This window comes from Stenotrophomonas sp. YJH_SMC_43 (assembly GCF_059372535.1).
This window is the reverse complement of sequence record NZ_JCAFVQ010000005.1, coordinates 115,343-172,259: the sequence shown is the minus strand read 5'-3', so window position 1 is coordinate 172,259 and position 56,917 is coordinate 115,343. Positions and strand designations below refer to the sequence as shown.

Annotated in this window: 48 protein-coding genes and 1 riboswitch (2 of these 49 cut by a window edge); of the genes, 23 read left to right on the top strand and 25 right to left on the bottom strand. The window is 64.6% G+C overall.

What is annotated here, in order from left to right; translation table 11 throughout:
- The 3 genes from AC5QAH_RS19450 to gph all read left to right on the top strand — a co-directional run.
- Positions 1-778, top strand: the 3' portion of a protein-coding gene (locus AC5QAH_RS19450; protein ID WP_043398850.1) for a LysR family transcriptional regulator. Its footprint begins 152 nt before the window's first position; only the last 778 of its 930 coding nucleotides appear in the window; the start codon falls outside the window, past its left edge; the stop codon is at positions 776-778.
- The gene (locus AC5QAH_RS19445; RefSeq protein ID WP_019338001.1) at positions 775-1,566 is read left to right on the top strand and encodes a class I SAM-dependent methyltransferase; all 792 of its coding nucleotides are present in this window, start codon (positions 775-777) and stop codon (positions 1,564-1,566) included. Before AC5QAH_RS19450 ends, AC5QAH_RS19445 begins: the two co-directional genes overlap by 4 nt.
- A 64-nt stretch (positions 1,567-1,630) precedes the next feature.
- Complete coding sequence (gene gph, locus AC5QAH_RS19440; protein WP_262102785.1) at positions 1,631-2,299, top strand: phosphoglycolate phosphatase; 669 nt, start codon at positions 1,631-1,633, stop codon at positions 2,297-2,299.
- Positions 2,300-2,389: 90 nt separating this feature from the next.
- Here gph and btuB read toward each other — a convergent pair whose 3' ends face one another.
- A complete protein-coding gene (gene btuB, locus AC5QAH_RS19435; protein WP_071306635.1) occupies positions 2,390-4,234 on the bottom strand; it encodes a TonB-dependent vitamin B12 receptor in 1,845 nt (614 codons plus the stop codon).
- Between the two features lie 115 nt (positions 4,235-4,349).
- Positions 4,350-4,572, bottom strand: a riboswitch (cobalamin riboswitch).
- 142 nt (positions 4,573-4,714) lie between these two features.
- Here btuB and AC5QAH_RS19430 point away from each other — a divergent pair.
- Entirely contained in the window at positions 4,715-5,293 is a 579-nt protein-coding gene (locus AC5QAH_RS19430; protein ID WP_010484101.1) for a histidine phosphatase family protein, read from the top strand.
- Between the two features lie 89 nt (positions 5,294-5,382).
- Here the strand turns inward: AC5QAH_RS19430 and AC5QAH_RS19425 are convergent, their stop codons facing one another.
- Both AC5QAH_RS19425 and AC5QAH_RS19420 read right to left on the bottom strand, forming a co-directional pair.
- Positions 5,383-5,745 (bottom strand): TfoX/Sxy family protein, encoded by a 363-nt coding sequence (locus AC5QAH_RS19425; protein ID WP_049453288.1) that lies wholly within the window; start codon positions 5,743-5,745, stop codon positions 5,383-5,385.
- The gene (locus AC5QAH_RS19420; protein WP_004140850.1) at positions 5,742-6,224 is read right to left on the bottom strand and encodes a GAF domain-containing protein; all 483 of its coding nucleotides are present in this window, start codon (positions 6,222-6,224) and stop codon (positions 5,742-5,744) included. The genes AC5QAH_RS19425 and AC5QAH_RS19420 overlap by 4 nt, the downstream gene beginning before the upstream one ends.
- A 68-nt stretch (positions 6,225-6,292) precedes the next feature.
- Here AC5QAH_RS19420 and bioD point away from each other — a divergent pair, with 68 nt between their 5' ends.
- A complete protein-coding gene (gene bioD / locus AC5QAH_RS19415; RefSeq protein ID WP_053442476.1) occupies positions 6,293-6,979 on the top strand; it encodes a dethiobiotin synthase in 687 nt (228 codons plus the stop codon).
- A 111-nt stretch (positions 6,980-7,090) separates the two neighbouring features.
- Here the strand turns inward: bioD and AC5QAH_RS19410 are convergent, their stop codons facing one another.
- The 4 genes from AC5QAH_RS19410 to msrB form a co-directional block, all read right to left on the bottom strand.
- Positions 7,091-8,536 carry an aminotransferase-like domain-containing protein gene (locus AC5QAH_RS19410; RefSeq protein ID WP_053442477.1) on the bottom strand — a complete coding sequence of 482 codons (1,446 nt, stop codon included), beginning with the start codon at positions 8,534-8,536 and terminating at the stop codon, positions 7,091-7,093.
- Positions 8,537-8,780: 244 nt separating this feature from the next.
- Positions 8,781-9,518, bottom strand: coding sequence for a peptide-methionine (S)-S-oxide reductase MsrA (gene msrA, locus AC5QAH_RS19405; RefSeq protein ID WP_010484097.1), 738 nt, complete (start codon positions 9,516-9,518; stop codon positions 8,781-8,783).
- Positions 9,519-9,532: 14 nt separating this feature from the next.
- The gene (locus AC5QAH_RS19400; RefSeq protein WP_495232519.1) at positions 9,533-11,302 is read right to left on the bottom strand and encodes a cytochrome c biogenesis protein DipZ; all 1,770 of its coding nucleotides are present in this window, start codon (positions 11,300-11,302) and stop codon (positions 9,533-9,535) included.
- 2 nt (positions 11,303-11,304) lie between these two features.
- Positions 11,305-11,877 carry a peptide-methionine (R)-S-oxide reductase MsrB gene (gene msrB, locus AC5QAH_RS19395; RefSeq protein WP_043398832.1) on the bottom strand — a complete coding sequence of 191 codons (573 nt, stop codon included), beginning with the start codon at positions 11,875-11,877 and terminating at the stop codon, positions 11,305-11,307.
- A gap of 144 nt (positions 11,878-12,021) precedes the next feature.
- Between msrB and AC5QAH_RS19390 the strand changes: the two genes are divergently transcribed.
- Together AC5QAH_RS19390 and AC5QAH_RS19385 are read left to right on the top strand one after the other, a co-directional pair.
- Positions 12,022-12,741, top strand: coding sequence for a response regulator transcription factor (locus AC5QAH_RS19390; protein WP_014035866.1), 720 nt, complete (start codon positions 12,022-12,024; stop codon positions 12,739-12,741).
- Positions 12,738-14,207: a sensor histidine kinase gene (locus tag AC5QAH_RS19385; protein ID WP_019338004.1), complete on the top strand. Its 1,470-nt coding sequence runs from the start codon at positions 12,738-12,740 to the stop codon at positions 14,205-14,207. Before AC5QAH_RS19390 ends, AC5QAH_RS19385 begins: the two co-directional genes overlap by 4 nt.
- On the opposite strand, the gene AC5QAH_RS19380 is transcribed toward AC5QAH_RS19385, so the two are convergent.
- Positions 14,204-15,550: an ATP-binding protein gene (locus tag AC5QAH_RS19380; protein ID WP_049480787.1), complete on the bottom strand. Its 1,347-nt coding sequence runs from the start codon at positions 15,548-15,550 to the stop codon at positions 14,204-14,206. The two genes, AC5QAH_RS19385 and AC5QAH_RS19380, sit on opposite strands and share 4 nt — an antisense overlap.
- Positions 15,547-16,236: a winged helix-turn-helix domain-containing protein gene (locus AC5QAH_RS19375; protein WP_010484092.1), complete on the bottom strand. Its 690-nt coding sequence runs from the start codon at positions 16,234-16,236 to the stop codon at positions 15,547-15,549. Before AC5QAH_RS19375 ends, AC5QAH_RS19380 begins: the two co-directional genes overlap by 4 nt.
- Positions 16,237-16,585: 349 nt before the next feature.
- Between AC5QAH_RS19375 and asnB the strand changes: the two genes are divergently transcribed.
- On the top strand, positions 16,586-18,487 hold the full coding sequence (gene asnB / locus AC5QAH_RS19370; RefSeq protein ID WP_495232518.1) for an asparagine synthase (glutamine-hydrolyzing): 1,902 nt from the start codon (positions 16,586-16,588) through the stop codon (positions 18,485-18,487).
- Positions 18,488-18,843: 356 nt separating this feature from the next.
- Here the strand turns inward: asnB and AC5QAH_RS19365 are convergent, their stop codons facing one another.
- Together AC5QAH_RS19365 and queD are read right to left on the bottom strand one after the other, a co-directional pair.
- Positions 18,844-19,191, bottom strand: a complete 348-nt coding sequence (locus AC5QAH_RS19365; RefSeq protein WP_495232517.1) for a phasin family protein — start codon at positions 19,189-19,191, stop codon at positions 18,844-18,846.
- Between the two features lie 116 nt (positions 19,192-19,307).
- Positions 19,308-19,670, bottom strand: a complete 363-nt coding sequence (gene queD / locus AC5QAH_RS19360) for a 6-carboxytetrahydropterin synthase QueD (protein WP_010484089.1) — start codon at positions 19,668-19,670, stop codon at positions 19,308-19,310.
- Between the two features lie 191 nt (positions 19,671-19,861).
- Between queD and AC5QAH_RS19355 the strand changes: the two genes are divergently transcribed.
- Entirely contained in the window at positions 19,862-22,501 is a 2,640-nt protein-coding gene (locus tag AC5QAH_RS19355) for a TonB-dependent receptor plug domain-containing protein (RefSeq protein ID WP_043398822.1), read from the top strand.
- A gap of 74 nt (positions 22,502-22,575) precedes the next feature.
- Complete coding sequence (locus AC5QAH_RS19350) at positions 22,576-25,170, top strand: M14 family zinc carboxypeptidase (protein WP_495232516.1); 2,595 nt, start codon at positions 22,576-22,578, stop codon at positions 25,168-25,170.
- Positions 25,171-25,744: 574 nt separating this feature from the next.
- Here the strand turns inward: AC5QAH_RS19350 and AC5QAH_RS19345 are convergent.
- On the bottom strand, positions 25,745-27,166 hold the full coding sequence (locus AC5QAH_RS19345) for a DEAD/DEAH box helicase (protein ID WP_043398815.1): 1,422 nt from the start codon (positions 27,164-27,166) through the stop codon (positions 25,745-25,747).
- 869 nt (positions 27,167-28,035) lie between these two features.
- Between AC5QAH_RS19345 and AC5QAH_RS19340 the strand changes: the two genes are divergently transcribed.
- Together AC5QAH_RS19340 and maiA are read left to right on the top strand one after the other, a co-directional pair.
- A complete protein-coding gene (locus tag AC5QAH_RS19340) occupies positions 28,036-29,025 on the top strand; it encodes a fumarylacetoacetate hydrolase family protein (protein ID WP_043398812.1) in 990 nt (329 codons plus the stop codon).
- Positions 29,026-29,039: 14 nt separating this feature from the next.
- Positions 29,040-29,723: a maleylacetoacetate isomerase gene (maiA, locus tag AC5QAH_RS19335; RefSeq protein WP_010480627.1), complete on the top strand. Its 684-nt coding sequence runs from the start codon at positions 29,040-29,042 to the stop codon at positions 29,721-29,723.
- A 48-nt stretch (positions 29,724-29,771) separates the two neighbouring features.
- Here maiA and AC5QAH_RS19330 read toward each other — a convergent pair whose 3' ends face one another.
- The 3 genes from AC5QAH_RS19330 to AC5QAH_RS19320 form a co-directional block, all read right to left on the bottom strand.
- Positions 29,772-31,232: a UdgX family uracil-DNA binding protein gene (locus AC5QAH_RS19330; protein ID WP_423165721.1), complete on the bottom strand. Its 1,461-nt coding sequence runs from the start codon at positions 31,230-31,232 to the stop codon at positions 29,772-29,774.
- A complete protein-coding gene (locus AC5QAH_RS19325; protein ID WP_126560922.1) occupies positions 31,213-32,496 on the bottom strand; it encodes a putative DNA modification/repair radical SAM protein in 1,284 nt (427 codons plus the stop codon). Before AC5QAH_RS19325 ends, AC5QAH_RS19330 begins: the two co-directional genes overlap by 20 nt.
- A 128-nt stretch (positions 32,497-32,624) precedes the next feature.
- A complete protein-coding gene (locus AC5QAH_RS19320; RefSeq protein ID WP_043398800.1) occupies positions 32,625-33,752 on the bottom strand; it encodes a PilT/PilU family type 4a pilus ATPase in 1,128 nt (375 codons plus the stop codon).
- A 121-nt stretch (positions 33,753-33,873) separates the two neighbouring features.
- Between AC5QAH_RS19320 and AC5QAH_RS19315 the strand changes: the two genes are divergently transcribed.
- The 9 genes from AC5QAH_RS19315 to AC5QAH_RS19275 all read left to right on the top strand — a co-directional run bounded on the left by AC5QAH_RS19315 (position 33,874) and on the right by AC5QAH_RS19275 (position 44,934).
- Positions 33,874-34,239, top strand: a complete 366-nt coding sequence (locus AC5QAH_RS19315) for a DUF4398 domain-containing protein (RefSeq protein ID WP_010480631.1) — start codon at positions 33,874-33,876, stop codon at positions 34,237-34,239.
- Positions 34,236-35,120 (top strand): OmpA family protein, encoded by an 885-nt coding sequence (locus tag AC5QAH_RS19310; protein ID WP_495232515.1) that lies wholly within the window; start codon positions 34,236-34,238, stop codon positions 35,118-35,120. Before AC5QAH_RS19315 ends, AC5QAH_RS19310 begins: the two co-directional genes overlap by 4 nt.
- Before the next feature lie 324 nt (positions 35,121-35,444).
- A complete protein-coding gene (locus tag AC5QAH_RS19305) occupies positions 35,445-35,681 on the top strand; it encodes an HP1242/YdcH family protein (RefSeq protein WP_005407964.1) in 237 nt (78 codons plus the stop codon).
- A 300-nt stretch (positions 35,682-35,981) separates the two neighbouring features.
- On the top strand, positions 35,982-37,352 hold the full coding sequence (locus AC5QAH_RS19300; RefSeq protein ID WP_054170948.1) for a pyridoxal-phosphate dependent enzyme: 1,371 nt from the start codon (positions 35,982-35,984) through the stop codon (positions 37,350-37,352).
- Positions 37,353-37,475: 123 nt separating this feature from the next.
- Complete coding sequence (locus AC5QAH_RS19295) at positions 37,476-38,651, top strand: cystathionine gamma-synthase (protein ID WP_241874183.1); 1,176 nt, start codon at positions 37,476-37,478, stop codon at positions 38,649-38,651.
- A gap of 77 nt (positions 38,652-38,728) precedes the next feature.
- The gene (locus AC5QAH_RS19290; protein ID WP_224328943.1) at positions 38,729-39,559 is read left to right on the top strand and encodes an ABC transporter permease; all 831 of its coding nucleotides are present in this window, start codon (positions 38,729-38,731) and stop codon (positions 39,557-39,559) included.
- On the top strand, positions 39,549-40,868 hold the full coding sequence (locus tag AC5QAH_RS19285; RefSeq protein ID WP_049455377.1) for an ABC transporter ATP-binding protein: 1,320 nt from the start codon (positions 39,549-39,551) through the stop codon (positions 40,866-40,868). Before AC5QAH_RS19290 ends, AC5QAH_RS19285 begins: the two co-directional genes overlap by 11 nt.
- A 5-nt stretch (positions 40,869-40,873) precedes the next feature.
- Positions 40,874-42,988 (top strand): glycosyltransferase, encoded by a 2,115-nt coding sequence (locus AC5QAH_RS19280; protein ID WP_224329370.1) that lies wholly within the window; start codon positions 40,874-40,876, stop codon positions 42,986-42,988.
- An 8-nt stretch (positions 42,989-42,996) separates the two neighbouring features.
- The gene (locus AC5QAH_RS19275; RefSeq protein WP_152906431.1) at positions 42,997-44,934 is read left to right on the top strand and encodes a hypothetical protein; all 1,938 of its coding nucleotides are present in this window, start codon (positions 42,997-42,999) and stop codon (positions 44,932-44,934) included.
- A gap of 23 nt (positions 44,935-44,957) precedes the next feature.
- On the opposite strand, the gene AC5QAH_RS19270 is transcribed toward AC5QAH_RS19275, so the two are convergent.
- From AC5QAH_RS19270 to AC5QAH_RS19225, 10 genes are all read right to left on the bottom strand, one after another.
- Positions 44,958-46,412, bottom strand: a complete 1,455-nt coding sequence (locus AC5QAH_RS19270; RefSeq protein WP_160314093.1) for a glycosyltransferase family 4 protein — start codon at positions 46,410-46,412, stop codon at positions 44,958-44,960.
- Positions 46,409-47,131 (bottom strand): glycosyltransferase family 2 protein, encoded by a 723-nt coding sequence (locus AC5QAH_RS19265; protein ID WP_049455373.1) that lies wholly within the window; start codon positions 47,129-47,131, stop codon positions 46,409-46,411. Before AC5QAH_RS19265 ends, AC5QAH_RS19270 begins: the two co-directional genes overlap by 4 nt.
- 17 nt (positions 47,132-47,148) lie before the next feature.
- Entirely contained in the window at positions 47,149-48,159 is a 1,011-nt protein-coding gene (gene galE, locus AC5QAH_RS19260; RefSeq protein WP_049455372.1) for a UDP-glucose 4-epimerase GalE, read from the bottom strand.
- A gap of 79 nt (positions 48,160-48,238) precedes the next feature.
- On the bottom strand, positions 48,239-49,726 hold the full coding sequence (locus AC5QAH_RS19255) for a glucosyltransferase domain-containing protein (RefSeq protein ID WP_152906429.1): 1,488 nt from the start codon (positions 49,724-49,726) through the stop codon (positions 48,239-48,241).
- The gene (gene rffA / locus AC5QAH_RS19250; protein ID WP_049455370.1) at positions 49,723-50,856 is read right to left on the bottom strand and encodes a dTDP-4-amino-4,6-dideoxygalactose transaminase; all 1,134 of its coding nucleotides are present in this window, start codon (positions 50,854-50,856) and stop codon (positions 49,723-49,725) included. The genes AC5QAH_RS19255 and rffA overlap by 4 nt, the downstream gene beginning before the upstream one ends.
- A 28-nt stretch (positions 50,857-50,884) precedes the next feature.
- Positions 50,885-51,268, bottom strand: a complete 384-nt coding sequence (locus AC5QAH_RS19245; protein WP_224328944.1) for a DMT family transporter — start codon at positions 51,266-51,268, stop codon at positions 50,885-50,887.
- The gene (locus AC5QAH_RS19240; protein ID WP_049455369.1) at positions 51,265-52,020 is read right to left on the bottom strand and encodes a GNAT family N-acetyltransferase; all 756 of its coding nucleotides are present in this window, start codon (positions 52,018-52,020) and stop codon (positions 51,265-51,267) included. The genes AC5QAH_RS19245 and AC5QAH_RS19240 overlap by 4 nt, the downstream gene beginning before the upstream one ends.
- Positions 52,013-52,996 (bottom strand): glycosyltransferase family 2 protein, encoded by a 984-nt coding sequence (locus AC5QAH_RS19235; RefSeq protein WP_049455368.1) that lies wholly within the window; start codon positions 52,994-52,996, stop codon positions 52,013-52,015. The genes AC5QAH_RS19240 and AC5QAH_RS19235 overlap by 8 nt, the downstream gene beginning before the upstream one ends.
- 114 nt (positions 52,997-53,110) lie before the next feature.
- Positions 53,111-54,049, bottom strand: a complete 939-nt coding sequence (locus AC5QAH_RS19230; RefSeq protein WP_049455367.1) for an electron transfer flavoprotein subunit alpha/FixB family protein — start codon at positions 54,047-54,049, stop codon at positions 53,111-53,113.
- The gene (locus AC5QAH_RS19225) at positions 54,049-54,795 is read right to left on the bottom strand and encodes an electron transfer flavoprotein subunit beta/FixA family protein (protein ID WP_012509979.1); all 747 of its coding nucleotides are present in this window, start codon (positions 54,793-54,795) and stop codon (positions 54,049-54,051) included. The genes AC5QAH_RS19230 and AC5QAH_RS19225 overlap by 1 nt, the downstream gene beginning before the upstream one ends.
- 262 nt (positions 54,796-55,057) lie before the next feature.
- On the opposite strand from AC5QAH_RS19225, the gene rfbB reads away from it, so the two are divergent.
- Both rfbB and rfbA read left to right on the top strand, forming a co-directional pair.
- Positions 55,058-56,113, top strand: coding sequence for a dTDP-glucose 4,6-dehydratase (rfbB, locus tag AC5QAH_RS19220; RefSeq protein WP_049455366.1), 1,056 nt, complete (start codon positions 55,058-55,060; stop codon positions 56,111-56,113).
- Between the two features lie 14 nt (positions 56,114-56,127).
- Positions 56,128-56,917: the 5' portion of a glucose-1-phosphate thymidylyltransferase RfbA gene (rfbA, locus tag AC5QAH_RS19215; protein ID WP_049455365.1), read on the top strand. It continues 98 nt past the right edge of the window; the window shows 790 of its 888 coding nt (coding positions 1-790); its start codon is at positions 56,128-56,130; the stop codon falls past the right edge of the window.

Genomic DNA, 56,917 nt, shown 5'->3' with positions numbered 1-56,917 from the left:
GACCACGCGCCGGATCAGCCTGACCGGCCCCGGCGAGGCGGCGCTGGCGCGCTTCCGGCAGATGCTGGCGATCGGCGAAGAACTGCAGGGCGAGCTGGCCAGTGATGATCCCGAGCCGCACGGCACGCTGCGGGTGACCGCCAGCGTGTCGTTCGGGCAGAGCCACCTGGCACGGGCCGTGGCCGGCTTCGTTGCGCGCCATCCGGCGGCACGCATCGAGCTGCTGCTGGTCGACCGCACGGTGAACCTGGTGGAAGAGCGGGTGGACCTGGCCGTGCGCATCGCGCGCCAGATCGACCCCAGCCTGATCGCACGGCGCCTGGCCACCTGCCGCTCGGTGTTGTGCGCGACGCCGTCCTACCTGCAGGTGCGTGGCACGCCGACCGCCCCCGAGCACCTGGCCGCGCACAACTGCCTGACCCACCATTACGTCGGTAAAAGCCTGTGGCAGCTGCACCGCGATGGACGTTCGCTGTCGGTGGCGGTGGGCGGCAACATCAGCGCGAACGAGGCCTCGCTGCTGCTGGAGGCGGTGCGGGCCGGTGCCGGTATCGCCATGCTGCCGACCTACCAGGTGGCGCCGCTGCTGCGCAGTGGCGAGCTGATCGAACTGCTGCCCGAATTCAGCCTGGACGAACTCGGCATTCATGCCGTGTACGCGTCACGGCGCCAGCAGCCCGCTATCATGCGGCGATTCCTGGATTTCCTGGGCGAGTGTTTCGCCAGCCCGGCCTTCCAGGATCTGGATTGGCGCCCACCGGGCAAGGAGAACACATGAACCATGGACAGGCCTTGATCGACCACAACCGTGCTGCCTGGGACCGCCAGGCCAGCGAAGTGCGCGAATGGTCGCGCCCGGTGGAAAGTTCAACGATTGCCGCCGCGCGCGAAGGCCGCTGGCAGGTGCACCTGACGCCCCGCGCGCTGCCGCTGGACTGGATGGGTGATGTGCGCGGCCGTCGCATCCTGTGCCTGGCCTCGGGCGGTGGCCAGCAGGCACCGGTGCTGGCCGCTGCGGGCGCTGACGTCACCGTGTTCGACCTGTCCGACGGGCAGCTGGAACAGGACCGCAGGGTCGCTGCGCGCGATGGCCTGCAGCTGCGCACCGTGCAGGGTGACATGCGGGATCTGCACGTGTTCGCCAACGACAGTTTCGACGTGGTGTTCCACCCGATCTCGAACCTGTACGTGCCTGACGTGCGCCCGGTGTGGACCGAATGCCGCCGTGTGCTGGCACGCGATGGCATGCTGATGGCCAGCTTCTACAACCCGGTGCTGTTCGTCGGTGCGCGCGATCCGCAGCTGGATGCACAGGGCCTGATCCGGCCGCAGTATGCCATTCCCTATTCGGACCTGGAAGACCTGCCGCCGGCCGAGCGCGAGGCGAAGCTGGCACGGGGCGACGCACTGACCTTCGGCCACAGCCTGACCGAACTGATCGGTGGCCAGCTGGATGCCGGCTTCATCATCGATCGCTTCATGGAGGACTGGCAGCCGCAGCCGCGTTTCCTGATCGACCGTTACCTGCCCACGTTCCTGGCTACCCGCGCGCGCCGGATCGGCTGAGGCGGATCGGTGCAAAAACCAGCGGCGTACAATGGGCGGCCCCACGTCATGCAGGTGCCGTCCCTTGTCGTATCCGTATCCGCTGGTCGTGTTCGATCTCGATGGCACGCTGGTCGACAGCGCTGCCGATATTGCCGAAGCGCTGAACCGCACGCTGGAGGACATCGGTGTGGCACGCGTACCGGAAGCCACGGTGCTGGGCTGGATCGGCGACGGTGTGCGCCGCCTGGTCGAACAGGCCGTGCATGCCGCGGGTCGTGAGGTCGACCTGGCCGAGGTCATGCCGGTGTTCATGGTGCACTACCGCGAATGCCTGCTGCGTAGCCCGCGCCTGTTCGATGGCGTGGGTGAAGCGCTGGCGCAACTGCGTGCACGCAACGTGCCGCTGGCAATCTGCACCAACAAGCCCGAAGCGCTGGTGCCACCGCTGCTGCAGCACCTGGGCATCGGTGATGCGTTCGCGCTGATACTGGGCGGCGATTCGCTGCCGCAGCGCAAGCCCAGTGGCGAACCGCTGCGGCACATCGCTGCGCACTTCGGGCTGCCGGTGGACGCCTGCCTGATGGTGGGTGATTCGTTGACCGACTACCGCGCCGCCGAAGAGGCAGGCATGCCGATCGCGCTGGTGCGTTACGGCTACCCGCGCGGCCTGGACATGGTCACCGCGCATGCGGTGGCGGTGATCGACGATCTGCGTGAATTGCCGGGGTTGGCCGCCGGCGTCCCGGTGTAGAGCCGAGCCCATGCTCGGCTGCTTTGCTGCCTGAGCCGAGCATGGGCTCGGCTCTACAGAGAAAGCGCCGGGAATGCCCGGCGCGTTTCCTCATTTCGGCTGGTAACGCACGCTCAACTGGTACTCACGGCCGGGCTGGTTGAACCACGCCACGGTCTCGTAGTTGCGGTCGAACACGTTGGCGGCACGCGCCAGCAGCGACCACTCCGGCGTCAGCGCGTACTCGGCGCGCAGGTCCAGCGTGCCGTAACCGCCAACCTTCACCGAGTTGCTGGCATTGTCAAAACGCTTGCCCGCGCCCTGTACGGTCAGGCCGGCGCGGAAATCGCCGAAGCGACGGTCAATGTCCAGGCGCGCAGTCTGCTGTGCACGGCGCGGCAGCCAGTTGTCAAACTGGGTACTGCCGTGGGTGCGGTTGCGCGGGTCGGTGTAGCTCAGCTGCGCGTTGATGTCGAAGCCGGCCAGCAGCACGCCACCGGTCAGCTCGGCACCACGGATGCGCGCCTTCTCCACCTGCTGCATTTTCATCGTGGACGCATCGTAGGTGATCAGGTCATCGATGCGGGTTTCGTACACATCCATGCCCCAGTGCCAGCCCTGGCCCTGCTGCGAAACGCCGAGGTTGGCGCTCTTGGACTTCTCCGGATTCAACGTCGGCACGCCGCTCCACGGGTCGTACAGGTCGCTGAAGGTCGGTGCCTTGAACGCGGTGCCGTAGCTGGCGTTGACGCGCAGGCCGTGGCCCAGTTCCATCGCCCAGCCAACGCTGCCGGTGGCGTGGTTGCCGAACTGCTGGTTGTCGTCGTTGCGGGCGCTGGCCTGCAGTTGGTGGCGGCCGAAGCGGCCCTGGTACTGCACGAACACGCCGGTGTTGCGGCGGCTGTCGACGAGATACCCGGCGCTGCTGCCGTCCAGATTGTCTTCGCTCCAGTCCACGCCGGCACTCAGCAGCTGGCCCTCGGCCACACCGAAGTCACCCTGCAGCGAGGCGCTGTCACGATGGGTCTGCGCGCTGCCAAACACCCCCGGTGCGCCGAAGTTGTCGGACTCATTGTCGCTGCGGCCGACGTTGGCGGTGAACGCCAGGCGCTCCGACGGGGTGTAGCGCACCTTGCCGGCCAGCACCTGCTGGCGGGTCTCGGAGTAGTTGTAGTAGCCGTCGTAATGGTTCTTGCCATCGGCGCGCAGTGCGCTGCCTTCCACGTTCCACTGGTCGTTGAAGCTGTAACCGCCGCGCAGGCTCTTGGACAGGTTGCGGTAGCCGTCGCGGTCGTGCTCGTCGGCAAAGCAGCCCGCGGTGAACACCGAGGAAGAACCGCGGCAGGCATCGATGCCGTCGGAATGCTGGTAGGCGATGTCGGCACCGAACCAGCCGCGCTCGGTGCCGCCACCAATGCCGCCGCTGGCTTCGCGCAGCCCGTTGCTGCCGCCGCCGAGCTGGAAGTGCGGAGCGAAATCGCCCTGGTTGCGGCGGGTGAAGATCTGGATCACGCCACCGATGGCGTCGGCACCGTACAGACTGGACTGCGGGCCGCGAACGATTTCGACGCGCTCGATCTGCGCCAGCGGCAGGTCCTGGTACATGGCCAGGCCGAGGTCGGCACTGTTGATGCGCACGCCGTCGACCAGCACCACGGTGTGGCCCGAGTTGGTGCCGCGCAGGAACAGCGAGCTCTGCTTGCCGAGGCCGCCGGCATTGGTCAGGTTGATGCCGGCGCGGCCGCGCAGCAGCTCCTGCAGCGAGGTGGCCTGGCTGGATTCGATCTGCGCGCGGTCGATCACCTGCGCCGGCGCGATACTGTCCTGCAGCGCGATCGGGGTGCGGGTGGCGGTGACCAGGATCTGGTCGAGCGCAGTGGTGTCATCGGCGGCCTGGGCCAGCGCGGGCAGGGTGGCCAGCACGGCCAGGGACAGCATTCGGGACTGCAGCTTCATGGGGGACTCCAGGTGCCACGCACGCCCGCGTGGCGAAGGGGAGGAGCCGCGAAGGCAGGCATGCGCCGACGCCGCAGCGCAGGCTGCGGTCATCCAGCGCCATGCCCACCGCATCGCGACCTGAGGCTTCCGGGCCGGTCTCCGGGCTTGCCGCCGGGTGGCCTGGGGCCACCGTCCAGGCGCCTTCCCATGCCTGCGGCACAGTGGCGGTGTTGCCTGGAACTGACGTGCTTACCGTTGCGGGGGCAGCGCCGGCCTGGCGTGGAATCACGCGTCACCGGCTTCCCGTTTCAACCTGCCGGCCACGGCCGCAGGTCACCTGGAAGTGCGCGCAGTCTACGGCATCGCAGGCGGCCCGTAGCGCCGCGCGTGCTCGACTGCCTTTGCCGTGCCTTTAGAATGGCCCCTTGATCCCGTGGTGCCGTTGCCGATGTCCGCCTGTTTTCCGCTGTTCCCGCGTCGCCTGTACAGGACGCGCGCATGATCCTCGACCTGGTCCGCCATGCCGGCAACGGTCGCGATGAGTTCCTCGATGGCCGCAACGATCCGCCGCAGCTGGCCCGCCTGCCGCAGGAACTGGTCGACGCCTACGCCGCGCAGCCCTGGGAGCGGGTGATCAGTTCGCCACGGCTGCGCTCGCTGCACACGGCGATGGCCCTGGCCACCCCGCGTGGGCTGGACGTGGAAGCGGACGAGGAATGGGAAGAGCTGGATTTCGGCGATTGGGACGGGCAGTCGCTGTTCGACCTGCCGGAGGATGCACTGGCGGCCTTCCACGCCGATCCGCATGCATTCCCGCCGCCCAACGGCGAAAGCTGGGGCCACTTTGAACGGCGCATCGCGCGCGCGCTCGATCGCCTGCTCGATGAGGACGATCCGGTGCCGACGCTGGTGGTCAGCCATGGTGGCCCGCTGCGCATGGTGCTGTCGCAGGTCTGCGGCCTGCCAATGTCGTTGTGCTGGGCCCTGCGCATCGACCACGGCACGCGCCTGCGGGTGTGGCTGGAACGCGGTGAGGTCGGGCTGGTGGGCGAACTGCTGGAGCTGCAGCAGCCCTGATCTGCTCTTGTAGAGCCGAGCCATGCTCGGCTGCACTTCGATCAGAACAGCCAGCCGAGCGTGGGCTCGGCGCTACAGAAGGGCGCGGCTCAATCCTCGTCCGCGCCCTCGGCAACGCTGTCTTCAGCGTCATCGTCGGCATCGAAGCGCTGCTCATGTACCGGGCCCGACGCCGGGCCGGCTGCCTTCAGCGGATGCGCGGCGATGCGCGCTTCATAGTCCTGCACCAGCGCATCGCGCTGCGGCTCGCTCAGTTCCTGCCAGTGGCAGTCCAGCAACGCGCCTTCCAGGGAATACAGCAGGTTCAGGCTGGGCTTGAAGCCCGCGCGCTTGACCTTGACGAAGGCGCCCACGGCACCGATCGCAACCAGGTCTTCGCGGCTGCGCAGGCCGACCTGGCGCAGCCACGCCGCACTTTTCGGGCCGATGTTGCGCAGCTTCGGTGCGCTCATCCCAGCGCCTCTACGAACACGCGGGCGATGGCTTCCAGGCCGGCCTGGTCGTCGGCATCGAAGCGGCCGACCTTCGGGCTGTCGATATCGAACACGCCGATCAGTTCATCACCGCGCAGCAGCGGCACCACCAGCTCCGAACGCGAGGCCGAATCGCAGGCGATGTGGCCTGGGAAGGCATCGACGTCGTCCACGCGCTGGGTCACGCGCTGGCTGGCGGCGGCACCGCACACGCCCTTGTCCAGCGGAATGCGCACGCAGGCCGGCAGGCCCTGGAACGGGCCGACCACCAGCTCCTTGCCGTCGTACAGGTAGAAGCCCACCCAGTTCAGGTCGGGCAGGGCGTGATAGACCAGTGCGGAGAGGTTGGCCGCGTTGGCGATGCGGTCGGACTCGGCGTAGACCAGGCCACGGGCCTGTTCCAGCAGCTGGGCGTATTGTTCCGGCTTGCTGCCGGTGAGCGAGGCATTGGCGAACATGCCTGCAGTCTAGCAAGTGCACCGGGCCGGCGATAATGCACGCACTGTTGCCCTGTTGGAGCCCATCGATGCCGTTGCCCGCTACGCTGCCGCCCGCCCTGTTCGTTACCGGCACCGACACCGAAATCGGCAAGACCGCGGCCAGCACCGCGCTGCTGCATGCACTGCGCCAGCGTGGCCTGCGCGCGGTGGGCATGAAGCCCGTGGCCAGCGGCAGCGAGGATCTGGGGCAGGGCCTGCGCAACGAGGACGCGCTGGCGCTGCAGGAGGCCAGCTGGCCGGTGCCGGACTATGCCGACCTGAATCCCTATGCGCTGCGGCAGCCGCTGGCACCGGAGCTGGCCGCTGCCGAGGACGGCGTGCAGGTGGCGCTGGCGCCGATCGTGGCCGCGTTCGAACGCCTGCGCGCGAAGGCCGATATCGTCGTGGTGGAGGGCGTGGGCGGTTGGCTGGCGCCGGTCTCGGCCACGCTGGATCAGCTCGACCTGGTGCGCGCGCTGAAGTTGCCGGTGCTGCTGGTGGTGGGCATGCGGCTGGGCTGCGTCAACCACGCGCGATTGACCGCGCAGTCGCTGCAGGCCAGCGGCGTGGAGTGCCTGGGCTGGATCGGCAACCACATCGACCCGGCGATGCAGCGGCAGGATGAAAACTTCGCCACGCTGCGGCAGCGCCTGCCGATGCCGTGCTGGGGGCGGCTGCCGCATCTTCCGGGGGCGGACGGCGAAGCGCTGAGCGCGCACCTGCTCGACGCCTGAATTGCTGAAACGCGAAATCGATGCCGGAGAGGGTAGAGTCGACTGTCAGTCGACTCGCGCGCGCAGCGCGGGATTTTCGGGCATCCGGTGAAGAGCAGTCGACTCTACCTATCAATCAGCCCGCGCCAGCTCCCGCGCAATCGCACCCAGCCGCTCCACCGCGCCGATGAAGCGCGCATCCAGCGTCTGGCAGCACGACAGCCGCAGGCAATGCCGGTAGCGCGCGCCGCGCGAATACACCTGGCCGGGCATGAACGCGATATCCTCCTGCAGTGCACGCTCGAACAGCTCGCGCGTATCCACGCCCGGCAGTTCCAGCCACAGCAGGAATCCGCCCTGTGGTTCGGTGGCGCGGGTACCGGGCGGGAAATGTTCGGCCACCAGCTGGCGCAGCCGCCCCACCTGTTCGCGATACAGACGACGCATGCGATGCAGGTGGTGCTCGTAGCTGCCCGCTTCCAGATAGGCCGCCACCGCGTCGCCAAGCAGCTGCGGCTCGCCACCGGTGGACTGGAATTTCAGCAGCGCGATGCGCTCGGCGAAGCGGCCGCCATCCAGCCAGCCGATGCGGTAATCCGGCGCCAGCGTCTTGGAGAAACCACCGACCACCATCACCCAGCCGTCGCGATCAAAGGCCTTCAGCAAGGGTGCCGGCGGTTCGCAGAACTGCAGCTCGGCATACACCGCATCTTCGATCAGTGGCAGCTGGCGCGCGTTGACCAGTTCTGCCAGGCGTTGCTTGGCCACTGTCGGCATGGTGCAGCCCAGCGGGTTGTGCACGGTCGGCATCACCACCAGTGCGGCCAGCGGCGTGTGCTCGAGCAGCGCATCCAGCGCATCCACGTCGAGCCCGTGCTGCGGGTGTGTGGGCAGTTCGATGGCCTGCAGGCCCAGGTTGGCCAACAACGGGTAGAGGTTGAAGTAGGACGGCGCCTCGATGCCCACCGCATCACCTGGCTGGGTGACTGCACGCAACGCCAGCTGCAGCGCTTCCATTGCACCGTGGGTCAGCAGCAGGCGCTCGGCGTGGGTGTGCAGGCCCATGCGCGGACCACGGCGCACGATCTGCGCCAGCAGCCGCGGCGAACCATTCGGGCGCGCGTAGGTCTCCACCGTCTGCTGGCCATGGCGCAGTACCTGCGCGGTGTGCCTGGCCAACTGCGCGCCGGGGTAGAACTGGCGACCGCGCGGGCCGGCGAAGGCCAGGTCGATCACGCCCGGGCGGCGCTGTGCTTCCAGCACGCGGGCCATCAGTACCTGCTGCAGTGGTGCAGTGGGCGCGGACGGGGTATCGCGCAGCGAACGCTCCGGCACCGACAGTCGCGGCGCCACCTCGAAACCGGCCTTGGGCCGCGGAATCACCAGGCCGGCGTCCTCCAGCTGGCGATAGGCGGCAATAACCGTGTTCAGGCTGAGCCTGCGCTGCAGGGCCATCTGTCGCAGCGAGGGCAGGCGGCTGCCTACTGGAAGCCGGCCGCCGTGGATGGCCTCGGCCAGTTCGTCGGACAGCCGTTGGTAGCGGGGTGGGATCATCGCGCTCTGGTCATCTGTATCCATCGAATTTCCCGCCATCTGGTGCTGTACCCATGATGATGGCGAGACTAGCATGTCGTTGTCGGCCGGGCTTGATCGGGGCGCGGCCGATACTTCCCAAGCGCACGGCTGGATGGCCGTGCGTCTTTTTTTTTGTGTGTAGAGCCGAGCCCATGCTCGGCTGTACCTCCGCCAACGGCAGCCGAGCATGGGCTCGGCTCTACAGAAGAGCAGCGCCGAGCATCGATCAGCCCTAGGGGAAATGCCGTCAGCGCATCGGCACCAGCGCCGCATCGCGCCGGTACAACGCCGGGAACTGCTTGCCCAGCGCGGCCAGCTTCGGTGCGTCGTAGTAGCGGATGTAGGCCGCCTGCGGGTAGTTCGTCATGTAGTTCTGGTGGTAGCTCTCGGCCGGGTAGAAGTGCTGGCCGCTGACCAGCTGGGTGACGATCGGCGCACGGTAGCTGCCGGTCTGGCCGAGCTGGGCAATGTAGGCGCGGCTGGCAGCCTGCTGGCGTGCGTCGTCAGTGAAAATCGCCGATCGGTACTGGCTGCCGTGGTCCGGCCCCTGGCGGTTGAGCTGGGTCGGGTCGTGCACTACCGAGAAGAACACCTGCATCAGCTGCCCGTAGCTGACCTGGCGCGGGTCGTAGTCGATTTTCACCGCTTCTGCGTGACCGGTACGTCCGCTACTGACGCGCTCGTAGCGTGCATCGGCGCCGCTGCCACCGATGTAGCCGGACACCGCATTGCTCACGCCTTTGACGTGCTGGAACACACCCTGCACGCCCCAGAAGCAACCACCGGCGAACACCACGCTGGCGTGGGGGGCGTCATCGCGGAACGCGGCGTCGCCCGTGGGTGCCGGTAGCGCCTGGGTCTGCGCGCTGGCTTCGAGCGGTGCCGCGATGGCGCCGTGGTCAACGAGTAGCACACCGGCGATCAATGCCGTGGCCACCAGACCTGCAACACCGGCGGCGATGCCCTGTTCAAAGGAGAGTTTCATCGTGTCCTCCCGGTTCAACCGAAGGTGAAGGCATAGGCCTGCACGCCCGCGTCGAGGAACTCGATCTCGAAGCGGTGCGGGCCGACCGTGCCGCGTTGGCGCACCAGCTGGTACAGACGGTGCTCGTTGACCACACCGCTGCCATCGGCACCGACATCGCTGCCGGCATCGACGGCAGGCAGTGGCTTGCCGTCCAACAACACGCGGAAGCGCACCGGCTTTCCTTCCTGGGTCGGCGCCAGCACCAGGTGCAGGTCGCGCGCATGGAACTGGAAGGCGATGCGGCCACCGGCCTGCTGCAACTGCGCAGCCTCGTCGGTGACGGTCCAGCGCCCCGACAGTCCCCACTGGTTCAACGCCAGGGTGGCCGGCAAGGTGTAGTCGAATGCCGCATCGTTGCGCTGCCCGCCGGGCGAGGCGAACTGCTCGGCGCGGGCGTGGCCCAGATAGGTTTCCGGTGAGCGCAGATTGCCCATGTCGGCCTGCGCGGCCACGCCCTTCAGGTCGGCGGCAGCGGGATCGGCCGGTGGTGGCAGATTCGTCTGTCCGGCTTCGGTCAGCAGGCGACGGATCATCTGTTCCGAGCGCGCATAGTTGCCTTCGCCGAACTGGTGGCCGCGGATGTTGCCCTGCGCGTCGACGAAGTACTGCGCCGGCCAGTAGCGGTTGTTGAACGCACGCCAGATCGTGTACTGGTTGTCGAGCGCTACCGGGTACTCGACCTTGAGTTGCTGCACGGCCTTCATCACATTGCGCGGGTCACGTTCGAAGGCGAACTCCGGCGTGTGCACGCCGACCACCACCAGGCCGTGGTCACGGTAGCGGCGTTCCCATTCGTGCACGAACGGCATCGCGCGCAGGCAGTTGATGCAGGAGTACGTCCAGAAATCGACCAGTACCACCTTGCCGCGCAGCTGCTGGGTCGCCAGCGGTGGGCTGTTGAGCCAGCCGGTGGCGCCGTCCAGCGCGGGCAGGGTGCCTTCCACCGGCAGCGGTGCATCGGCTGCGGCGTTGGCACCGGCCATCATCATCATCGGCGGTGCCGCCGGCTGCGCGCCGGGTACCGCATCCAGCAGGCCCTGCTCGATGCGTGCGGTGCTGACCGTCGAAAGACGGGTGAGCAGGCCGGTATCCCAGCCCAGACCAATCGCTACCACTGCCAGCAGCGCGGCTACGCCCAGCACCTTGCGCAGTGCGTCGCCGAGGCCAAGCCGCGCCTGCAGTGCACGGAACACGCGGCCGCCCACCCACACCGCCAGTGCCAGCGCGGTGATCGCGCCCAGCGCATACGCCAGCAGCAGGGTGCTGGTGCCGACGCTGGCACCGTGCAGGGCGGCGCCGGTCAGCACCAGGCCGAGGATCGGCCCGGCGCACGGTGCCCACAGCAGGCCAGTGGCGATGCCGATCAGCAGCGAGGTCCATGCGCCGCCACGCCCGGCGGCATCGGCCGCATCGGCGCGCGCGCTCAGCCGTGCGCCCACCCGCTGGAACGGTGCCAGCAGATGGTCGGCCAGTCGTGGCCACAGCAGGGCGACTGCGAACAACGCCATCAGCAGCAGGGCGATCCAGCGTCCAACCTGGTTGGCCTGCGCCACCCATTGGCTGCCCACGGCGGCGAGGCTGGCGACCACGGTGAAGGTCAGTGCCATGCCCAGCAGCAACGGCAGCGTGCTGCGCAGGAACGGGCGGTCGGCACGCGCGAACACGAACGGCAGCACCGGCAGGATGCAGGGGCTGAGCAGGGTCAGCGCGCCCCCGAGGTAGGCAAGCAGCAACAGCAGCATCGTCAGGCTCCGGAAGCAGGGGAAGAACCGACCGGCACCCGCCAGCCATCGGCGGTGCCATCCGTGGCGCCGGGAACGAACACCATCGCCGCACCGTTCATGCAGTAGCGCAGCCCGGTCGGGCGCGGACCATCGTTGAACACATGGCCGAGGTGGCCGCCACAGCGGCGGCAGTGCACCTCCACCCGCAGCATCCCGAAGGTGACGTCCCGGTCTTCGCCGATGGCGTTGTGCAGCGGCGCCCAGAAGCTGGGCCAGCCGGTACCGCTCTCGAACTTGGTGGACGAGGAGAACAGCGGCAGCGCACAACCGGCGCAGGCGAAGGTGCCCTGGCGGTGTTCCTTGTTGAGCGGGCTGCTGTAGGGGCGCTCGGTGGCCTGCTGGCGCAGTACGGCGTACTGCGCCGGGGTCAGCTGCTGGCGCCACTGTGCATCGCTGTGCATGACCTCGAACTGTCGCGACGGGCGCGCTTCGGCGGCCGCCGGGGCGGCGCGGCTGCAGGCCCCCAGGCCGAACAGGCCGGCGGCGGTGGCAACACCGCCCAGGCCCAGCAGATGGCGGCGGGACAGGGACATGGCGTACTCCGGGAAGGGGCGACGGGGCCATGCTGCGCCCGCCCGGGTCAACGAATCCTCACGCAGGATTCAATTTTTCGTGAGGTATCGGCGGCCGTCCCGCGCCACAATGCAGCCAGCCTCCCCACTGGCCCCGAGCTGCCGATGTCGACCAAACGCGTGCTGATCGTTGAAGACGATGCCCACATCGCCGACCTGCTGCGCATGCATCTGGGCGATGAGGGTTACGACGTCGCCCATGCCGCCAGTGGCGATGCCGGCCTGCGCCTGCTTGAGCAGGATGGTCCGTGGGATGCGCTGGTGCTGGACGTGATGCTGCCCGGCGTGGACGGCCTGCAGGTCTGCCAGCGTGCACGCGCGATGGCGCGCTATGTGCCGATCATCATCATCAGCGCGCGCGGCAGCGAAACGCAGCGCATCGTTGGCCTGGAACTGGGCGCGGACGACTACCTGGCCAAGCCCTTCTCGATGCCGGAACTGGTGGCACGGGTGCGCGCATTGCTGCGCCGCGCCGAGGCGATGGCGCAGAGCGCACGCATCGATGCCGGCGCGATCGAGCTGGGTGGGCTGCAGCTGGACCCGGTTGCACGCACCGCCTCGGTGGACGGCAACGCGCTGGAGCTGACCCCGCGCGAGTTCGACCTGCTGCTGTTCTTCGCCCGCCATCCAGACCAGGTGTTCGCACGCATGGAACTGCTCAACCAGGTCTGGGGCTACCAGCACGATGGCTACGAACACACGGTCAATACCCACATCAACCGACTGCGCAGCAAGATCGAGCCCGATCCGGCCAATCCGCGGCGGCTGCTGACGGTGTGGGGGCGCGGCTACAAGCTGGTCGACCCGGCCGGGGCGGCGGCATGATCAAGCCGAACCTGTGGCAGAAGCTGGCAGCGGTGATCGCCGCGCTGATGCTGATGTGCTGCATGGCGCTGCTGGCACTGCAGATGCGTGCCAACACCCGCCACGAGCAGGAGGTGGTGCAGCGGCTGTCGCTGGGCCTGGCCGAGCACATCGCCCAGCGCAGCGAGCTGATGGATACCAGCGGCATGCGCGACGCCGCGGTGCGCGCGCTGTTCGGCCAGTTGATGGCGGTCAACCCCAGCGTCGAGGTCTACCTGCTGGACGACCAGGGCCGCATCCTCGGCCACGATGCGCCCAGTGGGCACCTGGTGCGCAACCGGGTGGACGTGGCGCCACTGCGCCGCCTGCTGGCCGGTGCGCCGTTGCCGATCCTGGGCGATGACCCGCGCAGTGCGGATGGGCGCAAGGTGTTCAGTGCAGCACCGCTGATCGTGCAGGGCCGGCAGGCCGGCTATGTGTACGTGGTGCTGGTCGGCGAGCACCGGCAGATGCTGGCCGACGATCTTGCCGCCGGCAGCCAGTGGAACACCACCTGGTGGTCGGTGGTGCTGGTCGGCAGCCTGGGCCTGCTGGCCGGGCTGGTGGCGTTCTACTGGGTGACCCGCCCGCTGCGACGGCTGACCCGGCGCATCCAGGCGTTCGACATCGACGCACCCACGCCATTGCCGCCGCCGGAGCCGCTGCGCCCCGGCGAGCGCGACGAACTGGTGATCCTCGAACACGCGCACGCACAGATGGCGCAGCGGCTGGGAGAGCAATGGCAGCAGCTGCGCCAGCAGGACCTGCAGCGCCGCGAGCTGGTCGCCAACATCTCCCATGACCTGCGTACGCCGTTGTCGTCACTGCACGGCTATCTGGAAACGCTGGCATTGAAGGACGCCACGCTGTCGCCGGATGAGCGCCGCCGCTACCTCGGTATCGCGCTGGCGCAGAGTGCCAAGGTAGGTCGGCTTGCGCGTGCACTGTTCGAGCTGGCGCGGCTGGAACATGGCGAAGTGCGCCTGGAGTGGGAAGTGTTCGCGCTGCCGGAACTGCTGCAGGACGTACTGCAGAAGTTCGAGCTGGCCGCGCAGGCGCGCAACCAGCGCCTGCACGCCGGGTTCCCGCCGGGCCTGCCGCTGGTGCGTGCCGATCTGGGCCTGGTCGAGCGGGTGCTGACCAACCTGCTCGACAACGCGTTGCGGCATGCGCCGGAGGGTGGCCGGATCGAGGTGTGCCTGCGCGCGACGCCGGACAGCGTGGAGGTGAGTGTTGCCGACGACGGCCCCGGCGTAGCCCCCGCGCTGCGTGCGCAGCTGTTCCAGGCGCCGGCCGCGCTGGGCGCACGACGCGGTGACAACGGTGGCCTCGGCCTGCTGATCGTGCAGCGCATCGTGCAGCTGCATGGGCGCCGGATCGAACTGCGCGACAGCGAGCGGGGTGCGCTGTTTGTGTTTGCCTTGCCGCGCGCGGAACCGGCGGTCTAGCAGGTCGTCTCGCCCTCCACGGCACCGCCGCTTTCCAGTGGCAGGTGCAGGCGGATACAGGCACCGCCCAGTTCGGAGTCGATCACTTCAACGTGGCCGCCATGCTTGTCGGCCACCACCTGCACCAGCGCCAGGCCGAGGCCGAAACCGGGGCTGCCCGGATCCAGCCGCACATAGGGTTGCAGCACCTGGCCGCGCAGTTCGGGCGCGATGCCGGGGCCGTCGTCCTCCACCTGCAGGCACAGCCAGCCATCGTTGACGGTGCTGGCGATGCGGATCTGCCGCCGCGCGTAGCGCAGGGCATTGCCGAGCAGGTTGCGCAACGCCAGTTCCAGCATGTGCCGGTTGACGTTGACCAGCCCTGCCGGCGACAGCGCCTGCTGCACGGGCATCGGCAGCGGCGCGAACTGGGCCACCACGCCGCGCACCAGTGCCGCCAACTGCAGGCGCTGGCGGGTCAGCTGGTGACAGCGACCGAGTGCGGCGTACTCGACGCCGGCGTCGGTGAGGTGCTGCAGCCGATCGACATCGGTGCGCAGGCCGCCCAGCGCGTCGCGCTGTATCTCGTCCAGCGCAGTGTCCTCCAGGTCGGCCAGGCCGAAGCGCATCCGTGCCAGCGGCGTGCGGACCTCGTGTGCCACCGCCTGGGCCAGCACGCGCTGGCTTTCCAGCAGCTGCTGCAGCTGCTCGGCCATGTGATTGAAGGCATTGGCCAGCGGCCGCACCAGCGCGGTGCCGGCGCGTGGCGCGCGCGTGTCCAGCTGGCCGTCGCGCATCTGCCGGGCGGCCTGGGCCAGCTGCGAGACGTCGCGCCACAGGCGGTAGACCATCACGTACATCGGCAGCGCCACGGCCACCATCAGGATCAGCAGCAGGATCGCCACGCCGGACACTTCGCTGTCCTGCCACCCCTCATCGGGCAGTGCTTCGTCCAGTGGCCCGAGCATCACGGCATAGTCGCTGTCACCGATCCGCTGCAGGCTGCGCATGTGTTCGAGGTCGATCTGCACCCGGCCGTTGTTGAGCGGCGGTCGCTGGCTGGCCGACAGCTCTTTTTCCGCCTCGGCCAGCGGCACCATCCGCAGGGCATAGGCGAAGTCGGCGTCGAGCCCGCGTGCCAGCGCCGGCCATTGCTCGCGCGGTGTTTCCGCGAAGCGTTGCTGCAGCAGCGCATGGGTGCCACGCATCTCGGCCAGCAGGCTGGCTTCGGTGCGGTCTTCCAGCAGTGCATCCCAGGCCCACAGGCCCAGCACGATCAGCAGCAGGTGGGCGACCAGGAAGCCGATGCCGTAGCGCAGGAAGTGGAAGGCGTGGCCGCGCATCGCCGAAGGCGTGCGCTTCATCCCCATGCCGAGCGGCTGAACAGGTAGCCGCGTCCACGCACGGTCTTGATCCGCTCCGGTTGTTCAGGGTTGTCGCCCAGCTTGCGGCGCAGGCGCGAGATGCGTGCATCGATCGAACGGTCCAGGCCATCAAAGGCGATGCCACGCAGGCCGCGCAGCAGTGCATCGCGGTCCAGGATCTGGCCGGCGTTGCTGGCCAGCAGGAACAGCAGGTCGAACTCGGCCGTGGTCAGCTCCAACAGGCCGCCCTGCAGGTGCACATTGCGGGTGGAGGGGTCGATGTTCAGCTCGCCAAAGCGCAGGCTGCCGTCGCGCGGTTCGACCCGGCGATGGCGGCGCAGGTGCGCACGCAGGCGGGCCAGCAGCACCCGCGGTTCGATGGGTTTGCCGATGTAATCGTCGGCCCCCAGCTCCAGTCCCAGCACCTGGTCGATGTTGTCGGTGCGGGCGGTCAGCACACAGATGATGCCGTCATAGTGGGGCCGGATCTGCCGACACACTTCGAAACCATCCTGGTCGGGCAGGCCGACATCGAGCAGGACCAGGGCCGGCTTCTCGGCCAGGATCCGGGCCACCGCGCGCTCACCACTGCGCTCATGGGCCACCTGGTAGCCATGCCGCTGCAGATAGTCGCTGACCATCGTACCCAGGCGGGCATCGTCTTCGACCAGTACGATATCCAGCATTTTCAAGGCCTCCGTGGGGCATACGTACCGCCACGGCACGAGCGCGGCGATGCTATCCCAGCCTTCGGGCCACCCGGGTCCAGGGGGCGGGCGCCATTCAGCCGGGGTTGCTGGCGCGCGGGCCGGGCCTCAGGCCTGGCAACAACTTGGCGTCCAGCATAGCGTGTTGCCGTTACAAAACGTTACCTTCGTGATACGTCTGGTGACCATCGCTGACAGCAAAGCGACTGACGCGGGGCAGGTGCGGCGCCGAGCATGGAGTCTCCTCCGCTCCGCGTGCCGTTCCCATGTCGCCCGCCGCCCCCTGCCTGCTGAACCCGTCCCGCCGCTGCCGCTGCGGAGGTGCCCGATGAGCGGCGTGGTCGGCGCCTGGCTGCCCCCCGCCGAGGACGAACAGCTGCTGCAGCAGCTGGCGCCGATGCTGCGCGCCCTGCAGCAGCGCGGCCGGGGCCGCATCGGCTACTGGACCGACGCCGAGGCCGGCCTCGCGCTGGGCCACTGCCGGGCACCCACCGATACGCCGTTGCAGCCGCTGAGCTCGGACTGCGGCCGTTACGTGCTGTGCCTGGACGGCCGGCTGTACAACCGTGGCGACCTGCAGGCGCAGCTGCGCGATCTGCCGCGCAGCTGCAGTGATGCCCGGCTGCTGCTGCAGGCGATCGTTGAATGGGGCGTGGTGCGCGCGCTGTCGCGTGTCGAAGGCGCCTTCGGTTTCAGCGTATGGGACCGTGAGTCGCGCGCGTTGTGGCTGGCGCGTGATCCGGTTGGTGAGCGGCCGCTGTACTACGGCTGGTTCCAGGGCCAGTTCCTGTTCGCCTCGGAAATGAAGGCGCTGCAGGCCTTCGCCGGCTTCGCGCCGAGCATCGACCAGGATGCGCTGAGCCTGCTGCTGCGCCACGACTATGTGCCGGCGCCGCACACCATCTACCGGGGCATCCACAAGCTGGTGGCCGGCGCGGTGCTGCGCGTCGATCTGGATGACCACGCTGCCGGCGGTTCCAGCCAGGCGACGGAAGGGGGGACGCGCTACTGGTGTGCACGCGATGCGATGCAGCGTGCGCTGCAGGAGCCCCTGCAGCCAACGCCGAGCCTGGAACAGGCCACCGACCAGCTGGAAGCCGTACTGCAGAAGGCCATTGCCGCACGCATGCATTCGCCATTGGCGTGTGGCGCGTTCCTGTCCGGCGGCACCGACTCGTCGCTGGTGACCGCGATGATGCAGGCCCAATCGACCTTGCCGATCGAGGCGTGGACGGTCGGTTTCGACGATCCCGGCCATGACGAAAGCGATTGGGCCTCGCAGGTCGCGCGCCATCTGGGCGTGCAGCATCATCTGCACCGGATGGATGCGCGGCAGGGCCTGGACCTGCTGCAGCGGCTGCCGCAGGTCTGGTGCGAGCCGTTCGCTGATGCCTCGCAGCTGCCGACCCTGCTGGCCAGTGAACTGCTGGGTGCGCGCAAGCCGGTGGCGCTGACCGGTGACGGCGGCGATGAGCTGTTCTTCGGTCACCCGAGCTATGGCCGCGCGCTGCGCAATGCACGCCTGTGCGGTGGCCTGCCGGACTGGGTGCGCGACCTGGCACGGCGCAGCGGCAACCGCATGAACGTGGAGCGTGGCCGCCTCGGCGGTTGGCGTGCGCTGGTGGCCGAGGTCGCTGCCAACGATGTAGAAGGGCATTACCTGCAGCGCGTCACCCGCTGGCGCCAGCCGGCGCAGGTGGTGCTGGGCGCCCGCGAGCCGCTGACAATCTTCCAGCAGCAGGACACGGCGCTGCCGGCCGAGGCGCGCATCCAGCTGCTGGATTTCCGCATGGACCTGGCCGAAGGCATCCTCGCCAAGGTTGATCGTGCCGGCATGGCAGCGGGCGTTGAAACGCGTGCGCCGCTGCTGGACATGGAGGTGGTGCGCTTGGCCTGGCGCCTGCCGCAGCATCTGAAGTACCACGACGGCGAGCACAAGCGGATTCTCAAGCACCTGCTGGCACGCTACCTGCCCGAGCCGCTGGTGTACCGCCCCAAGCGCGGTTTCGGTCCGCCGATGGCACGTTGGTTGGCAGGCCCGCTGCGCGATTGGGCGGAGGCGCTGCTGGATCCGCAGCTGCTGCGCAACCAGGGCTGCTTCGATGCGGCGCGCGTGCGCGGTATCTGGGAAGCGTTCCTGCGCGGCGAGCGCAAGTGGCACACGCACCTGTGGAACGTGCTGATGTTCCAGGCGTGGCACCAGCACTGGCACGGTGGTCGCGGGCGCTGAGGTTCCTTTGCGGTGTGTTCTGCGTGGCGTGTGGCGGATTCGTTCTGCGTGGCGCAGGGCGGAGACCCTTGCGTACGAATGTCCTCCGGCGCCGGCCGTTGGCCGTCACCTCCCCCTTTACTTCGTACGCAAGGGCCTCCGCCCTGCGTTCGGAGTTCGTCGGCGCCTCGTTGAAAGGCGGCCACGAGCGCTGCGCTTTACCTGCCCCCGACGGGGCCCATCAGCTCGCAGAGAAGTGAGACGAGGAAGCGCTCTTCAATCCAGACAACGGGCAAAAAAAGACCCGGCAGAGGGAGGGATCTGCCGGGTCCGGATTGCGTGGGGGGAGGGACCCACGCAATGAGCGTTGCGTCGCGTCAGTGGTTGTTCGCGTCCGCCGTTGATTCGTTGTAGCCCTGTGCCAGTTCGGACCAGGCCTTGCTGGCCTGCAGGCCGAGCCCGACGATGTCCTGCTGGGCCTGACCCAGCCGCTGCAGGTTGTCCTGCCACAGTTGCGCGCCCTTGGAGAGCGTACCGGCCGCGTCTTCACTGCGGGCCAGTTCGCCCAGCCAACCGCTGGTCGCGGTCAGGTTGCGCTCCATCACCTTCAGCTGCACGCCGAACATGCTTTCCGCGTTCTCCAACGCCAACCGGTTCGCGCGCGTTGCCGCGGCGGCGAGCTGGCGGGTGGCATCACTGAAGCGATCGCTGAAGGCGGCGGCCATGGGGCATCAGGAAGTGGCTTGATGCATTGCAGCATACGCCCTTGATGCCGCATTGCAACAAAAATAACAAAGGCGCCCAAGGCGCCTTTGAAAAACCTTTCAGATCAATGGGTTGATCAGATCTCGGGGCCGCGGTAGCGGCAGCCCGACGTGCAGGTTTCGTGCACGGTGATCTCGCTCAGCGCTGGCAGGCTGGGCTTGAGCTCGTTCCAGATCCACACCGCCAGGTTCTCGCTGGTCGGATTCTCCAGGCCGGGGATGTCATTGAGGTAGTGATGGTCCAGGCGGTCGTAGATCGGCTGGAAGGCCGCCTTCACGTCGCCGAAGTCCATGATCCAGCCGGTCTGCGCACCCGGCTCGCCCTCGACCTTCAGTTCCACCCGGAACGAGTGGCCGTGCAGGCGCGCGCACTTGTGCCCCGGCGGCACGTTGGGGAGGCGGTGCGCCGCCTCGAGCATGAAGACTTTGAAGATTTCCATGGCGCGATTGTACGCCGCAGGTGGCCGGCCATCCTGAGCGGATGTTGGCCTTTCGTGAAGCAACTCTTTCCATCCGGATGAAGAGATGATAGTTTCTCTTATATCCGTATGAAGAGATGTTATTGGCCGGACCCCGGCCAGGCATGGACTACTGCGGAACTTCGTCGTCCTTACCACCTCCCCACATCGTCATGCCCAAGCACACCCTGCTCGTGGCGGCCCTGGCCGTCGCTCTGGCCGCGCCTTTGCCTGCCGCCGCCGAAACCTCCGCCGATGCCAGTGGCGAAGCCAGCACCCTGGCCGCCGTTCGCGTCACCGGTTCCAACATCAAGCGTACCGACACCGAGGCCTCCAACCCGGTGCAGGTAATCGGCCGCCAGCAGCTGGAACAGACCGGCAAGGCCACCGTGGCCGATGTGCTGCGTTCGATCTCGGCCAACACCGGCAACGCCAGCAACGAAACCACCAACAACGGTTGGGCCTCGGGCTCGGCCGGCATCGGCCTGCGCGGCCTGTCGCAGAAGAACACGCTGGTGCTGCTCAACGGCCGCCGCCTGGCCAACTACGGCTTCCCGGCCGGTGGCCTGTCCGACACCTTCGTCGATCTCAACGCGCTGCCGCTGGTGGCCGTCGAGCGCATCGAAGTGCTCAAGGACGGCGCCTCGGCGGTGTACGGCTCCGATGCCGTGGCCGGCGTGGTCAACATCATCACCCGGCAGAACTTCGAAGGCGCCGAGATCGGCGGCAGCTTCGGCGGTGCCGACCAGGGCGGCCTGCACGAGCAGAACCTGAAGTTCGTCGGCGGCCTGGGTGATCTCGACACCGATGGCTACAACATCCTCTTCAGCCTGCAGGGGTACAACCGTGAGCGCCTGGACCAGGACGAACGCAACCTGACCAGGAGCGGCATCTACACCGACAAGCCGGGTGGCCGCTGGAACGGCTGGTCGGCCAAGGGTGCGCGCTACCTGGTCAACGGCGTGTCGGTACCGATGCTCGACGCCAACGGCAACTGCCCGGCCGGCACCACCCGCGTTGCCAGCGCGCCGATTGATGGCCTGTCCGGTGACACCTGCGGCTTCAACCAGGCGCCGTTCACCACGCTGATCCCCTCGACCAAGCGTTACCAGGCCTATGCCAACGGCACCTTCCGCCTGAACGACAACGTCGAGGCCTTCGGCGAAGTGCTGTACAGCCAGATCAAGAGCGCCGCGTGGTTCGGCAGCAGCCCGTTCTTCACCCTGGAGAGCGGCCGCTTCGCACTGAACGCCAACAGCGGCCTGGCCGAGCCGGTGTCGTCGCTGCTGCCGGCCAACAATCCGTACAACCCGTACGGCCGTGCGATCCCGATCGAGTACACGTTCTTCGACCTTGGCGGCACCATCAAGACCAACCGATCCACGGCCTATCGCGGCGTGTTCGGCCTGCGCGGTACCACCGCCAACTGGGACTGGGAAGTGGCTGCATTCGGTGCGCGCAGCAGCGAACGCGAGAGCGTGTCCGGCGGCTTCGCCAACCGCTGGGCGCTGGCCGATGCGCTGGCCACGGGCAGCTACAACCTGCTCAACCCGGCGGCGACGCCGCAGTCGGTGCGCGACTCGATCAACATCGCCACGCTGCGTCCGGCCGAATCCAAGCTGCAGGGCATCGATGCGAAGATTTCCGGCAGCCTGGGCCACACCTGGGCCGGCGAGATCGGCTTCGCTGCCGGTGCCGAGTGGCGCCGCGAGAAGCTTGATTCCAACAACCCATGGCAGATCGATGCCGGTCTGCAGGTGCGCCCGGCCATCGCCGAAGTGCACGGCAAGCGCCAGGTCAGTGCGGCCTATGCCGAAGTGAACGTGCCGCTGGCCTCGACGCTGGAGCTGTCCGCCGCCGCGCGTGCCGACCATTACGATGATTTCGGCGATGCCTTCTCGCCGAAGATCGGCCTGCGCTGGCAGCCGCTGGACTTCCTGCTGGTACGTGCATCGGCCTCGAAGGGCTTCCGTGCGCCGTCGCTGTCGGAGAACTCCAACAGCACCAGCATCGCCTACGGCAGCGTGGTCGACCCGCGTGATCCTGACGTGCCGGGCTCGCGGCAGAACCCGACCTTCTTCACCGTTGGCAACAACGAACTGAAGCCCGAGCGCACCAGGAGCGTGAACTTCGGCGTGGTGCTGTCGCCGTGGACCAACACCAACCTGAGCGTGGACTACTACCGCATCCAGCTGGACAACCTGGTCGGCACCAACAACACCCAGACCCTGGTCAACGACAACGTGGCCGGCGCGGTGCAGCGCGATGAACGCGGCAAGCTGCAGGCGGTCTACAACCGCTACCAGAACCTGAGCGAGCTGAAGACCTCGGGCATCGACGTCGAGCTGCGCCAGCGCATCCCGACCGCAGCACTGGGTGACTTCACCGTGTCCTCGGCCTACACCCACGTGCGCGACTACCGCCGCCCGACCGTGGTCGGCGGCCCGCTGGTGGATTACGCCGGCAGCAACCTGGGCGCGACCCTGCCCAAGGACAAGGCCACCACCACGCTGGACTGGAAGTACGGTGATTTCAACGCCGCCGTGACCTGGTACTACACCAGCAGCTACCGCCAGGAAGCCAGCACCGCCGCCAAGGCCGTGCAGCAGCGCGTCGGCAGCTACAGCCAGTACGACCTGTACCTGGCCTACACCGGCATCGACAAGCTGACCGTGTACGCAAAAGTCCAGAACCTGGCCGACAAGACGCCGCCGTACGACGCCTCGTTCCCGGGCATCCGCGCGCCGTACGACTTCAGCCAGTACGACCTGCGTGGCCGCTACTTCACGCTGGGCTTCGATTACCGCTTCTGATCCATCCGCCGCGGCCGGTCACCTGAAGGGACCGGCCGCGCGACTGTCTGCCGTTGTGTTCCAGGGGAGTCACCGTGTCCTTGCATCGCCGTGCCGTTCTTCCGTTGCTGCTTGCCGCCGCCACCGCACTGTCCTCGCCGCAGCCGGTGCAGGCACAGAGCGCGTACTTCTTTCCGCAGGTCACCGACGCAGCGGCGTTCGATGCAGCGGTGCCCACGCCGGAGCAGTTCCTCGGCTACCCGATCGGCAGCCGTTACACCCGGCACGACCAGCTGGTGGCGTACTTCCAGGAACTGGCGAAGCGTTCCGACAAAATCAGCGTGCGCGAGATCGGTCGCAGCTATGAGGGCCGCCCGCTGCTGATCGCCACCGTCACTGCTGCAGGCAATCATGCGCGGCTGGAGCAGATCCGCCAGCAGCACGCGACCCTGGCCGATCCGGCGCAGCCGCGCAGCGCCGCCGGTGACAGCCCGGTGGTGGTATGGCTGGGCTACAGCGTGCACGGCAATGAGACCTCCAGTGCCGAAGCGGCGATGCTGACCGCTTACTACCTGGTGGCCAACCGCAGCGCGGAAATCCAGCAGTGGCTGCAGCAGGCGGTGGTGCTGTTCGACCCGGCGCAGAACCCGGACGGCCGTGATCGTGCCGCCAACTGGCACAACGCCTGGGCCTCCGACCCGGCCTCGGCCGACCCGGCCGACAAGGAGCACGTCGAGCCGTTCCCGCAGGGCCGCACCAATCACTACTTCACCGATCTCAACCGCGACTGGCTGGCCCTGACCCAGCAGGACTCGCGGCCGAAGGTGGAGGTGTTCCACCAGTGGTACCCGAACGTGCAGATCGACTTCCACGAAATGGGCAAGGACAGCACCTACTACTTCGAGCCTTCGCCGAAGAGCATGCACAGCCCGCTGATTCCGGCGGCATCGTATGAATTCAACAAGACCCTGGCCAAGTACCACGCTCAGGCGCTGGATGCCTTGGGTTCGCTGTACTACACCGGCGAGAATTTCGACAATTTCTCGCCGGTGTACGGCTCCACCTACCCGGACTTCCATGGCGCTGTCGGCGTGACCGTCGAGCAGGCCAGCTCGCGCGGTCGCGTGCAGGAATCGGTGAATGGCCTGCTGACCTTCCCGTTCACCATCCGCAACCAGGTCGCCACCGGTCTGGGCACGGTGCGCGGCGCGGTGACCGAACGCAACGGCCTGTTCGACCTGCAGAAGCAGTTCTTCCAGAGCGCGTTGAAGCAGGCTGCGCAGCAGCCGGTGAAGAGCTTCGTGTTCGGCGACGCGCATGACCCGGCACTGACCCGTCGCCTGCTGGAGCTGTTGCTGTTGCATCGCATCGAGGTGCGCGCGCTGGATCGTGCAGTTACTGTCGATGGGCAGCGCTTCGATGCCGGCAGCGCCTACGTGGTGCCGGTGCAGCAGGCGCAGTTCCGCCTGGTGCATTCGATCTTTGCCGAAACGCCGCCGATCAAGGGGGATGTGTTCTACGGCAGCACCAGCTATGCGATCGCACCGGCCTACGGTGTGGCCTTCGCCGGCAGCCGCAGTCGTATCGAAGGTGGCGCCCGCGTGGCCGCGCTGCCGGAGGAGCAGGGCGCGGTCTTGGGTGGCCAGGCCGGCTTCGCCTATGTCATCGACTGGCGCGACTACAACGCCGGGCGTGCGCTGGCGGTGCTGCAGGCCAAAGGTTTGAGCACACGCGCAACGTTCCAGCCATTTACCGCTTCGACTGCACAGGGCGAGGCCGATTTCGCCGCTGGCAGCATCGTTGTTCCGGTGGCCGGGCAACCGCTGCAGGGCGCGGCGCTGCTGGATGCGGTGAGTGCTGCTGCACGCGATGCCGGCGTACGCGTACATGCGTTGTCCAGCGGCCGCAGCCGCGAAGGCATCGACCTCGGCAGTGATGGCGTCAAGGCGCTGCGCAAGCCAGCGGTGGCACTGGTGATGGGCGAGGGCGTGGCCGCCACCGAGATCGGCTCGGCCTGGTTCCTGCTCGACCAGCAGCTGCACCTGCCGGCCAGCAAGCTGGATCCGCAGCAGCTGGGCAAGGTGCCGCTGGACCGCTACACCACGATTGTGTTGTCCGGCGGTACCTATACGGGCGTCGATGCCACGGCAGTGGCTGCACTGAAGCGCTGGGTGCAGGCCGGTGGTTCGCTGGTGACCTACGGCAGTGCCTCGAAGTGGGCGATCGAACAGAAGCTGGCCGACGGCGAGAAGCTCGGCAAGGAAGAAGACGCTGCTGACGAAAGCCGCCGCGCGTTCGGCGACCAGCGCGACATCGCCGCGATCGAGCGGGTGAGCGGCAACATCCTCAGTGCCGATGTTGATACCAGCCATCCGCTGGCATTCGGCGTGCCGCGCCGGCAGCTGGCGATCAACAAGGAGAACACGGTGACGCTGCAGCCGAGCACGAATCCGTTCTCGACGGTGGTGCGCATTGATACGCCACCGCGGGTGAATGGTTACCTGTCCGAGCGCAACCGTACGCGGGTGGCGGGCAGTGCATGGTTGCTGGTGTCGGCGCAGGGGCAGGGTAACGTTGTGCTGTTTGCCGATGATCCGGCGCACCGCAAGTACTGGCACGGGACGGACCGGCTGCTGATCAACGCGATCTTCTTCGGGAATCTGGTGAATCCGAGTAAAGCGCGGGGTTGAGGCGTTTGGCGCCGAGTCGTTGTTGTGCTTGGGAGGCAGGGGGCCTCAGCCAGGACACGCCGTGAACCCATCCATGGGGGCTCGATGGCGCCATCCTTGGCGCCAACGGTCCTGGCTGAGGCCCCCTGCCTCCCATGACAGTTTCCTGCGGGCGCGGACGCATCAGACCCCAAGGCGGGAGCAAGGGCAAAAGCAAAGGCAAAGGCAAAGGCAAAGGCAAAGGCAAAGGCAAAGGCATAAGGCAAAGCTAGGAATTGCGGCTTCGGCTTTTGACTTTGAATTTGAATTTGATCTTTCTTCTCCCGGCTACCCGGCGGGAGAAGAAGGCGCGGGCAATGCTTGAAGCGGATGGGCGTGGGGCCAGCGCAAAACCGTGAGGCGCATGGATGCGCCGACCGAGCCCCCATGGATGGGTTTACGGCGTGTTTTGCGCTGGCCCCACGCCCATCCGCCCTCAGCGCAGCACACCGCCGGCTTCTACTCACGGTAGCCAGCAACAAAAAAGGACGGCGCGTCAGCGCCGTCCCTCGATAAGCCCCCGCGCAGCGGGAGACGTCATCCATTTCAGCTGGGATCAGCCGGCGCGACCGCCGCCGTTGCCACCCTGGCCACGACCACGGCCGCCACCATTGCCACCACCGCCACGGCGCTGGCCCTGACCCGCGCCCGCACCGGCACGCTGCTGGCCATGGCCACCGCCCTCGCGACGGCCGCCTCCGGCCTTCTTCGGGCCGGCATGCGCATGGCGCGGCGCATCGCCGTGCGGACGGCGTGCGTGGCTCTTGCGCGGTGCGCGCTCGCCGGTATCGTGCTCGGCCTTGCCCGGCGCACTGTTGCCCCAGCGGATCGGCGTCTGCAGCTCGAAGCCCGGCACATCACGGATGTCCATGTCGCGGCCCAGCAGGCGGGTAATCGCACGCAGCAGCTTCACTTCGTCCTGCGCCACCAGCGAAATCGCCTGGCCGGTGGCACCGTTACGGCCGGTACGGCCGATGCGGTGCACGTAGTCCTCGGCCACCATCGGCAGATCGAAGTTGATCACCTTCGGCAGCTCGTTGATGTCGATGCCGCGCGCGGCGATGTCGGTGGCCACCAGCACGGTCACGCGGCCGGCCTTGAAGTCACCCAGTGCACGCAGGCGCTGGCCCTGGCTCTTGTTGCCATGGATCGCCGCGGTCTTGATGCCGGACTTTTCCAGGAACGTGGCCAGCTTGTCGCTGCCGTGCTTGGTACGTGCGAAGACCAGGGTCTGCTCGCGGCTGTCCTGCGCCAGCAGGTGCAGCAGCAGGTCGCGCTTGCGGCTGCCATCGACCGGGTGCACGCGGTGGGTGATGGTCTCGGCCACGGTGTTCTTCGGCGTCACCTGGATCTGTTCCGGGTTGCGCATGAACTCCAGCGCCAGCTGGCGGATGTTGTCCTCGAAGGTGGCCGAGAACAGCAGGGTCTGGCGGTTCTGCTTCGGCAGCTTGGCCAGGATGCGCTTGATCGACGGCAGGAAGCCCATGTCGAGCATGCGGTCGGCTTCGTCCAGCACCAGCAGTTCAATGCCGGACAGGTCGATGCTGCGACGCTCCAGGTGGTCGATCAGGCGGCCCGGGCAGGCCACCAGCAGGTCCACGCCACGGCGCAGGATGTCCAGCTGGTTGCCCATGCCGACGCCGCCGTAGATGCAGGCGCTGGGGATGCGCAGGTACTTGCTGTAGCCGCGCAGGCTGTCGTGCACCTGGGTGGCCAGCTCGCGGGTCGGGGCCAGGATCAGCGCGCGCGGCTTGCGCGGGCCACTGCGCACTTCCTGCGAGGCGGTGCCCAGGTGCTGCAGCAGCGGCAGGCCGAAGGCGGCGGTCTTGCCGGTGCCGGTCTGTGCGCCGGCCAGCAGGTCGCGACCGGCCAGCGCCAGCGGGATCGCCTGCTGCTGGATCGGGGTCGGGTTTTCGTAGCCCTGCTCGGCAAGCGCACGCAGCAGGAAGGGCGCCAGGCCCAGCGATTCAAAAGACATTGAGATTGCTCCAAGTACAAGAAACGCCTGTCCAAACGGACAGACGGGGGCAGATCAAACTGATCGGCTGACTCGGAGCGTTCCCGTGAACCGCGCTGCGAGAATTGGGTGCAGCCGGCACGAAGCGCAGGCTGGAATGCGTGACGAACGGCGTCGGAGTGGGGGCGGGCGAAGAGGGCGGACCCTGGTCGCCGGCGATCCCGGAGGGAAACGGACGGCCGCTGCAGACCCCGCAAGTCTAAACGATGTTTGAGACTTCACGCAAAAAGGCCTGTTCAGGTAAGGGGCTCTCTGCAGGGCTGCGCCCTGCACCCGCAGACGCCCGAGCCAAGGCCAGAGCAACGTCAGAAGCCGGGTTCCTGCGGGTAGGCGGGGTGGGTCCGGTGGCAGGGGGCGCTGCAAGTACGTCCATGTAAGCTCGGTCGCCGCATCCATGCGGCCCACGCCCCTGCAGCCGGACCCACCCCGCCTTCGACGGTTTTCCGCGATCTGTCGGATCTCATTCGATCAGTTTCGATGTCTGATCGATTTCGACGGTGAATGATGTGGATGTTCGATCCGTCATCGGGAAATTGTCGGGGGTGGGGCGGTGTGGGTGGGCAGGACCGTTGGCGCCATGGATGGCGCCATCGAGCCCCCAGGGACGGGTTTACGGCGTGTCCTGCCCACCCACACCGCCCCACCCAACTCACAGGAAACCAGAGCCGCTTTGGCATTTGACGTAGCCCTGGCTTGACGCAGGTGCAGGGCTGCAAGCCCTGCCGACCCCCCACTACGGTAGGGTGGACCGATGCCGCGCTGCAGCTTGGCGCCGCCGCAGATTTGATTACACTTGAAACTTGTTTGCCCACGACTCCGGACACCCACCCATGAAGCTTGGTTCTTTGAAGGAAGGCGGCCGCGACGGCACCCTGATCGTCGTCTCGCGCGACCTGCGCCACGGCGTGCGCGCCACCGGCATTGCCGCCACCCTGCAGCAGGCCCTGGAAGACTGGAGCCACATCGCGCCGCGCCTGAACGCCCTGTATGAATCGCTCAACGCCGGCGACGCCGATGGCGTGTTCGACCTTGACCCGCAGGCACTGGCCGCGCCGATGCCGCGCGCCTATGAGTTCGTCGATGGCAGCGCGTACCTGCCGCACGTCGAACGCGTGCGCCGTGCCCGTGGCGCCGAGGTGCCGGAGAGCTTCTACACCGATCCGCTGATGTACCAGGCCACCAGTGCCGGCTTCCACGGCCCGCGCGATGCGGTCAAGGTGGTCAGCGAGGACTACGGCATCGACCTGGAAGCGGAGATCGTGGTGATCACCGACGACGTGCCGATGGCCGCCACCCCGGAGCAGGCGGCGGGCCATATCCAGCTGGTCGGCCTGGTCAACGATGTCTCGCTGCGCAACCTGATCCCGGGCGAGCTGGCCAAAGGCTTCGGCTTCCTGCAGTCCAAGCCGCGTTCGGCGCTGTCGCCGGTGTTCGTCACCCCGGATGAGCTGGGTGCGGCCTGGCAGGACAGCAAGGTGCACCTGCCGCTGCTGACCCACATCAACGGTAAGTGGTTCGGTGCGCCGGAAGCGGGCGTGGACATGCAGTTCAACTTCGCCGAGCTGGTCGCGCATGCGGCCAAGACCCGTCCGCTGGGCGCCGGCACCATCGTCGGCTCGGGCACCATCGCCAACGAAGACACCAGCAAGGGTGCATCGTGCTTCGCCGAGCAGCGCGTGGTGGAAACTCTGCGCGACGGCAAGCCGAGCACACCGTTCATGTCCTTCGGCGACGTGGTCCGCATCGAGATGCTTGATGCCGCGGGCAACAGCATCTTCGGTGCGATCGAGCAGCGCATCGAACAGGCGGCCAAGCCCTGAGCATGGAGGCGGCGATGGAGATCCTGGTTGACGACGGCCCGGTCGACGACGGCATCGTGCTGTACACCTACTGGCGATCCAGCGCCGCCTACCGCGTGCGCATCGGCCTGGAGCTGAAGGGCCTGGCCTGGGAGGCGCGGCCGGTGCACCTGGTGCGCGAGGGTGGCGAGCAGCACCTGGACGCCTATCGCACGCTCAATCCGCAGCAGCTGGTGCCGACGCTGCTGCATGACGGTCAAGTGCTGACCCAGTCACTGGCGATCGTGGAATATCTGGATGAGCGCTTCCCGCAGGTACCGCTGCTGCCGGCCGACGCCGCCGGCCGCGCGCGGGTGCGGGCGCTGGCCCAGCTGGTGGCCTGCGATATCCATCCGATCAACAACCTGCGGGTGATGCAGTACCTGGAGCGCGACCTGCAGCTGCCGGCCGACGCCCGCGCGCAGTGGACCCTGCACTGGATGGCCGAAGGCTTCCAGGCCATGGAAACGCTGCTGGCCAACAGCGGTGACACAGGCACGTTCTGCCACGGTGATCGTCCGGGCCTGGCCGACCTCTGCCTGCTGCCGCAGCTCTACAACGCACACCGCTTCGGCCTGGACCTGACGCCGTACCCGACCCTGCGCCGCATCGAAGCGGCCTGCCAGGCGCTGGACGCCTTCGACCGCGCCCGCCCGGAAAACCAGCCCGACGCCGCCTGAACCCAAAAAAAGGGGCGGAGTGGATTACGTCGTAAATGCATATACGACTTAATCCCCTCCGTCCCCTTCTTGCAGCAGTTGCGCGAGATCATCGCGGAACAGCGCATAGGCCTGTTCGCGGCGGGCGCCATCGCCCTGCCGCAGCACCCACGCCGGATGCACGGTGGCGTAGCCGCGGGTGCCGTCCTCCAGCGTGTGCCAGCGTCCACGGTCGCGTGACAGATTGACATCACGGCCAAATACCGAGGCTGCCGCGGTTGCGCCGAGGCAGACGATGACCTGCGGCCGCACCCGCGCGATCTCGCCCATCAGCCATGGCCGGCAGGCCTGGATGTGGCGGCTTTCCGGACGCTTGTGCAGCCGGATCTTGCCGCGGCGCTCATGGTGGAAGTGCTTCACCGCATTGGTCAGGTACAGCGTGGCGCGATCGATTCCCAGCTCGGCCAGGGCACGATCCAGCAGCTGGCCGGCCGGGCCGGCGAATGGCTGGCCGCGCAGATCCTCGACGTCGCCCGGCTGCTCGCCGACCACCATGATCGGGGCATCGGCCGGGCCTTCACCGAACACCCCCTGCGTGGCCGCTTCCCACAGCGGGCACTGGCGGCAGGCCAGCGCCTGTTGGCGCAGTGTCTGCAATCCCTTGGCGTCGGCGGCGGGCATTGGCGCCAGCGCCCGCGCAGGTATCTTCCGTTGCGGTGCCTGCGCGGGCCGGTCATGCATTTCCTGCACGCGATCGCCCGCATCGCGCACCAGGCGCGGCAGCAGCTGCGCCTCGGGCAGGTGGCGCCAGTACTTGGCCGGCATCTCCTGCATCATCATCCGGGTATTGAGCCGCGCCGGATTGAAGATGCTGGCGTAATAGGTCTGCCACAGCGCCTCCCGTGCATCCTCTGCCGGGGCGTCCTCGCGCCGTGCGCCGGGGCCGAAGGCCAGCGCTTGTCCATCCCATGCCACGCTGCGTGACGGCGTCAGGATGGCCCAGTGCATGCCGGTGAAGCGGCGCGCGAAAAACGGCGCCACCCGATCGACGATGTGGTGCTGTGGCTCGAACCACGCGATGAACGCCTCGGGCTGGCCGGGCACCTCGCGGAAGCGCACGAACGCCTTCATCTTGTGGGTATCGCGGCGAACGGCCTGGGCGAGCACGGTTGCGCGCAGCACGTCGGCATCGGCGGGATTCGACAGCACCGAGCGCTCGCCATGGGTGATGCGCCACAGCAGCCGGTACAACAGGGCCATGCGCTGCATATCGCGGTGGCACAGGCAGGTGGCCGCCAGTTCAAGGAAGTCGCGCGGTACGTTCGGCACGCCGGCATCGGCCAGCACGGGCGCGGAGCTGACCGCCGGCGCATCCAGCAGTGATGCGTCGCTGCCCTCCAGCCAGTCGAGCTGGTCCGGTGCGATGCCGCGCAACAGGGCTTCGCGGGCACCGTTGCGCCAGGCCTCCAGCGACCACGGCGGGTCCACCCGCAGCGACCAGCGCTGTGCGTCAGGCTGACGGTGGGGCATCGAACAGCGATCCCTGACGGGGCGGTGGGGCCAATTGGGCGCGCAGCGCCGCCGGATCGTCCAGCGCCCTGCGCGGGTGGTGGTCGGCCAGCAGCACGAATGGCAGCAGTTTGCTCATCGGCGCCTTCAGGCGTGCCACATCGGCAACTCGCAGGCGACCGTGGCGGCGCGCCATCAGCACCCGCTTCACATTGCGCACGCCCAGCCCGGGTACGCGCAGCAGCATTTCCTTCGGCGCGCGGTTGAGATCCACGGGGAAGCGTTCTGGGTGGCGGATCGCCCAGGCCATCTTCGGGTCGATGTCCAGATCGAGCATGCCGGCCTGGGTGGTATCGGTGATTTCATCCACGCCATAGCCGTAGAAGCGCAGCAGCCAGTCGGCCTGGTACAGGCGGTGCTCGCGCTGCAGGGGCGGCGGCTGCAGCGGCAGCTGGCGGCTGGCATCCGGAATCGGGCTGAAGGCGGAGTAGTACACCCGGCGCATGCGGTAGTTGCCGTACAGGCTGTCGGCGCTTGCCAGGATCTGCTGGTCGTTGGCGCCGTCCGCGCCGACGATCATCTGCGTGCTCTGCCCGGCCGGTGCGAAGCGGGGAGGGCGCGGACGCGCGCTGCGGGTGGACACCGGCGCGACCACCGCTGGCGCCTTGCGCGCTTCCTTGGCTTCCTCGATGCGCCAGCGCAGCTCGCCCATCGCACCGCGGATCGACTGTACGGTCTTCTCCGGTGCCAGCGCGCTCAGCCCGGCTTCGGTGGGCAGCTCCACGTTGATCGACAGCCGGTCGGCGTAGCGCCCGGCACTGGCCAGCAGTTCCGGCGACGCTTCGGGAATGGTCTTGAGGTGGATGTAACCGGCGTAGCGGTGTTCCTCGCGCAGTTGCCGCGCTACTTCCACCATCTGCTCCATGGTGTAGTCCGCATTGCGGATGATGCCGCTGGAAAGGAACAGGCCCTCGATGTAGTTGCGCTTGTAGAAGTCCAGCGTCAGCGCGACCACCTCGTCCACGCTGAAGCGCGCGCGGGGCACATTGCTGGACACGCGATTCACGCAGTACGCGCAGTCGTAGACGCAGAAGTTGGTCAGCAGGATCTTCAGCAACGAAACGCAACGGCCATCCGGCGTATAGCTGTGGCAGATGCCCATGCCTTCGGTGCTGCCGATGCCGCCGCTGGCGCGTGAGTCGCGCTTGCCCGAGCCGCTGGAGGCGCAGGAGGCATCGTATTTGGCGGCGTCAGCCAGGATGGCAAGCTTGCGGATGGTTTCCATTGCGGAAACCTACGGATCGGCGGTCTCATTGGATGAGACCGCCCCTGAACCCTTCAGAAAAAGGGGACGGAGGGGATTAAGTCGTTTGTGCCATAAACGACTTAATCCCCTCCGTCCCCTTTTCCAGGTCAGAACCCGTGGGTGATGCTCGGCGCGCCCGCCGAGAAATCGGCGTACGGGTCGTGCTCGCCACTGCTGCCTTCGGACAGGCGGAACTTCAGGGCCAGGCCATCGCGCGAGTCGGCCGCGCGCAGGGCCTCCTCCTGCTCGATGGTGCCAGCCTTGGCCAGCCGGAACAGGCACTGGTCGAAGCTCTCCATGCCTTCCTCCAGCGAGCCTTCCATCGCAGCCTTGATCTCGTGCACCTGGCCGCGGCGCAGCAGGTCGCGGATCATCGGCGTGTTGATCAGCACCTCGGTGGCCGGCAGGCGACGGCCTTCCTTGTTCTTCACCAGGCGCTGGCTGATCACTGCACGCAGGTTCAGCGCGAGGTTCATCAGCACGTTCTTGTGCGCGCTTTCCGGGAAGAAGTTGAGGATGCGCTCGATGGTCTGGTCGGCGTTGTTGGAGTGCAGGGTGGCCAGGCACAGGTGGCCGGTCTCGGCGAAAGCGATGGCGGCCTCCATCGTTTCCGCGTCCAGGATCTCGCCGATCAGGATCACGTCCGGCGCTTCACGCATCGCGTTCTTCAGCGCGTTGTGGAAGGCATGGGTGTCCAGCCCGACCTCGCGCTGGTTGACGATCGACATCTTGTGCTTGTGCAGGTACTCGATCGGGTCCTCGATGGTGAGGATGTGACCGGTGGTGGTGCTGTTGCGGTGGTCGATCATCGACGCCAGCGAGGTGGACTTGCCGGAACCGGTGGACCCCACCACCAGCACCAGCCCGCGCGGGGTCATGATGACGTCCTTCAGGACCTGCGGCAGGTTCAGCTCCTCGATGCTCGGGATGCGGCTGCGGATGGCGCGGATGACCATGCCGACCTCGCCCCGCTGCTTGAACACGTTGACGCGGAAGCGCCCGGCATCGGGCAGGGCGATGGCCATGTTGAGCTCCAGCTCGCGCTCGAACTGCGGCACCTGGCCTTCGTCCATCAGCGAGTAGGCGATCTTCTTGACCATGCCCGGCGGCAGGCCGGTGTTGCCCAGCGGATAAAGCTTCCCCTCGATCTTGATGTAGACCGGTGCTCCGGTGGTCAGGAACATGTCCGAAGCGTTCTTTTCGGTCATCAGCTTCAGGAAGTAGCCGATATCCATTGCGAATTTTCCCCAACGAAACGGCCGACGCCCGTTGCCAGCACGGTGTCGGCTTGACGACAATGGCCGTGAACCGACAACCGGTACGGCCTCCCCAATGAAACGACTTAGCTTCGCACGAATGCGCCATGGCCTGTATGTGATGGCGTTTGCATTCGCACTGTCTGCCCCCGCCTGGGCGCAGGACGGCGCACTGGAACTGGCCCAGGCCCGGCAGGCGGTCGACAAGGCCACCCAGGCCGACGCCGACCAGTACGCCCCGGACCTGATCGGGCTGGCCCGGCAGGGGCTGGAGCAGGCCCAGCGTGCTGCCGGCGACCGCCGCGAGCGCAAGAACGCCCCGGCGATCGCCCTGCGCGCCGCCGCCGATGCCGACCTGGCCCGCGTCCGCAGCGAGGAAGCCACCGTGACTGCCCAGCTGCAGCTGCGCCGCAACGAGGTCAACCAGCTGCAACGCCAGCTGTCGACCGGGGAGGACCGCCGGTGAAGCCGATGACTGCCGCAACCCTGGCCGCGCTGCTGGCGCTGCCGCCCCTGGCCGTGGCCGCCGACAACCCGATGGTGGCGCAGCTGAGCCAGCGCCTGATGGCCATCCAGGCCAATCCCGACACCGCTGAGCTGGGCGCCTTCGAGCGCATGCAGGCCCAGCAGGCCATCGCCACCTTGGACAAGGCCAAGCGCCGCGACCAGGAGCTGGCCACCTACCTGGCCGAGCGCCGGGTGGAGATTGCCGAGACCGCCGTGCGTACCGCACTGGCCGCGCGTGAGGTCGATCGCCTTGATCGCACCCGCAGTGACCTGCTGATCGAGGCCAGCCGCCGCGATGCCGCCCGTGCCCGCGAGGAGGCCGAGCAGCTGCGCATGCAGGCACAGATGCAGGCCGAGGAGGCCGAGCGCCTGCGCCAGGCCGCCGAGGCCGAAACCCTGGCCCGCCAGGACGCCGAGAACGCCTTGACCAGCGTGGCTGGCAAGCAGCAGCAGCGCCTCAGCGCCGCCCAGCAGAACGCCGCCAAGCTGGCCCGCGAGGAAGCCGAGCTGGTGTCCGGTCAGAAACTGCCGGCCTCGAAGTTCGATGGTCGCGGCGAGGTCTTCACCTTCCGTGGTGACGCGTTCACCGCCGGCGCCTCCAGCCTGTCCGGCGGGGCCCGCAACCAGGCCAAGGCACTGGCCGAATACCTGAACATCGGCAAGAAGGGCCGCCTGCGCATCGAGGCCTACGACAACGCGAACGGCGTGGGCCAGAAGCGTGCCGAAGCGCTGCGCGATGCCCTGGTCGCGGCCGGTGTCGCCAGCAACCGGATCCAGCTCGCCGGCAAGAAGGCGGCCTCCACCCAGGCGCGCTCGGCCGAGGTCATTATTGCACCGTAATTGATTGATATTGTTTGTTTTTCGTTGTGATGAGCATTCAGCCTGAACCCCGCCCCGGCGGGGTTCGGTCTTTTTGCCGCAGGGGTCTTGTACCCCGCCTTGAGCAGGCGTAGGGTCAATCGTCCGGGACGCAATGCCGCGGACCGGACGATGGGAGGGCCGGGCCGATGCAAACAGGGCGCGAACCGCAGCGAATCGACGTGCGCAGGCCAGTGCCGCAGGTCGTTGCAGGCGTCCAGGTGGCCATCGACCGGCGCTCCTCCATGAACAACGCCCCGTGCCTTGCGGCCGGGGCGTTCGTGTATCTGTCGAAGGAGGTCCATCATGTTTGAAGATCAGCCCCAGAGCGAGATCGACGCCCGTCGCGCGCGTGATCCGGAGTTCAGGGCACTCCATGACCAGCACCGCAAGTTGAACAAGAAGTGCATGGACGCGGAGTTGGGTGTACTCCCGATCGATGATGTCACCCTGGGTCGCATGAAGCGCGAAAAGCTGCTGGCCAAGCAACGACTTCTGCGAATGTACGAAACACCGCTCCCAACGACGTCCCCCACGCTTTGACGCACCCCGTCACGCCCGGAACGGCGTGACCCGGCCATCGATGGCCCCGCCGGGCGCTTCTGCCCCGGCATCGCGGCACCGCCGATGAGGCGGCCGCGCCAAGGCACCACAAGCGGTGGTGCCTTGGCCTGCAGGCACGACTCACCGATGCGGGCGGTACCGGTCTCCTCGTCGATCCGGGGCCGTCCGCATCTCTTTTTTACGGCGGGCACGCCGCTGCCGCAGCGACCTGACTTTCATCGCCATCCGTCGGATAATCATCGGTCCGGCCCTGCGTGGCGCGAACCGAAAGTCCTCCGAATGCCCATCCATTCTTCCGTCCTCGAACTCATCGGCCAGACCCCGATCGTCAAGGCCCAGCGCCTGGACACCGGCGTCTGCGAGCTCTACCTGAAGCTGGAGAGCGCCAACCCGGGCGGATCGATCAAGGATCGCATCGGCCTGTCGATGATCGAAGCGGCGGAGAAGCGCGGCGACCTGAAGCCTGGCGCGACCCTGGTCGAGGGCACCGCTGGCAACACCGGCCTGGGCCTGGCCCTGGTGGCCCAGCAGAAGGGCTATAAGCTCATTCTGGTCGTTCCCGACAAGATGAGTCGGGAAAAGATCTTCAACCTGAAGGCGATGGGCGCTGAAGTGCGTCTGACCCGCTCGGACGTGGCCAAGGGCCACCCTGAGTACTACCAGGATCTGGCCAAGACCATCGCCGAGCAGACCCCGGGCGCGTACTTCATCAACCAGTTCGGCAATCCGGACAACCCGGCCGCGCATGAATTCGGTACCGGCCCGGAGATCCTTGAGCAGATGGGCGGCGACCTCGATGCCATCGTATTCGGCTGTGGCAGCTCCGGCACCATGACCGGCCTGTCGCGCGCCTTCGCCAAACTGTCGCCGAAGACCGAGCTGGTGCTGGCCGACCCGGTTGGCTCGATCCTGGCCGAGTACATCAACGACGGCAATCTGAACGACAAGTCGGGCAGTTGGCTGGTGGAGGGCATCGGCGAGGACTTCCTGCCGTCGATCTCCGACTTCAGCCGCGTCAAGAAGGCCTATGCCATCAGCGACGCCGAGAGCTTCCACACCGCGCGCGAGCTGCTGGGCAAGGAAGGCATCCTGGGCGGTTCGTCCACCGGCACCCTGCTGGCGGCGGCCCTGAAGTACTGCAAGGAACAGACCACGCCGAAGAAGGTGCTGGTGCTGGTGTGCGACACCGGCAACAAGTACCTGTCGAAGATGTACAACGACTACTGGATGCTGGACAACGGCTTCCTGGAACGCCCGCAGCACGGCGACCTGCGCGACCTGATCCTGCGCCCGTACGGCCAGCGCGACACTGTAGTGATCGGCCCGAACGACCTGCTGACCACCGCGTACCAGCGCATGAAGCTGTATGACGTGTCGCAGCTGCCGGTGATGGACGGCGACCAGCTGGTCGGCATCGTCGACGAAAGCGACGTGCTGCTGCATGTGTATGGCGATGAGGCACGTTTCCGCGACACCGTCGCCACCGCCATGGTCAGCAAGCTGGACCGGCTGGACGTGAAGTCGCCGATCGAGGCCCTGCTGCCGGTATTCGACCGCGGTCAGGTGGCGATCGTGATGGACGGCGATGCCTTCCTGGGGCTGATCACCCGCATCGACCTGCTGAACTACCTGCGCCGTCGCGTGCAGTAAGCCGCTGATCGCTGCAGATCACCACTGAATTCCGGTTTATTTGCGTCAAAGCTCGTTAAGGCTGCGCTGATAGACTCCCGATCCTTTGACGGCGCCGCACGTCGGCGCCATTCAGGAAACGACATGTCCAACTCCTCTTCGCCCGACCGCGCGCTGGCCCTGGCTACCCTTGCCATTCACGGCGGTCAGTCGCCCGACCCCAGCACCGGCGCGGTGATGCCACCGATCTACGCCACCTCGACCTATGCGCAGTCCAGCCCGGGCGAGCACCAGGGCTTCGAGTACTCGCGTACCCACAACCCGACCCGCTTCGCCTATGAGCGGTGCGTGGCGTCGCTGGAAGGCGGCACCCGCGGCTTTGCGTTCGCTTCGGGCATGGCGGCCAGCTCGACCGTGATCGAACTGCTGGACGCCGGCAGCCACGTGGTGGCGATGGACGACATCTACGGCGGCAGCTTCCGCCTGTTCGAGCGTGTGCGTCGCCGCACCGCCGGGCTGGACTTCAGCTTCGTCGACCTGACCGATCTGGCGGCGTTTGAAGCCTCCATCACGCCGAAGACGAAGATGGTCTGGATCGAGACCCCGACCAACCCGATGCTGAAGATCGTCGACATCGCCGCGGTTGCCGCCATCGCCAAGCGCCATGGCCTGATCGTGGTGGTCGACAACACCTTCGCCTCGCCGATGCTGCAGCGTCCGCTGGAGCTGGGCGCGGACCTGGTGCTGCATTCGGCCACCAAGTACCTCAACGGCCACTCGGACATGGTCGGCGGCATGGTGGTGGTCGGCGACAACGCCGAACTGGCCGAGCAGATGGCCTTCCTGCAGAACTCGGTGGGTGGCGTGCAGGGCCCGTTCGACAGCTTCCTGGCCCTGCGTGGCCTGAAGACCCTGCCGCTGCGCATGAAGGCGCACTGCGCCAACGCGCTGGCCCTGGCCCAGTGGCTGGAAAAGCATCCGGCGGTGGAAAAGGTGATCTACCCGGGCCTGCCGTCGCACCCGCAGCATGAGCTGGCGACCCGCCAGATGGGCGGCTACGGCGGCATCGTCTCGATCGTCCTCAAGGGCGGTTTCGAGGCGGCCAAGCGCTTCTGCGAGAAGACCGAGCTGTTCACCCTGGCCGAGTCGCTGGGTGGCGTGGAAAGCCTGGTCAACCATCCGGCGGTGATGACGCACGCTTCGATTCCCGTGGCACGCCGCGAACAGCTGGGCATCAGTGATGCGCTGGTAAGGCTGAGCGTGGGCGTGGAGGATCTGGGGGATCTGCAGGTTGATCTGGAAAGGGCTCTGGGCGGCTGACCGAGGTCGCGGCCCAGCGCTCTATCGACCTGTCCACCAAAAGGGGCAGGCAAGGCATGAACCCAGGAAGTCCAAGCATGTTCAACTCTAATCAAGCGATGAGCATGGCGCCGATCACGGCGCTGCGCTCCATCTTCCACTATCGAACGCTGATCCTGGAGATGGTGAAGCGGGAAGTGATCGGGCGCTATCGTGGATCGGTCATGGGGCTCTTGTGGTCGTTCTTTACCCCTGTGCTCATGCTGGTTGTGTACACCTTTGTCTTCAGCGTTGTGTTTCGTGCGCGTTGGGCTGGGGGGTCTGGCTCCAAAACTGAGTTCGCGGTGGTTCTGTTCGTGGGCATGATGATCTTCGGGCTGTTCTCTGAATGCATCAATCGGGCGCCGTCGCTCATCCTGTCCAATGCGAACTACGTGAAAAAGGTGATCTTCCCCCTGGAGATTCTCCCGGTGGTGTCGTTGGGTGCGGCGCTGTTCCACTTTGCCATCAGCATGGTGGTCTGGGTGCTGTTCTACCTGATCCTGTTTGGTATCCCATCGATCCAGGCGCTTTGGCTGCCGATCGTGATGGTGCCGCTGCTGATCCTGTGCGTTGGTGTGTCATGGTTTCTTGCGTCGCTGGGGGTCTATCTGCGTGACGTCGGCCAGGTGATCGTGGTCGTCACGACCGCGCTCATGTTCATGTCGCCCGTGTTCTTCCCGGCAGTCGCGATGCCGGAGGAGTTCCGGCCCTATCTGTACATCAGCCCGATCACTTACTTCATTGAACAGTCCCGCGAGCTCCTCATCTGGCACGGCGGCATGCATTGGGGCATGTGGCTGAAGATGCTGGGTGTTTCCATTGTGGTCGCAGTACTGGGCTTTGCATGGTTCCAGAAGACCAGAAAGGGTTTTGCCGATGTCATCTGAAAACGCCATTGAGGTTGAGAGCCTCAGCAAGTGCTACCAGATTTACGACAAGCCCCGCGACCGGTTGATGCAGATGCTGCTGGGAAATGACGAGCGGCGTTTCTATCGAGAGTTCTGGGCCCTTCGTGATGTGTCGTTCAAGATTCCCAAGGGGCAGGTGTACGGCATCCTTGGCAAGAACGGCGCGGGCAAATCGACGCTGCTGCAGATCATCTGCGGTACCTTGGCGGCGACGTCCGGCGAGGCTAGGGTCGCTGGTCGCGTCTCGGCTCTGCTGGAGCTCGGCTCGGGGTTCAATCCCGAGTTCACGGGTATCGAAAACATCTACATGAACGCCCAGCTGCTGGGCCTGACTCGCAAGGAAGTTGACGGTAAGCTGGACAAGATCATCAGCTTTGCCGACATCGGCGATCATGTCAGCCAGCCGGTCAAGACTTATTCGAGCGGCATGTTCGCGCGACTGGCGTTTTCTGTAGCCATCCATGTCGATCCAGACATCCTCATTGTTGATGAGACGCTCAGCGTTGGTGACGCGTGGTTCCAGCACAAGAGCATGGCGCGAATGCGCAAGCTCATGGAAAGCGGTTGCACCGTGCTCTTCGTCAGTCACTCCATCGACGCAGTGCGGGCACTTTGTGATTACGCCATCTGGATCGATGGTGGCACCCTCAAGATGCAGGGAAATGTCACCGAGGTGACCAATGCCTACATGAATGATGTGTTCGTCGAGCACAACCGACTCATCTTGGAAGCGAGCCAGGGGGGGATCCATGACGAGCCTGGCAGCGTAGCAATGGCCACCCCTACTACGTCTGGGCCGGCCGACCAGGCGGGGGATGACATGATCGACGCCGAGGAGGTCACAGCCCGCACTGTGCTCAACGTTCAGGCAGTCCAGCTCCTGAATACGGACGGACAACCAACAGACCAGATTGAACAGCGCGACCAGCTTACATTGGCCATCGATGTCAAGTTCTACAAGGCATTGAAGAACGTCAGCATCGGATTCCTCATCAAGGACCAGTTCGGCCAGGAATTGACGGGCGAGAGTATCTTCAACAGCTTCCGTAAGGGAGTAGAGGTATATGCGGGGCAGCTGTTGCAGGTCAGATTCAGAGGGGCGAATTTGCTGAGAGGAGGGCAATCCTACTCCATTGCCATTCGCATCAATCAGGTCAGCCATTGGGACCGAAGCGATAACGTCGTCATATATGCCGACGAACTGGCCGCGGTCTTTGATGTGCGGACAGACAAAGATGAACCCATGTGGTTCAAGTTCAGAATGCCATTCAAGGTGGAATGCAAGTGAATCGTATGGAAGTCAGCGTAGTTTTGAACTTGCACCGGGAAGCACTTCTTCTGACACCAACGTTGCTCTCGCTTGACGCGTGCGCTCGCGAGGCCCAGGCTGCAGGTATCTCCGTGGAGCTCATTGCGGTATTTGACCGCACGGATGATGCTACCCGGGACGCGTTTAATGCGCAGCCTATGGGAGGGTTTGATCGCATCGAGACGTTGGAAGTGGATGTAGGCTCACTTGGCCTAGCTCGAAATGCGGGAATCGAGCGTGCGACCGGCGAATACATCTGGACCTCCGATTCCGATGACATCGTGTCATCCAACTCGATCGTTGCCCTGCTGCAGACCGCCCGGAGACACCCCAACCCCAAGGTGGTCGTCTTCATCGAATACCTCTGCGCATTCGGTGACCGCTACCACAATGTTCGCTACTTCGATTCAAGGTACCTCACTGCGGGGGATTTTGCGTTTCAGCATCCCTACATTTCTCGAATCTTTGTGCCAAGGGCTGCCTTTGACAGACTTCGTTACGGCGACTTGCGCGTCGCATCGGGATTCGCCTACGAAGATTGGGATTTCAACTGCAATCTGCGTGCAGATGGCTACGATATGGTTGTCGCGCCGGAGACAGTCATCTTCTACCGCCAGCGCAATGGCAGTCTGCTGAGACAGGCTGACGCTGCTTCCTCGCGCCTGATTCCTCACGGCCCATTGTTTGATCGCAGGACTTTCTTGGGCGACATGCAGCGTTCGCGCGCGGGGGACTGGGCCAGGCTCTGCCGAGAGCGCCAGAAAATATTCTTGGCGGACAACACGCAGTTGTTCACCTCATCGCCGAAGATGATGGGATACCTGAATGACGCCGTCGAACTGGAGCCGGAAATCGAGCCGTACAGGGTCGAGACAGCGGGCAGCTACAGCCCCATGCCTTGGAACCCGGCGCATTGGGGAATGCAGCTGGAGAGCCTTTATCGAATGATTGGAGATGGGCCCTTCACTGACATCGTGCTGTTGCCTTGGCTGCGGCCAGGAGGGGGGGAGAAGTACATTCTGCAGATTTTGGACGAGATTTCAGCGCAGGAGCCCGATTCGCGTTTCCTGGTTGTAGCGGGCGAATCCGTACCTCGGCATGAGTGGGTGGCACGCCTCCCTTCCGGAAGCGTGTTCATCGACATTTGCAATGCCTTCCCCTCGCTTGATGCGGGCGACCGCGATGCATTGCTCATCCGCGCATTGTTGGCGGTTTCCTCCGTTCGCGCCCGTCTACATGTGAAATCGTCGGGTTTTGCCCACCGCCTTCTGGATTCCTTCGCCCCGGTCATGAGCGCCAGCTTCCGCATTGTGTACTACCGGTTCTGCGACGGAACGTATAGTTGGGGCCGGAAGGTGCGGCGCGGGCCTTGGGGAATCGAGGTGATGAGAAAGCACCTTCGAGGATTCTGGAAAGTCGTGACAGACTGTCAGGCAACCCTGTCCGAAGATCAGCGTTTCCTTGGGCCGCTTCCCAGTTACGAGGTGGTCTATGCGGAATGCGACACGCCGCGAGCGGTTGAGTCGCAGCGTATCCCCACCAAGCGCCTCCTTTGGGCTTCACGGGTAGACCCGCAGAAGCGGCCGGAGCGGTTGGCTCAAATTGCGAGTGCCCTGAGCGATGCAGGTATCGAGGTGGAAATTGATGCGTATGGTTCGGCAGATCCGGGCGTGGACGCAAAGATGATTTTCAACGGTGGCAAGAATGTTCGCTATCGAGGGGGGTTCTCAGTCGTGTCGGATTTGCCTCTCGAAAAGTACGATGCATTCATCTATACAAGTGACTTTGATGGTCTTCCGAACATCCTGCTCGAAATGCTGGGCGCTGGATTGCCTGTGATCGCACCGGATGTTGGTGGGATTCGTGAGGCTGTCATCAATGGCGTCACTGGCAAATTGGTGAGCGGAGCTGATGAGGAATCGCTTGTCGTCGCATACGTCGATGCTGTGAAGGATATATATGGCGATTGGAGTGCCACGCTTCATGCGGGGCTTCGGGCGCGTGAACTGGTTCTGACCCAGCATGGGCCAGCTCAATTCTCTGAAAGAGTAGCCGAGGTCCTTGAACTCGCTCGTTTGAACTCCAGCAAGGCTTCTTGATGTCAATAATGTACTTCTACGCTGACGCAGAGAGTATTGATGTTCTGCGTTCTGGTCGCTCCAAGGCGCTGATGCTTGGCAGCGACTTTGGCTACGGCAATTTCGGTGATGTGCTCCAGCACGTTGGAGCTCTGTCTCGCCTGCGGGAAACCTCGGCTTTGGAGCTGGTTTCGATCTTCGCGTTGGAGGCGATCTCCAGGTTTGTCGCGGTCGACGCACTCAGGAAGATCTACAGAGTCAATGCGTTGATGTTTGTCGCCTCTCAACCTCTCCGGGCTGACGATTTGACCCGCTTGGGCCTTCAGCAGGTGCTTGTCGTCAACAATGTTGCAATGCTTCATCTCTACGGTGGGGGCTTCCTCAATGAAATGTGGGGGGACTTCTCCCTGGATATTGCCGAAAGCCTGCTTCAGAAGCTTCCCAGTGCCATCTACGTTATTTCCGGGCAGCAGGTGGCCGCTGGCTATTCAGGTCGAGTCGTCGAGCACATCGCCAAATACAAGCCCGCTTTGGTCGGTGTGCGTGATCGTGACTCGCTGCGCAACGTTCAGGAGCATGGCGCTACTGCCGAGTTCTCCTTCGACGATGCGGTTGAGCAACTTCTGTCGCTGTCCAGACTGTTTCAGATACGTCGAGGTGCTGGCGCATTCCTACATCTGAACTCCTCCGGATACACCGGCAATGACACTGCGCTGCTGGAAATGACCCGACACCTTTCGCTTGTGACGCAGCGAGTGGGCTCGTCGGAGCAGGCGGTTCTCTTCCAAGCATTCCAGGACGGCCGTGAAGAAGTGGTTGATTCGCTTGAGACCGTCAAGCGGCTTGAGCGGGCTTTCCCGTTCGCAAGTGTGCAGACGGCATTGCTGGTCGAGGCAATTCTGGCTCCTCCCGGGAAATGGTCGCCGCGTGTACTTCAGGGTGAATTTGGCTACTCCTGCTCTTACCACGTCACCATGTGGTTGCAGCTCAATGGTATTCCCTGCTGGTTGCGTGGCAGCAATAGCTACTATGACCAGAAGCGCCGTTCATTGGGAGTGGAGGGTGACTTCGAATCGTTCTTGGAAACTCTGCCATGCGTCGACCATGGAGAGAATCTCGACGCGCGTGTTCAATGGCATGCCAAACTAGATGCCGTGGTTGACGCTGCGGGTCGCGCTCAGAATAGCGTAACGTGGGATCCAGCTTCCGGTGAAGGGAGAGTATTCCATTTCAAAGGAGAACCCCGCCTTGAAACGCGGCTTGGCGATAGTTGGAGGACGGTCAGTCAGCTGCTGGAAGAGAGAGGAACATTGTCTGAGAGTCGGACGTCGCTGGCTACTGAGAAGCAGGCCATGTTTGAGCGGCTCGAAGAGGTGGAAACCAGATTCGACCAAGTAAGCCTAACGCTTCGGAAAGTGGAGCGGGAGCGCGATGAGCTGTCCCTGCAATTGCAGAGCACCAATGAACGCTGCGAGTCCTTGGATCTGCAATTGCATGAGGCCAATGTTGCCGCAGCAGAGGCCACTGATCGGCTTAAACTACTGTTTGACGACGCTCTGTCGGCGGGAGCGCGTGTCGGCTCTCTGGGTGCCGTCCGGGATTACTGGCAGGAGCGACGGTTCGAAATCGAGGATCGGTTGTTGGCCTGCAATGAGCGGCTGACCGAGGTGGGCTTCGACGCCGGGCGATACCGAAAGCAGGCTGAATCCGAGCATGATGCACGCGTCTATCATATGGAGCGGGCCCAAGCGGCCACCAACTTGCTAAAGGAAATGATGGCAAGCCGCTCGTGGCGCTGGACGTCGCCGCTTCGGGTAGTCAATCGATTCGCTAGAACGCGGCGATTTGATGCGGCGGGCAACGTGGGTCTGTTCGAAATCCTACGTCTTGCAGGGATGCGAATGCCGGTTCCCCAGAGCATGAAATCTCGCTTAGGGAGTTGGCTGAGGAGCTTGCGCCGGCGTTGATGGTGGCTTAGTCGCACTTGGTATCAGGCGTTCGCGTAACCCTCGATTCTGCACATATCCCGCGCGAACGCCTCCCAAGTGAATGTTGCGACCTGCAGGTTTTGCATGCAAAGACGTTGCTGGCGGACTTGGTTATCCGACAACTGCTCAATGTCCTTCACGTAATCCAGTGCAGTAGCGCGAGTGCCCAGCAGCGATTGCGCGGGTACAAGATCTCTGATGCCGCCAACATCGGGCGCTACGATCGGGAGGCCTGCGGCTGCGGCCTCCAGCAGAACGTTGGGAAGGCCGTCCCAGGCAGTCGTATAGACGTAAGCCCGATGCTGCGGCAAAACGATATCTTGAAAGCGGTCAAATGGACCGTGCAGGGTTACGTTGTCCAGTCGGGTGAGCGCAGCCAGATGCGGATCGTCCGCCGATAGTGCGGTTCCATGAACGTCCCAGTGGACATCCTTGAGCATGGTAGCGATGTCAACCAGAAGATCAGGTCGCTTCTGCCGCTCAAGACGGCTTGCCCACAGGACGCGCTTGCCTGGCTGCAGCGTGAAGCTTGGCGCATTGTCCATCGACGGAGCGGGGAAGTGCACAACCCGAAAAAGGTCACGGCGAATACCAAGCTGCTGACACCAGCTTTCAGGCGAGGCGCTGTTGTCAGTGATGACTGCGTCCAGCCATTGTGAAGTGGTCGGGAGGTGCTGCTGTGCAAGGCCCTGTGCGCGGCCGCTCTCTGCCAACTCGTCGCAGTAGAGTGAAACGAAGATACGGGTTCTTTGGCGAATAGCTAGTCCAAATCGCTCCAGCATTCTCCATGCGGAATGGGAGTTGATGATATGGATCCGGGATGGTGCCAGCTGAAGAATCAATCGTGCAAGAACGATTTCCCGCTCTTGCATTGCAGTGCTTAGTCCGCGAAATTCTTTCCCCGCATCAATGTACAGTGAAGCTCTCGGCAGGCGATCTGCCCAAGGGGAGTCTCCATCTTCAGTGGCAAGGACCAATGTTCGATGCCCCAGCTCACCACTGCAGAGTCTGGCATGGTACAGCGCAGCCAGATCCGCCCCGCCACGCTTCAGCCATGGTACGAATAGAATGGTGTCGAAACGTCGGCTTCCAATCAGATCCAGGATTCGCTGATAGGCCTTGCCCGCCTGTGTCCAATGGGTGGGTGCGTAGCGCGCCTGCGGGTGCGAGCCTAGGAATTCGCCGGGCGATAGCAGTGGATCTACCTGCAGTGAGAGATTCTCCATGTCTTCAACTGCCCACTGGGGCAGCGTCCGAAGCGCTGCCACGGGTTCGCGTAGGCTCCTGCGATCCAGTACGTGGTCTGCCGAGACTGGCCATTTCGCCGATGGATGGATACGCTTGCCCAGGCTCAGGAGTTGCGAGATCAGCTTGCGCTGGATGTGATCGGGTAGCCGTGAGAGTAGCTGCCGGTCCAGCAGGTGATAGGCCCGACGGGCAAAGGATCGTGAAATCATGGACGGGGGGCGAACAACTGGGTGGGGGCGATCAACGCGCGGTTGCTGGCGTGCGCTTGGTTCAATGAGCCGACCTTCTTCTTGCGTACATAATGCACGGTCCGTTCCGCGATCAGGTGGGGGTGGCCTAGCGAGAGTGTCTGGCAGTTCCAATGCCAGTCTTCGAAGCCGAATCCTGATTCGCCTGGGCGGGAGAGGGTATATGGGGTCTGGAGATAAATACTCCTGGCAGCGAAGCTGCATGCATTCCAAGGGTTGGTTACCAGCATGCAGTCGGAGTCAAAGCCGTAGGCGTCACTTCCTGTTTGCCACCAAATGCCCTGCTCAGCATCGAAAGTAACAATCAACTCGGGGTGAATAATGGAGTTCTCATTTCCTGCTGCGGTTTCCAAGCAGCGGATGACAAAGTCCGCGGAAAGATAGTCATCACCATCACATATCAGAACCCAGTGGCCAGCTACAGATTCAATTGCCTTGTTCCGCGAAACCCCCAGATCACCGCACTCCAGCTCTAGTACTTTATCGATCAAGCCGGCATGGTGATGCCAGGTGATCACGCGTGCCGTTTCAGCGTCGGCGTGGTCAAGGGTGGCGACGACTTCCACCGAAATGCCGTGCTCCGCTGCGGCAAGCTTGCAACGAAGCAATGACAGCAAGGACTTGTGCGCCAGCAGACCTTCCCTGTGGAATGTGATGACTGCCGAGACCTCAGGTTTCATTGGAACGCTCCCGCAAATCAGGCTGGACCCCGGTCGTTGTGAACCTGCCAGCGCCATGCATCAACACACATCTGGTCCAAGCTCCGCTCCGCGGTCCAGCCCAAAAGACCGTGGGCGAGGGATGGGTCGGCAAAGCAACTGGCTGCATCTCCAGGCCGCCGCGCCACGACACGGAACGGTACGCTTCGGCCGCTTGCGCGTTCAAACGCGGCAACGACGTCCAAGACGCTGTATCCCTTGCCTGTACCAAGATTGACTGTAAGACTCTGATTCATTTCCGTGATGTAGTCCAGCGCGCGCACATGGGCTGCCGCCAGATCCATGACATGGATGTAATCACGCACGCCGGTGCCGTCATGTGTTTCGTAGTCGTCGCCGAATACTTGAAGGTACTCGCGCTGCCCGAAGGCAACCTGGGAAACATACGGCATCAGGTTATTGGGCGTTCCAGTCGGAGCTTCGCCTATGAGACCGGATGGATGTGCGCCTACGGGATTGAAGTAACGAAGCGTGGCTACCCGGAATTTCGGATCAGAAGCCGCCTTATCAGCTAGCAACTGTTCGCAGATGAGTTTGGTTCGGCCGTACGGATTGGTCGTTCGGGTCGCTGCTGATTCTGGTATCGGGCAGAAGTCCGGGTCACCATAAACCGTTGCAGAAGAGCTGAAGACAAAGTTTCGTACACCAGTGCCCTCCATCGCCTGCAGGAGAGTAATTGTTCCCGAGATGTTGTTGTCGAAATAATCAAGCGGGCGCTTCCAAGATTCGCCGACTGACTTGAGCGCGGCGAAATGGATTACCGCGTCGATCTGGTGATCCTGCAGGACAGTACGAAGAGTGGATCCGTCGCGTACATCGCCCTCGATGAATACAGGTGGTTTTCCTGTGATCGTTTTGATCGCCTCCAGCGTTCCTTTCTGGCTATTGTCCAGGTTGTCGAGGATGGTTACCTCATTCCCGCGCGCTAGTAGATCGACGCAAGTATGGGAGCCAATAAAACCAAGGCCGCCAGTTACAAGGATATTCATCTTTATATATACCTGGAAAGTTCTGCAAATTCTAGGATTGCAGATTGCACTGAACGGTGAAAGTCCAAGATTGCTGTGACTATTGAATCATGCAGACGAGGATACTGCCGTCTGCTTGCTTTGACACCGATGCTCGCGACGGCCATGCGGCGATCCCGTTGCACATCTCTTTTTTTGTTCCACGGATATCCAATTTTTCCCCCGTCGACACGGCAAACAGTCCGGGCAGTGACCAATCATAGAGGAAGGCGGATTCATTGATGCCTTCGCCTGTCATCGATTGGGTTCTGGTGTGGGCGGGCCATCCTGCCGCAATCTGTAGGCGCGGAATGCCGTCAAACTCCAATGCGCGCGTGTAGATTGCGGTAGCGGTCCGTTGATCCCATTGTGTTACAAGTAACTGCTGATAGAACAGGGTTGACCCGATGGCGCAGAAGGCGAACACAAGTGGAATCAATGAAGCCAATATCAACCTGCCAAACGGAAGGCGAATTCCTGCCCAAACCATACTGATGAAGAGGGCAAAACAGAGGCCCGCCGGCGAAAAGGTGCGGGGAACATGCCCCCCCCAGGAAAGAGCAAGCGGGCTTACTGTGGCCAGCAGGCCGGCCCCTAGAAAAAGCGCTGCCGAGAGTGCTCTGAACCAGTCGCGGACTAAGCAGAACAAGAACATCGACAGCAACCCAATGCCCAAAAGAATCTTGAGCCACAAGGCCATGATCGGCTCGCCTCGAAGCAGTATCCCGTAAGCCAAACTTAGTCCGGAGTGGAGTGTGTTGGCGACTCCGCCTTGAAGATGGGGTGTATAGGTTTCCGATGCGCCTACGCCCAGGATGCTTCGTAGGATGCTGCTGGTTATAAGATAAACGGTGGTGCTTAGGAGCAGCGTGGCTAGAACAAATACGACGCCGTACAGAGCCTGGGGCCATTCGCCTTTCCGCTGCTTGACCTCGCACATCATGGTGACGGCCCATGCCCCGGCCGCGATGGCATACAGGATTAGAATCGCTTGGTTGGCGTGGCTACATACGACCAAGACAAGCAAACTCAGCGCGAATTTTATGCCTGTCTTCAACTGGGTTGTCAGAATGAGCAGGGCAAAGAACAGGGACAAATAGACGAACGCATGTGTGATCGCACTCATGCGGAACAGGAAGTACGAGGTCAGGTAAGGATGGGTTGCTGCGAAAACGGCTGCGACGTAATGGACAAAATTGTTGCGCTCACTCACACGGGTTAGCGAAACGGCCGCTGCAATTGCCAGTGAGATCGAGCTGAATGCAAGCAATGACGTGAAGAATGAGATGCTGGTAAGCGAAAGCCCAGTTACGTCCACGCTTTGGGTAAGCAGGGACAGCACCACCCTTCCCTGAGAGACGAAGTTCTCCAGGTTTCCCGCAGCATCACCTTGGAAGGCAAAGGCGTAGTCGTCGGGCGCCATTCCCGGAAGTAGTGTCGCGCCTTTGCTTAGCAGGTTGCCCACAAGGGCGGTGAGAAAGAGCAGCCAGAAGCTTCTTTGGAGAAGCAGGCCGCTTGCGCTGCTGGGAAGAGAAGGAGGATGGATCACTGAGTGACCTGCATTGCTTGCTCCGCCGCCTCAGTTACAAGGTCGAGTTGCTCCTCAAGACCCAGCCACAGCGGAAGACGGACCAGTCTGTTGCTGATGTCGTCCGTAACATCAAGATTGCCAGACGTGCGGCCGAGCTGCTCTCCCGCAGGCGAAGAATGCAGGGGTATGTAGTGAAATACCGTCTGCACTCCGCTTTCCTTCATGCTGAAAATGAATTTCGTACGTGCTTCCAGACTGGGAAGAAGTAAGTAGTACATGTGTGCGTTGTGAACACATTCTTCCGGAACTATCGGGCGGCGTAGCGCACCCGCTGCCTCATGTGGCGCTGCCCATGCATGATAGCGGTCCCATATCGCGAGGCGTCGAGACGTAATGTCCTCTGCTTCATTCAGTTGGGCATTCAAGAATGCTGCGATGATCTCCCCGGGAAGATAGGAGGAGCCAACGTCGACCCAAGTGTATTTGTCGACTTGACCGCGGAAGAAGCGACTCCGGTTTGTGCCCTTCTCACGGATGATTTCCGCACGCTCGCCGAACTCGGTGTCACGGCACAGTAGAGCGCCGCCTTCGCCGGAAATGACATTCTTGGTCTCGTGGAAACTAAACGCCCCGAGCTCGCCAATTGTTCCCAATGCGCGCCCCTTGTAACTGGACATGATTCCTTGGGCCGCATCTTCCACAACAGCTACGCCGTGTCGTTGAGCGATTTGGACGATGGTATCCATTTCACAGGCGACACCGGCGTAGTGGACCACACAGATTGCTCGCGTGCGTGAAGTGATGGCCGCTTCGATCAGGGCTTCGTCGATGTTGAGAGTGTCGCTCCGTATGTCGACGAATACCGGCACCGCACCACGCAGTGCGAAGGCATTAGCCGTCGACACGAAGGTGAATGAGGGCATGATCACTTCATCGCCGGGTTCAAGGTCCAGCAGAAGAGCGGCCATTTCCAGTGCTGCAGTGCACGAGTGGGTGAGCAGGGCACTCGCAGCGCCTGTGCGTTCTCGCAACCACTGGTGGCACTTCTTCGTAAACGGACCGTCTCCCGAAAGGTGGCCATTGGCATGCGCCTGGCTGATCATCGGGAGTTCCTTGCCAGTCATGAACGGGCGATTGAACGGAATCATGAGGTCTCTTCGGTCTGAACAGTTGAGATCAGCCTTGGCTGATGAAGATCAGGCCGACAATAACGGTTGCCAGCCCGACCGCTTTATACACGGTGAAAACTTCGCCAAACAGGGGGATAGCGGCGACGCAGACGATCAGGAAGTTTAGTGCCATGAATGGATAGGCACGACTAAGTTCCAGTCGCGAAACCGCCAGCATCCAGCAAAGGGATGCTGCGAACGCCGCGACAAAGGCAGAAATCACCCAGGGCTGCAGGAGTAACTGGATGACAGGAGGAAGTTTCCCTAGTAGTCCGGTCGTTGTAGCTTGGTATGAACTCGCCTGCCATTTGATGACGAGCTGACCATAGCTGGTCAGCAGAATCGTTGCGGCGACCATGAACCAGGGGAAGAAGGGAGTTGTGGAGTTCACGGCTTGCTCCGCTTTGCAGCCAGGCGGCGGTCGATATGAAACGTATCGTAAGCTCTCGCCAGCAACAGACCGGCACGCGCCCATTGTCTCTGCACGGTGTAGTTCCATATCTGGGTGGAGATACTCAGGCGCGCTAAGCCCGCTCCTGCATAGTGGTGCAGCAGGTGACGCAGCAGCGTGCCGTAGTGACCTCGTCGCTCGAAAGCGGGGTGGACTGCATTGAGTACGATCTCCACGCCACCGTCCTGGACATCGCAGGTAGCGAAGCCAGCGGCAACGTCGCCGTCGAACACCAGCCAGGTATCGCTGGTTGTGTTGGACGGGTCGGCACGGCTCTGGGCCCACTCGATGTATCCGTCCAGAATCTGTGCAGCGGGCAATAGCGGATTGGCCGCATAGTGGGCCCGGTAGTTCTGGAAGCCTGCGGAGGCGATGCCGCGGATTGCCTCAAGGTCGTCCAACTGCGCGCGGCGAACGTTGGGAGCCGCGTTTCCTGCGGAAGCTGGCAGCCGCACTTCATAGTAGACAAGGGTGTCAGCGTGGAGCAGTACTTCGCCATGCTGGATGAGCGCATTGGGGACCTCGTTGCTGCCCGCTGGAAAGCGGGCAATGATGAGGTCGGCCGGGGAGGCCATAATGGCCTCGACCATGGGCGCCGCAGGCGTATCGATCCCGAGGTTCGCGCGCTCGACGTGGATCGCGAATCGATTCGAGTCCAAGGGCGAGTAATTGAGCAAGGACTGTTCAGGCATTGTCGTTGCTCCAGGAGTCATACCAGATCAGGTACTGCGGGCGTCTCTTGGTTTCGTTGTGCATGCGACCGACGTAAAGGCCGACCACCCCAATGCTTGCCATGAGGAAGCTTCCCACCAGCCAGACCGAAGCAAGGATACTGGTGAATCCCGCAACTCGAATATCGCCCATCAGATAGCGGTACACGGCGAACGCCGCAACGCAGAGGCCCACTCCGGCGAGTGCGAACGAAGCCGACATTACCAATCTCAGCGGTTTGTCCGAGAATGAAAGGGCGATCCGGGTCGCCATCTGCAGCAGCTTGCTTAGCGTGTAACTGCTCTTGCCCACGGTGCGCTCCCCGTGTACCACGGGGGTACGGACCGTCCGAAAGCCCGTCCATCTGGCAAGCAGAGGAAGGAATCTGTCCGTTTCCGGCATCGCATTCATCGCGTCGATGACTTTGCGGCTGTAGGCGCCGAAGTTGGCGGTGCTCGGATCGTAATTGGTATCGGTCAACCAGCCCAAAGTACGGTAGAAGGTGCGCGAGCCTGCCTGCTTGAACCAGGTGTCCTGACGTTCGATGCGTTGTCCGAGGACGATCTCGACATCTTCCTTAAGCTCGGCCAGAAGCGTGGGAATCTCCTCAGGTATATCCTGCAGGTCACAGTCCATCACAATCATGGCCCTGCCTCGGGCTCGTGCGATTCCAGCGCTTATCGCGGCGTGTTGCCCAAAGTTCCGTGAAAGCTTGAGCCCTCGTACCTCGGCATGGAGTTGAGACAACTCCAGGATGCGTTCCCATGCCTGGTCTGGGCTGTTGTCGTCGACGAAGATGATTTCGACTGTTCTGCTCTCATTCTTGACCGCAGCCAGGACCCTTTCGGTCAGCTCTTCCAGGCAGCTTGAGCATCCGTAGACCGGAATGACCACGGATACGTCCGGGACGAATGAGAAATCCCGAGACGGTGCCTGATTCAGGACGGTCTTTGACATGGGCTTTGACGGTTGCGGAGACACGCTGGTAAGGGGTCCAATGGCCGGAGCGGGAAGAGCATCGGCCGCACTAGGCGGCCGATGCAGCAAAGCCTACTATTTCACAACGTAACCTTACAGCGCCTGTTCCAGCTCCGGCAGGATCGTAAACAGATCCCCCACCAGGCCGATATCGGCAATCTCGAAGATCGGCGCATCGCCGTCCTTGTTGATCGCCACGATCGTGCCGGCGTCCTTGATGCCGGTCAGGTGCTGGATGGCACCGCTGATACCCACGGCCACGTACAGTTCCGGCGCGATGATCTTGCCGGTCTGGCCGACCTGCAGGTCGCTGGGCACGTAGCCGGCATCGACCGCGGCGCGCGAGGCACCGACGGCGGCACCGAGCTTGTCGGCCAGCTGGAAGATGACCTTGAAGTTCTCTTCCGAACCGACACCACGGCCACCGGAGACCACGCGCTTGGCGCTCTGCAGGTCCGGGCGGTCGCTGGCGCCAGCGGCGAGGCCGACGAAGCGGGTGTGGGTCGGCAGGGCAGCATCGACGCTGGCCGCTTCGATGGCGGCGCTGCCGCCCTGGGCAGCTTCCGGCCACGAGGCGGCACGCACGGTGGCGACCACGATCTGGTCGGCCGGGGCGTCCACGGTGATGATCACGTTGCCGGCGTAGATCGGGCGCTTGAAGGTGTGGCTGCCTTCGACGCTCATCAGGTCGGAGACCTGGTTGACGCCGAGCAGGGCGGCCACACACGGCATCAGGTCCTTGCCGAAGGTGGTCGACGGGCCGAACACGTGGCTGTAACCCTTGGCCAGCTGCGCGATCTGCGGCGCCAGCACCTGGGCGATGGCCTGCGCGTTGGCGGCATTGGCCACGGTCAGGACCTTGGCGACGCCGGTGATCTTCGCGGCCTCGGCGGCGACGGCGGCCGGATCGGCGGCCAGCACCAGCACGTCGATGCTGGCACCGCCGATGGCGGCAGCGGCGCTCACGGTCTTGGCGGTGGCGGCGTTGAGCTTGCCGTCATGGTGCTCGGCGATGACGAGAATCTTGCTCATTACAGCAACCCCTTCTGCTTGAGTGCGGCCACCAGTTCGGCCGCGTCCTTGACCATCACACCCTTGCTGCGCTTGGACGGCGCGGCGTACTGGGTGGTCTTGAAGGTGTCGGCGGCTTCAACGCCGAGGTCGGCCAGCTGCAGGGTTTCCAGCGGCTTGGCCTTGGCCTTCATGATGTCCGGCAGCTTGATGAAGCGCGGCTCGTTCAGGCGCAGATCGGTGGTGACCACGGCCGGCAGGTCCACTTCCAGCGTTTCCAGGCCGGCGTCGACTTCGCGGGTCACCGTGGCCTTGCCATCGGCAATCTCCAGCTTGCTAGCGAAGGTCGCCTGCGGGCGGCCCCACAGCGTGGCCAGCATCTGGCCGGTCTGGTTGGCGTCGTCGTCAATGGCCTGCTTGCCGAGGATCACCAGGTCAGGCTGTTCCTTCTCGATCAGCTTGAGCAGGGTGCGCGACGCAGTCAGCGGCTGGATGGCCTGGTCTGTGACGACGTGAATGGCACGGTTGGCGCCCATGGCCAGACCGTTGCGCAGGTGCGCCTGGGCATCGGCCGGGGCGATGGTGGCGACCACCACTTCGCTGGCAATGCCCTTGTCGCGCAGTCGCAGGGCTTCTTCCAGGGCGATTTCGTCGAAGGGGTTGGGGGACAGCTTGACGCCGTCGGTGACCACGCCGGAACCGTCCGGCTTGACCTGAATGCGGACGTTGTAGTCCACCACGCGCTTGTACGCGACGAGGATTTTCATCTGGTACGGGGTCCTTCAGTAACAGGGAGAACGTCCGGTCCTGCAACAGCAACCGGTTCGGGGGTGGGACCCCGATTCTAGCTGGCTTGGGGTGACCATGCGAATGCGTATGGTTATGTTGCGGCGCCGCAAGAATGGACCTCCGCGAGCTCGTGTTCACGTCACGCAGGCGGTCGTGAAGGCCATCGGGATGTATCCTGTCACGCTGCGCTGGGGCGCCCGTGGGCGCTCCTTGGATGAGTTTCGATCAGGAGAACAGGTAGTGCCCACATGGCTTGTCACCGGCGGCGCCGGATTCATTGGCGGTAACTTCGTTCTCGAGGCGGTCGCGCGCGGCGTCAAGGTCATCAACCTCGATGTGCTGACCTACGCCGGCAACCTGAAGACCCTGTCCAGCCTGGACGGCAACCCCAACCACCTGTTCGTGCAGGGCGATATCGGCGACCAGGCCCTGATCGCGAACCTGCTGGCCGAACACCGGCCGGACGCCGTGGTGAACTTCGCCGCCGAAAGCCACGTTGACCGCTCCATCGATGGTCCCGGCGCCTTCATCCAGACCAACGTGGTGGGCACCCTGGGCCTGCTGGAAGCGGTCCGTGACTACTGGAAGGCGCTGCCGGCCGAACAGGGCGAGGTGTTCCGCTTCCTGCACGTGTCCACCGACGAGGTGTACGGCACCCTGGGCGAGACCGGCAAGTTCAGCGAAACCACCCCGTACGCCCCGAATTCGCCGTACTCGGCGTCGAAGGCCGCTTCGGACCACCTGGTCCGTGCCTTCCACCACACCTACGGGCTGCCGGTACTGACCACCAACTGCTCCAACAACTACGGCCCGTACCACTTCCCCGAGAAGCTGATCCCGCTGGTGATCGCCAAGGCGCTGGCTGGCGAGCCGCTGCCGGTGTACGGCGACGGCAAGCAGGTGCGCGACTGGCTGTTCGTGTCCGACCACTGCGAAGCGATCCGCACCGTGCTGGCCAAGGGCCAGGTCGGCGAGACCTACAACGTCGGCGGGAATTCGGAAAAGCAGAACATCGAAGTGGTGCAGGCGATCTGCGCACTGCTGGACCAGCGCCGCCCGCGTGCGGATGGACAGCCGCGCAGCAGCCAGATCACCTACGTCACCGACCGCCCCGGCCATGACCGCCGCTATGCGATCGATGCCTCCAAGCTGAAGAACGACCTGGGCTGGGAACCGGCCTACACCTTCGAGCAGGGCATCACGTTCACCGTCGACTGGTACCTGGACAACCAGGAATGGGTCAACGGCGTGCTGGATGGCAGCTACCGCCTGCAGCGCATCGGCACTGCCGCCTGAGGCCGGGAGAGAACATGACGCAACGCAAGGGCATCATCCTGGCCGGCGGTTCCGGCACCCGGCTGTATCCGATCACCAAGGGCGTCAGCAAGCAGCTGTTGCCGGTGTACGACAAGCCGATGATCTACTACCCGCTCAGCGTGCTGATGCTGGCGGGCATCAGCGAAGTGTTGATCATCAATACCCCGCACGAACAGGCGCTGTTCCAGCAGCTGCTGGGCGACGGTTCGCAATGGGGCATGGACATCCAGTACGCGGTGCAGCCGAGTCCGGATGGCCTGGCCCAGGCTTACCTGATCGGCCGCGACTTCGTTGCCGGCAAGCCGAGCTGCCTGGTGCTGGGCGACAACATCTTCCACGGCCACGGCCTGCGCGAGGTGCTCAAGCGTGCAGACGAACGCGTGCACGGCTCGACCGTGTTCGGCTACTGGGTGAATGATCCGGAGCGCTACGGCGTGGCCGAGTTCGACCAGCGCGGCAAGGTGATCGATCTGGTGGAGAAGCCTGAAAAACCGCGCTCCAACTATGCGGTGACCGGCCTGTACTTCTATGACGGCAAGGCCAGCGATTACGCGGCCGAACTGAAGCCGTCGCCGCGTGGTGAGCTGGAGATCACCGATCTCAACAAGCGCTACCTGGAAGAAGGCAATCTTCACCTGGAAGCGCTCGGCCGTGGCTATGCGTGGCTGGATACCGGCACTCACCAGTCGCTGCTGGAAGCCTCCAACTTCATCGAGACCATCCAGACCCGCCAGGGCCTGCAGGTCTGCTGCCCGGAAGAAATCGCGTTCGGCCGAGGCTGGA

Excerpts from the sequence above, each read along its gene's own strand:
- asnB (WP_495232518.1), top strand. The coding sequence starts at position 16,586 with ATGAGCGGCGTGGTCGGCGCCTGGCTGCCCCCCGCCGAGGACGAACAG.
- AC5QAH_RS19270 (WP_160314093.1), bottom strand. The coding sequence starts at position 46,412 with ATGATTTCACGATCCTTTGCCCGTCGGGCCTATCACCTGCTGGACCGG.
- msrB (WP_043398832.1), bottom strand. The coding sequence starts at position 11,877 with ATGTCCCTGTCCCGCCGCCATCTGCTGGGCCTGGGCGGTGTTGCCACC.
- AC5QAH_RS19320 (WP_043398800.1), bottom strand. The coding sequence starts at position 33,752 with ATGGATATCGGCTACTTCCTGAAGCTGATGACCGAAAAGAACGCTTCG.
- AC5QAH_RS19355 (WP_043398822.1), top strand. The coding sequence starts at position 19,862 with ATGCCCAAGCACACCCTGCTCGTGGCGGCCCTGGCCGTCGCTCTGGCC.
- AC5QAH_RS19445 (WP_019338001.1), top strand. The coding sequence starts at position 775 with ATGAACCATGGACAGGCCTTGATCGACCACAACCGTGCTGCCTGGGAC.
- AC5QAH_RS19230 (WP_049455367.1), bottom strand. The coding sequence starts at position 54,049 with ATGAGCAAGATTCTCGTCATCGCCGAGCACCATGACGGCAAGCTCAAC.
- queD (WP_010484089.1), bottom strand. The coding sequence starts at position 19,670 with ATGGAAATCTTCAAAGTCTTCATGCTCGAGGCGGCGCACCGCCTCCCC.
- AC5QAH_RS19305 (WP_005407964.1), top strand. The coding sequence starts at position 35,445 with ATGTTTGAAGATCAGCCCCAGAGCGAGATCGACGCCCGTCGCGCGCGT.
- AC5QAH_RS19300 (WP_054170948.1), top strand. The coding sequence starts at position 35,982 with ATGCCCATCCATTCTTCCGTCCTCGAACTCATCGGCCAGACCCCGATC.
- AC5QAH_RS19290 (WP_224328943.1), top strand. The coding sequence starts at position 38,729 with ATGTTCAACTCTAATCAAGCGATGAGCATGGCGCCGATCACGGCGCTG.
- AC5QAH_RS19385 (WP_019338004.1), top strand. The coding sequence starts at position 12,738 with ATGATCAAGCCGAACCTGTGGCAGAAGCTGGCAGCGGTGATCGCCGCG.
- rffA (WP_049455370.1), bottom strand. The coding sequence starts at position 50,856 with ATGATTCCGTTCAATCGCCCGTTCATGACTGGCAAGGAACTCCCGATG.
- AC5QAH_RS19235 (WP_049455368.1), bottom strand. The coding sequence starts at position 52,996 with ATGTCAAAGACCGTCCTGAATCAGGCACCGTCTCGGGATTTCTCATTC.
- AC5QAH_RS19375 (WP_010484092.1), bottom strand. The coding sequence starts at position 16,236 with ATGCTGGATATCGTACTGGTCGAAGACGATGCCCGCCTGGGTACGATG.
- AC5QAH_RS19390 (WP_014035866.1), top strand. The coding sequence starts at position 12,022 with ATGTCGACCAAACGCGTGCTGATCGTTGAAGACGATGCCCACATCGCC.
- AC5QAH_RS19265 (WP_049455373.1), bottom strand. The coding sequence starts at position 47,131 with ATGAAACCTGAGGTCTCGGCAGTCATCACATTCCACAGGGAAGGTCTG.
- AC5QAH_RS19240 (WP_049455369.1), bottom strand. The coding sequence starts at position 52,020 with ATGCCTGAACAGTCCTTGCTCAATTACTCGCCCTTGGACTCGAATCGA.
- msrA (WP_010484097.1), bottom strand. The coding sequence starts at position 9,518 with ATGAAACTCTCCTTTGAACAGGGCATCGCCGCCGGTGTTGCAGGTCTG.
- AC5QAH_RS19420 (WP_004140850.1), bottom strand. The coding sequence starts at position 6,224 with ATGTTCGCCAATGCCTCGCTCACCGGCAGCAAGCCGGAACAATACGCC.
- AC5QAH_RS19330 (WP_423165721.1), bottom strand. The coding sequence starts at position 31,232 with ATGCCCCACCGTCAGCCTGACGCACAGCGCTGGTCGCTGCGGGTGGAC.
- AC5QAH_RS19285 (WP_049455377.1), top strand. The coding sequence starts at position 39,549 with ATGTCATCTGAAAACGCCATTGAGGTTGAGAGCCTCAGCAAGTGCTAC.
- AC5QAH_RS19340 (WP_043398812.1), top strand. The coding sequence starts at position 28,036 with ATGAAGCTTGGTTCTTTGAAGGAAGGCGGCCGCGACGGCACCCTGATC.
- AC5QAH_RS19280 (WP_224329370.1), top strand. The coding sequence starts at position 40,874 with ATGGAAGTCAGCGTAGTTTTGAACTTGCACCGGGAAGCACTTCTTCTG.
- AC5QAH_RS19410 (WP_053442477.1), bottom strand. The coding sequence starts at position 8,536 with ATGGATACAGATGACCAGAGCGCGATGATCCCACCCCGCTACCAACGG.
- AC5QAH_RS19295 (WP_241874183.1), top strand. The coding sequence starts at position 37,476 with ATGTCCAACTCCTCTTCGCCCGACCGCGCGCTGGCCCTGGCTACCCTT.
- AC5QAH_RS19225 (WP_012509979.1), bottom strand. The coding sequence starts at position 54,795 with ATGAAAATCCTCGTCGCGTACAAGCGCGTGGTGGACTACAACGTCCGC.
- AC5QAH_RS19400 (WP_495232519.1), bottom strand. The coding sequence starts at position 11,302 with ATGCTGCTGTTGCTGCTTGCCTACCTCGGGGGCGCGCTGACCCTGCTC.
- AC5QAH_RS19380 (WP_049480787.1), bottom strand. The coding sequence starts at position 15,550 with ATGAAGCGCACGCCTTCGGCGATGCGCGGCCACGCCTTCCACTTCCTG.
- AC5QAH_RS19315 (WP_010480631.1), top strand. The coding sequence starts at position 33,874 with ATGCGCCATGGCCTGTATGTGATGGCGTTTGCATTCGCACTGTCTGCC.
- AC5QAH_RS19425 (WP_049453288.1), bottom strand. The coding sequence starts at position 5,745 with ATGAGCGCACCGAAGCTGCGCAACATCGGCCCGAAAAGTGCGGCGTGG.
- AC5QAH_RS19365 (WP_495232517.1), bottom strand. The coding sequence starts at position 19,191 with ATGGCCGCCGCCTTCAGCGATCGCTTCAGTGATGCCACCCGCCAGCTC.
- AC5QAH_RS19275 (WP_152906431.1), top strand. The coding sequence starts at position 42,997 with ATGTACTTCTACGCTGACGCAGAGAGTATTGATGTTCTGCGTTCTGGT.
- AC5QAH_RS19430 (WP_010484101.1), top strand. The coding sequence starts at position 4,715 with ATGATCCTCGACCTGGTCCGCCATGCCGGCAACGGTCGCGATGAGTTC.
- bioD (WP_053442476.1), top strand. The coding sequence starts at position 6,293 with ATGCCGTTGCCCGCTACGCTGCCGCCCGCCCTGTTCGTTACCGGCACC.
- btuB (WP_071306635.1), bottom strand. The coding sequence starts at position 4,234 with ATGAAGCTGCAGTCCCGAATGCTGTCCCTGGCCGTGCTGGCCACCCTG.
- maiA (WP_010480627.1), top strand. The coding sequence starts at position 29,040 with ATGGAGATCCTGGTTGACGACGGCCCGGTCGACGACGGCATCGTGCTG.
- AC5QAH_RS19345 (WP_043398815.1), bottom strand. The coding sequence starts at position 27,166 with ATGTCTTTTGAATCGCTGGGCCTGGCGCCCTTCCTGCTGCGTGCGCTT.
- AC5QAH_RS19325 (WP_126560922.1), bottom strand. The coding sequence starts at position 32,496 with ATGGAAACCATCCGCAAGCTTGCCATCCTGGCTGACGCCGCCAAATAC.
- galE (WP_049455372.1), bottom strand. The coding sequence starts at position 48,159 with ATGAATATCCTTGTAACTGGCGGCCTTGGTTTTATTGGCTCCCATACT.